The sequence below is a fragment of the Streptomyces sp. NPDC003393 genome, assembly GCF_053589015.1.
This window is the reverse complement of sequence record NZ_JBSFRB010000006.1, coordinates 227,144-282,344: the sequence shown is the minus strand read 5'-3', so window position 1 is coordinate 282,344 and position 55,201 is coordinate 227,144. Positions and strand designations below refer to the sequence as shown.

At 72.4% G+C, this 55,201-nt stretch carries 47 protein-coding genes and 1 riboswitch (1 of these 48 only partly in view); of the genes, 30 read left to right on the top strand and 17 right to left on the bottom strand.

From position 1 onward, the window contains the following. Positions 1 to 148: 148 nt before the first annotated feature. The gene (locus ACWDUZ_RS09345; protein WP_451631189.1) at positions 149 to 2,020 is read right to left on the bottom strand and encodes an anthranilate synthase family protein; all 1,872 of its coding nucleotides are present in this window, start codon (positions 2,018 to 2,020) and stop codon (positions 149 to 151) included. Positions 2,021 to 2,120: 100 nt separating this feature from the next. Next, on the bottom strand, positions 2,121 to 2,183 hold the full coding sequence (locus ACWDUZ_RS09340) for a trp operon leader peptide (RefSeq protein WP_358864531.1): 63 nt from the start codon (positions 2,181 to 2,183) through the stop codon (positions 2,121 to 2,123). A gap of 100 nt (positions 2,184 to 2,283) precedes the next feature. Here ACWDUZ_RS09340 and ACWDUZ_RS09335 point away from each other — a divergent pair, with 100 nt between their 5' ends. Both ACWDUZ_RS09335 and ACWDUZ_RS09330 read left to right on the top strand, forming a co-directional pair. Next, positions 2,284 to 3,636: a class II 3-deoxy-7-phosphoheptulonate synthase gene (locus ACWDUZ_RS09335; RefSeq protein ID WP_451631188.1), complete on the top strand. Its 1,353-nt coding sequence runs from the start codon at positions 2,284 to 2,286 to the stop codon at positions 3,634 to 3,636. Between the two features lie 161 nt (positions 3,637 to 3,797). Next, on the top strand, positions 3,798 to 4,049 hold the full coding sequence (locus tag ACWDUZ_RS09330; protein ID WP_451631187.1) for a (2Fe-2S)-binding protein: 252 nt from the start codon (positions 3,798 to 3,800) through the stop codon (positions 4,047 to 4,049). Between the two features lie 81 nt (positions 4,050 to 4,130). Here ACWDUZ_RS09330 and bfr read toward each other — a convergent pair whose 3' ends face one another. Next, positions 4,131 to 4,649, bottom strand: coding sequence for a bacterioferritin (bfr, locus tag ACWDUZ_RS09325; protein ID WP_451631186.1), 519 nt, complete (start codon positions 4,647 to 4,649; stop codon positions 4,131 to 4,133). A 153-nt stretch (positions 4,650 to 4,802) separates the two neighbouring features. On the opposite strand from bfr, the gene ACWDUZ_RS09320 reads away from it, so the two are divergent. Beyond that, entirely contained in the window at positions 4,803 to 5,483 is a 681-nt protein-coding gene (locus ACWDUZ_RS09320; RefSeq protein ID WP_451631185.1) for a sulfite oxidase-like oxidoreductase, read from the top strand. A gap of 21 nt (positions 5,484 to 5,504) precedes the next feature. On the opposite strand, the gene ACWDUZ_RS09315 is transcribed toward ACWDUZ_RS09320, so the two are convergent. The 5 genes from ACWDUZ_RS09315 to thiO all read right to left on the bottom strand — a co-directional run bounded on the left by ACWDUZ_RS09315 (position 5,505) and on the right by thiO (position 10,811). Further along, positions 5,505 to 6,413 carry a deoxyribonuclease IV gene (locus ACWDUZ_RS09315; RefSeq protein WP_451631184.1) on the bottom strand — a complete coding sequence of 303 codons (909 nt, stop codon included), beginning with the start codon at positions 6,411 to 6,413 and terminating at the stop codon, positions 5,505 to 5,507. An 83-nt stretch (positions 6,414 to 6,496) separates the two neighbouring features. Beyond that, positions 6,497 to 8,431, bottom strand: coding sequence for a Stk1 family PASTA domain-containing Ser/Thr kinase (gene pknB / locus ACWDUZ_RS09310; RefSeq protein ID WP_451631183.1), 1,935 nt, complete (start codon positions 8,429 to 8,431; stop codon positions 6,497 to 6,499). Positions 8,432 to 8,652: 221 nt separating this feature from the next. Further along, positions 8,653 to 9,447 (bottom strand): thiazole synthase, encoded by a 795-nt coding sequence (locus ACWDUZ_RS09305; RefSeq protein WP_451631182.1) that lies wholly within the window; start codon positions 9,445 to 9,447, stop codon positions 8,653 to 8,655. Positions 9,448 to 9,450: 3 nt separating this feature from the next. Then, positions 9,451 to 9,651 carry a sulfur carrier protein ThiS gene (gene thiS, locus ACWDUZ_RS09300; RefSeq protein ID WP_451631181.1) on the bottom strand — a complete coding sequence of 67 codons (201 nt, stop codon included), beginning with the start codon at positions 9,649 to 9,651 and terminating at the stop codon, positions 9,451 to 9,453. After that, positions 9,648 to 10,811: a glycine oxidase ThiO gene (thiO, locus tag ACWDUZ_RS09295; RefSeq protein WP_451631180.1), complete on the bottom strand. Its 1,164-nt coding sequence runs from the start codon at positions 10,809 to 10,811 to the stop codon at positions 9,648 to 9,650. The genes thiS and thiO overlap by 4 nt, the downstream gene beginning before the upstream one ends. Continuing rightward, a riboswitch (TPP riboswitch) is annotated at positions 10,809 to 10,920 on the bottom strand. (Overlaps the previous gene by 3 nt.) Positions 10,921 to 11,015: 95 nt before the next feature. Between thiO and ACWDUZ_RS09290 the strand changes: the two genes are divergently transcribed. The 5 genes from ACWDUZ_RS09290 to ACWDUZ_RS09270 all read left to right on the top strand — a co-directional run bounded on the left by ACWDUZ_RS09290 (position 11,016) and on the right by ACWDUZ_RS09270 (position 15,872). After that, the gene (locus ACWDUZ_RS09290) at positions 11,016 to 12,245 is read left to right on the top strand and encodes an NAD(P)/FAD-dependent oxidoreductase (protein ID WP_451631179.1); all 1,230 of its coding nucleotides are present in this window, start codon (positions 11,016 to 11,018) and stop codon (positions 12,243 to 12,245) included. 307 nt (positions 12,246 to 12,552) lie between these two features. Beyond that, positions 12,553 to 12,918 carry an Rv2175c family DNA-binding protein gene (locus ACWDUZ_RS09285; protein ID WP_306183465.1) on the top strand — a complete coding sequence of 122 codons (366 nt, stop codon included), beginning with the start codon at positions 12,553 to 12,555 and terminating at the stop codon, positions 12,916 to 12,918. 152 nt (positions 12,919 to 13,070) lie between these two features. Continuing rightward, positions 13,071 to 13,745, top strand: coding sequence for a thiamine phosphate synthase (gene thiE / locus ACWDUZ_RS09280; RefSeq protein WP_451631204.1), 675 nt, complete (start codon positions 13,071 to 13,073; stop codon positions 13,743 to 13,745). 145 nt (positions 13,746 to 13,890) lie between these two features. Beyond that, positions 13,891 to 14,814, top strand: coding sequence for a methylenetetrahydrofolate reductase [NAD(P)H] (gene metF / locus ACWDUZ_RS09275; protein ID WP_451631178.1), 924 nt, complete (start codon positions 13,891 to 13,893; stop codon positions 14,812 to 14,814). A 56-nt stretch (positions 14,815 to 14,870) separates the two neighbouring features. Then, positions 14,871 to 15,872, top strand: a complete 1,002-nt coding sequence (locus ACWDUZ_RS09270; RefSeq protein ID WP_451631177.1) for an SCO2102 family sporulation regulator — start codon at positions 14,871 to 14,873, stop codon at positions 15,870 to 15,872. 49 nt (positions 15,873 to 15,921) lie between these two features. On the opposite strand, the gene ACWDUZ_RS09265 is transcribed toward ACWDUZ_RS09270, so the two are convergent. The 4 genes from ACWDUZ_RS09265 to ACWDUZ_RS09250 all read right to left on the bottom strand — a co-directional run bounded on the left by ACWDUZ_RS09265 (position 15,922) and on the right by ACWDUZ_RS09250 (position 21,516). Next, positions 15,922 to 17,442 (bottom strand): phytoene desaturase family protein, encoded by a 1,521-nt coding sequence (locus tag ACWDUZ_RS09265; RefSeq protein WP_451631176.1) that lies wholly within the window; start codon positions 17,440 to 17,442, stop codon positions 15,922 to 15,924. Positions 17,443 to 17,985: 543 nt separating this feature from the next. Next, positions 17,986 to 18,615: a TetR/AcrR family transcriptional regulator gene (locus ACWDUZ_RS09260; protein ID WP_451631175.1), complete on the bottom strand. Its 630-nt coding sequence runs from the start codon at positions 18,613 to 18,615 to the stop codon at positions 17,986 to 17,988. Between the two features lie 74 nt (positions 18,616 to 18,689). After that, on the bottom strand, positions 18,690 to 20,777 hold the full coding sequence (locus ACWDUZ_RS09255; protein ID WP_451631174.1) for a YhgE/Pip family protein: 2,088 nt from the start codon (positions 20,775 to 20,777) through the stop codon (positions 18,690 to 18,692). Beyond that, positions 20,749 to 21,516, bottom strand: a complete 768-nt coding sequence (locus ACWDUZ_RS09250) for an ATP-binding cassette domain-containing protein (RefSeq protein ID WP_451631173.1) — start codon at positions 21,514 to 21,516, stop codon at positions 20,749 to 20,751. The genes ACWDUZ_RS09255 and ACWDUZ_RS09250 overlap by 29 nt, the downstream gene beginning before the upstream one ends. A gap of 146 nt (positions 21,517 to 21,662) precedes the next feature. Here ACWDUZ_RS09250 and ACWDUZ_RS09245 point away from each other — a divergent pair, with 146 nt between their 5' ends. The 3 genes from ACWDUZ_RS09245 (at position 21,663) to ACWDUZ_RS09235 (ending at position 24,039) form a co-directional block, all read left to right on the top strand. Further along, the gene (locus ACWDUZ_RS09245) at positions 21,663 to 22,262 is read left to right on the top strand and encodes an SAV_6107 family HEPN domain-containing protein (RefSeq protein ID WP_451631172.1); all 600 of its coding nucleotides are present in this window, start codon (positions 21,663 to 21,665) and stop codon (positions 22,260 to 22,262) included. Between the two features lie 207 nt (positions 22,263 to 22,469). Continuing rightward, positions 22,470 to 23,327, top strand: coding sequence for a methyltransferase (locus ACWDUZ_RS09240; RefSeq protein ID WP_451631171.1), 858 nt, complete (start codon positions 22,470 to 22,472; stop codon positions 23,325 to 23,327). 322 nt (positions 23,328 to 23,649) lie between these two features. Continuing rightward, positions 23,650 to 24,039, top strand: coding sequence for a DUF3040 domain-containing protein (locus ACWDUZ_RS09235; RefSeq protein WP_451631170.1), 390 nt, complete (start codon positions 23,650 to 23,652; stop codon positions 24,037 to 24,039). A 225-nt stretch (positions 24,040 to 24,264) separates the two neighbouring features. Here the strand turns inward: ACWDUZ_RS09235 and ACWDUZ_RS09230 are convergent, their stop codons facing one another. The 4 genes from ACWDUZ_RS09230 to ACWDUZ_RS09215 all read right to left on the bottom strand — a co-directional run bounded on the left by ACWDUZ_RS09230 (position 24,265) and on the right by ACWDUZ_RS09215 (position 30,079). Continuing rightward, entirely contained in the window at positions 24,265 to 26,604 is a 2,340-nt protein-coding gene (locus ACWDUZ_RS09230) for a transglutaminase TgpA family protein (RefSeq protein WP_451631203.1), read from the bottom strand. A 100-nt stretch (positions 26,605 to 26,704) separates the two neighbouring features. Next, positions 26,705 to 28,090, bottom strand: a complete 1,386-nt coding sequence (locus tag ACWDUZ_RS09225; RefSeq protein ID WP_451631169.1) for a DUF58 domain-containing protein — start codon at positions 28,088 to 28,090, stop codon at positions 26,705 to 26,707. Next, entirely contained in the window at positions 28,090 to 29,127 is a 1,038-nt protein-coding gene (locus ACWDUZ_RS09220) for an AAA family ATPase (protein WP_451631168.1), read from the bottom strand. Before ACWDUZ_RS09220 ends, ACWDUZ_RS09225 begins: the two co-directional genes overlap by 1 nt. Before the next feature lie 406 nt (positions 29,128 to 29,533). Continuing rightward, positions 29,534 to 30,079 carry a beta-class carbonic anhydrase gene (locus ACWDUZ_RS09215; protein WP_451631167.1) on the bottom strand — a complete coding sequence of 182 codons (546 nt, stop codon included), beginning with the start codon at positions 30,077 to 30,079 and terminating at the stop codon, positions 29,534 to 29,536. A gap of 417 nt (positions 30,080 to 30,496) precedes the next feature. On the opposite strand from ACWDUZ_RS09215, the gene rsmH reads away from it, so the two are divergent. The 16 genes from rsmH (at position 30,497) to ACWDUZ_RS09135 (ending at position 48,678) form a co-directional block, all read left to right on the top strand. After that, positions 30,497 to 31,453 carry a 16S rRNA (cytosine(1402)-N(4))-methyltransferase RsmH gene (gene rsmH / locus ACWDUZ_RS09210; protein WP_451631166.1) on the top strand — a complete coding sequence of 319 codons (957 nt, stop codon included), beginning with the start codon at positions 30,497 to 30,499 and terminating at the stop codon, positions 31,451 to 31,453. 28 nt (positions 31,454 to 31,481) lie between these two features. Then, positions 31,482 to 32,057, top strand: a complete 576-nt coding sequence (locus ACWDUZ_RS09205) for a septum formation initiator family protein (protein ID WP_451631165.1) — start codon at positions 31,482 to 31,484, stop codon at positions 32,055 to 32,057. After that, positions 32,054 to 34,039 carry a peptidoglycan D,D-transpeptidase FtsI family protein gene (locus ACWDUZ_RS09200; protein ID WP_451631164.1) on the top strand — a complete coding sequence of 662 codons (1,986 nt, stop codon included), beginning with the start codon at positions 32,054 to 32,056 and terminating at the stop codon, positions 34,037 to 34,039. Before ACWDUZ_RS09205 ends, ACWDUZ_RS09200 begins: the two co-directional genes overlap by 4 nt. Positions 34,040 to 34,273: 234 nt before the next feature. Next, positions 34,274 to 35,929, top strand: a complete 1,656-nt coding sequence (locus ACWDUZ_RS09195) for a UDP-N-acetylmuramoyl-L-alanyl-D-glutamate--2,6-diaminopimelate ligase (protein WP_451631163.1) — start codon at positions 34,274 to 34,276, stop codon at positions 35,927 to 35,929. Between the two features lie 28 nt (positions 35,930 to 35,957). Continuing rightward, positions 35,958 to 37,373 carry a UDP-N-acetylmuramoyl-tripeptide--D-alanyl-D-alanine ligase gene (locus ACWDUZ_RS09190; RefSeq protein ID WP_451631162.1) on the top strand — a complete coding sequence of 472 codons (1,416 nt, stop codon included), beginning with the start codon at positions 35,958 to 35,960 and terminating at the stop codon, positions 37,371 to 37,373. Then, a complete protein-coding gene (gene mraY, locus ACWDUZ_RS09185; RefSeq protein WP_451631202.1) occupies positions 37,373 to 38,443 on the top strand; it encodes a phospho-N-acetylmuramoyl-pentapeptide-transferase in 1,071 nt (356 codons plus the stop codon). The genes ACWDUZ_RS09190 and mraY overlap by 1 nt, the downstream gene beginning before the upstream one ends. Beyond that, positions 38,440 to 39,861 carry a UDP-N-acetylmuramoyl-L-alanine--D-glutamate ligase gene (gene murD / locus ACWDUZ_RS09180; RefSeq protein WP_451631201.1) on the top strand — a complete coding sequence of 474 codons (1,422 nt, stop codon included), beginning with the start codon at positions 38,440 to 38,442 and terminating at the stop codon, positions 39,859 to 39,861. The genes mraY and murD overlap by 4 nt, the downstream gene beginning before the upstream one ends. A gap of 120 nt (positions 39,862 to 39,981) precedes the next feature. Then, positions 39,982 to 41,472, top strand: a complete 1,491-nt coding sequence (ftsW, locus tag ACWDUZ_RS09175; protein WP_451631161.1) for a putative lipid II flippase FtsW — start codon at positions 39,982 to 39,984, stop codon at positions 41,470 to 41,472. A gap of 6 nt (positions 41,473 to 41,478) precedes the next feature. Next, positions 41,479 to 42,567 carry an undecaprenyldiphospho-muramoylpentapeptide beta-N-acetylglucosaminyltransferase gene (gene murG / locus ACWDUZ_RS09170; RefSeq protein ID WP_451631160.1) on the top strand — a complete coding sequence of 363 codons (1,089 nt, stop codon included), beginning with the start codon at positions 41,479 to 41,481 and terminating at the stop codon, positions 42,565 to 42,567. A 28-nt stretch (positions 42,568 to 42,595) separates the two neighbouring features. Then, positions 42,596 to 43,390: a cell division protein FtsQ/DivIB gene (locus tag ACWDUZ_RS09165; protein ID WP_451631159.1), complete on the top strand. Its 795-nt coding sequence runs from the start codon at positions 42,596 to 42,598 to the stop codon at positions 43,388 to 43,390. A 287-nt stretch (positions 43,391 to 43,677) separates the two neighbouring features. After that, a complete protein-coding gene (gene ftsZ, locus ACWDUZ_RS09160; protein ID WP_451631158.1) occupies positions 43,678 to 44,880 on the top strand; it encodes a cell division protein FtsZ in 1,203 nt (400 codons plus the stop codon). Then, positions 44,877 to 45,608, top strand: a complete 732-nt coding sequence (gene pgeF, locus ACWDUZ_RS09155; protein WP_451631157.1) for a peptidoglycan editing factor PgeF — start codon at positions 44,877 to 44,879, stop codon at positions 45,606 to 45,608. The genes ftsZ and pgeF overlap by 4 nt, the downstream gene beginning before the upstream one ends. A gap of 6 nt (positions 45,609 to 45,614) precedes the next feature. Then, positions 45,615 to 46,334: a YggS family pyridoxal phosphate-dependent enzyme gene (locus tag ACWDUZ_RS09150; protein WP_451631156.1), complete on the top strand. Its 720-nt coding sequence runs from the start codon at positions 45,615 to 45,617 to the stop codon at positions 46,332 to 46,334. Positions 46,335 to 46,461: 127 nt separating this feature from the next. Further along, a complete protein-coding gene (locus ACWDUZ_RS09145) occupies positions 46,462 to 47,103 on the top strand; it encodes a cell division protein SepF (RefSeq protein ID WP_358864497.1) in 642 nt (213 codons plus the stop codon). A gap of 50 nt (positions 47,104 to 47,153) precedes the next feature. Continuing rightward, the gene (locus ACWDUZ_RS09140; RefSeq protein ID WP_030167740.1) at positions 47,154 to 47,444 is read left to right on the top strand and encodes a YggT family protein; all 291 of its coding nucleotides are present in this window, start codon (positions 47,154 to 47,156) and stop codon (positions 47,442 to 47,444) included. Positions 47,445 to 47,496: 52 nt separating this feature from the next. Then, positions 47,497 to 48,678, top strand: coding sequence for a DivIVA domain-containing protein (locus tag ACWDUZ_RS09135; RefSeq protein ID WP_451631155.1), 1,182 nt, complete (start codon positions 47,497 to 47,499; stop codon positions 48,676 to 48,678). Positions 48,679 to 48,866: 188 nt separating this feature from the next. Here the strand turns inward: ACWDUZ_RS09135 and ileS are convergent, their stop codons facing one another. After that, positions 48,867 to 52,004, bottom strand: a complete 3,138-nt coding sequence (gene ileS / locus ACWDUZ_RS09130) for an isoleucine--tRNA ligase (protein WP_451631154.1) — start codon at positions 52,002 to 52,004, stop codon at positions 48,867 to 48,869. 678 nt (positions 52,005 to 52,682) lie between these two features. Here ileS and ACWDUZ_RS09125 point away from each other — a divergent pair. From ACWDUZ_RS09125 to ACWDUZ_RS09115, 3 genes are all read left to right on the top strand, one after another. Beyond that, on the top strand, positions 52,683 to 53,630 hold the full coding sequence (locus ACWDUZ_RS09125; RefSeq protein WP_451631153.1) for a TraR/DksA C4-type zinc finger protein: 948 nt from the start codon (positions 52,683 to 52,685) through the stop codon (positions 53,628 to 53,630). Between the two features lie 61 nt (positions 53,631 to 53,691). After that, positions 53,692 to 54,450, top strand: coding sequence for a signal peptidase II (gene lspA, locus ACWDUZ_RS09120; RefSeq protein WP_451631152.1), 759 nt, complete (start codon positions 53,692 to 53,694; stop codon positions 54,448 to 54,450). A 61-nt stretch (positions 54,451 to 54,511) separates the two neighbouring features. After that, positions 54,512 to 55,201, top strand: the 5' portion of a protein-coding gene (locus tag ACWDUZ_RS09115; RefSeq protein WP_451631151.1) for an RluA family pseudouridine synthase. The gene runs 255 nt beyond the window's last position; 690 of the gene's 945 nt are visible here — the first part of the coding sequence; its start codon is at positions 54,512 to 54,514; its stop codon lies beyond the right edge, outside the window.

Below are 55,201 nucleotides of genomic sequence, written 5' to 3'. Positions count from 1 at the left end.
TTATCCCTTTATTTTTTACCACTCTTCCCCTCCCCCAGCTCTTTCTTTTCTGCTTTTCGTTGTGGGGGGGGTTTTCTGCGGCTCCCCGCCACCCCGGGGGGGCCCCCCCCCCCCGGGGTCGGCGGCGCCCCTCACCGCACCGCAGCCCTCACACGGGGGTGCGGCGCAGCTGCCCGATCAGTTCCCGCACGACCGCGGCCCCGTCCAGGCTCAGCACCGACTCCGGGTGGAACTGGACACCGGCGAAGCCCGGCCCTCGAACGGCGTGCACCTCCCCGTTCTCCGCCCGGCTCACCTCCACCCCGTGCGCGGCCAGTTCCCGTGCCGCCTCCTCGTCGCAGCGGGCCACGAAGCTGTTGTAGAAGCCGACGGTCTCGGCGCGCCCGAACAGGTCGATCTCCGTCTGCGCGCCCTGGTACGGCACTTCCTTCCGCACGATCTCGAGGCCCAGCTCCGCCGCGATCAGCTCGTGCCCCAGGCACACCCCGAGCACGCCGTGCCGGTGCTCCCGGATCACCTGGGCGGCCAGCTCCCGCAGGAACCGCATCTTCGGGTCGGCGAGGTCCGAGGGGTCGCCCGGACCGGGACCGAGCACGACCGGTCCCTCGTGCGCGAGGACGGCCCGGCGCAGTCCCGGCTCGTCGTAGCGCCGTACGGTCACCTCCAGGCCGGCCGAGCGCAGCACGTGTGCCAGCATCGCCGTGAAGGTGTCCTCGCCGTCGACCACCAGGGCGTGCCCCCGCAGGGCGTCGGACCGCTCCTGCATCCGCAGCCAGAACGGCGCCAGCGACGTCCGGCGCCCGTCCAGCGCCGCCCGCACCCGCGGGTCGTCGGCGAGGCGGGGCAGCGCCCGCTCCGTGCCCGGCCGGCCGGCCCGCACACCCAGCGCCGCCAGCACGCCCGCCGCCTTCGCGTGCGTCTCGGCGACCTCGCTCGCCGGGTCCGAGCCGCGCACCAGGGTGGCGCCGACCGGGACGCGCAGCCGCCCGTCCGCGTCGATGTCGGCGGTGCGGATCAGAATCGGGGAGTCCAGGGTCTGGGCGCCGCCGGAGTCCCGGCCGAGCAGCGCCAGGGCGCCCGCGTAGTACCCGCGCCCCACACCGTCCCGCCCGACGGGTTCGTGGCGTTCGATGACCCGGCAGGCGTTCTGCACCGGGGAACCGGTGACCGTCGCCGCGAACATGGTCTCCCGCAGCACCTCCCGGACATCCAGCGAGGACCGCCCGCGCAGCTCGTACTCGGTGTGCGCCAGGTGCGCCATCTCCCTCAGCCGAGGCCCCACCACGACACCGCCCATGTCGCCGACGGTGCACATCATCTTGAGCTCCTCGTCGACGACCATCGACAGCTCCTCGATCTCCTTGCCGTCGGCGAGGAAGTCCAGCAGATGCTCGGGCGTCGGTCCCTCGGCCGGGTAGCGGTACGTCCCGCTGATCGGGTTCATCACGACCGTTCCGCCGGACATGCGGACGTGCACCTCCGGGCTCGCGCCGACCAGCGTCCTCGCGCCGGTGTGCACCACGAACGTCCAGTAGGCGCCCCGCTCGCCCTCCAGCAGCCGGCGGAACAGCGCCAGCGCGTCGGAGCGGGCGAAGCCGGGGATCCGGCCCTCGTACGTCCGCCGGATCACGAAGTTCGCGCCCTCGCCCGCGCCGATCTCCTCGCGCAGCACCCGCCCGACGATTTTTGCGTACTCCTCGTCGCCGACGTCGAAGCCGTCGCCCTCGACCCGGACCTCGTGCGGGGGCAGCTGCGCCAGCGCCTCGGCGAGCGGGATCGAGCAGGACTCCTCGGGGGTCAGCACCGTCAGCGGGGTCCCGTCGTCACGGACGTCGAAGCCGCGCTCGCGGATCTGCCGGAACGGGACCATCGCCAGGCCCTCGTCGGGCAGCTCGGCCAGGGTCTCCCGGGTGCTCACCGGACCGACCAGCAGCTCCACCAGGTCGTGGTCGTGCCCGGGGGTACGGCGCCGGAGCAGGGCGAACGGGCGGGGATCGTGCAGCAGTTGTGCCAGGTCCATCGGTTCCTCTTCCGTCGATGTCGGTGAGGAACGACCCGGGTGCCGCACACACCGAAGGCCGCCCCTCGGGCGGCCTTCGCGAAGTGTGGGATACGCGCAGTCAGCGGGCCGCCGGAGAAGCGGTCCACCACCAGTTCTGGTTCTGGGTCGAGTGCGCGAACATGCCGGCAGCCTAGCGCACACCGTCCACGACCGTGCACGACCCGTCTCACTTGATGAGCAGATGGATGGACCGGAGGAAGCGACCCCGTAGTGTTGAGAAGGTGACCGTGAACGCTAAGACCAGCGCGAGCGCTGGCAACACCTGGCGAAACCTACCCGCGGCGCAGCAGCCCGAGTACCCCGACCCCGAGGCTCTGCGCGCAGTGATCGCGGACCTCGAGTCGTATCCGCCGCTCGTCTTCGCGGGCGAGTGCGACCAGCTGCGCGCACGGATGGGAGCCGTCGCCAGGGGCGAGGCGTTCCTGCTCCAGGGCGGCGACTGCGCGGAGGCCTTCGACGCGGTGTCCGCCGACCAGATCCGCAACAAGCTCAAGACGCTGCTCCAGATGGGCGCCGTGCTCACGTACGCCGCCTCGGTGCCGGTGGTGAAGGTCGGCAGGATCGCCGGCCAGTACTCCAAGCCGCGCTCCAAGCCGACCGAGACCCGCGACGGCGTGACGCTGCCGACCTACCGCGGCGACTCCGTCAACGGCTTCGAGTTCACCGAGGAGGCCCGTGTCCCGGACCCCGAGCGGCTGAAGCGGATGTACCACGCGTCCGCCTCCACGCTGAACCTGGTGCGCGCCTTCGCCACCGGCGGCTACGCCGACCTGCGCCAGGTGCACGCCTGGAACCAGGACTTCGTGAAGTCCTCCCCGTCCGGCCAGCGCTACGAGCAGCTCGCCCGGGAGATCGACAACGCGCTGAACTTCATGCGGGCCTGCGGCACCGACCCGGAGGAGTTCAAGACCGTCGAGTTCTACTCCTCGCACGAGGCGCTGCTGCTGGACTACGAGTCGGCGCTGACCAGGGTCGACTCACGCACCGGGCAGCTGTACGACGTCTCCGGGCACATGGTGTGGATCGGTGAGCGCACCCGGCAGCTGGACCACGCGCACATCGAGTTCGCCTCGAAGATCCGCAACCCGATCGGCATCAAGCTCGGCCCGAGCACGACGGCCGAGGAGGCGCTGCAGTACATCGAGCGCCTCGACCCGGACCGCGAGCCGGGCCGGCTGACGTTCATCGTGCGGATGGGCGCGGACAAGGTGCGCGACCGGCTGCCGGAGCTGGTGGAGAAGGTCACCGCCTCCGGTGCCACCGTGGCCTGGGTGACCGACCCGATGCACGGCAACACCTTCGAGGCGGCCTCCGGTCACAAGACCCGCCGCTTCGACGACGTGCTCGACGAGGTCAAGGGCTTCTTCGAGGTGCACAAGGCGCTGGGCACCCATCCGGGCGGCATCCACGTGGAGCTGACGGGTGACGACGTCACCGAGTGCGTGGGCGGCGGCGACGAGATCTTCGTCGACGACCTGCACCAGCGTTACGAGACGGCCTGCGACCCGCGGCTCAACCGCAGCCAGTCGCTGGACCTGGCCTTCCTGGTCGCGGAGATGTACCGGGACCAGTGAGCCGGTCCGCCGGTACCGAGGGATGAAGTGGGGCGCGGATCACAGACGGTCCGCGCCCCGTCCTCTTTTGTCCGCCCGATGCGGCGGGTAAGGTTAGGTTTGCCTCACCGAGGAAGTCGGGACGGCACCAGTGATCGATCCCGGCGGGAGGTGAGACGCGCGTGTACGTGTGCAGTTGCTTCGGTGTCACCGAGCAGCAGGTCCAGCAGCACGCGGAGAACGGCGCGTGCACGCCCCGCCAGATCGCCTCCGCCTGCAAGGCGGGCACGGACTGCGGTGGCTGTGTCCGGCGCATCCAGGCACTGCTCGGCCGGGGCACCTGCCCGCGCCGGGAACTGGCCGACCGCGGAGCCTCGCCGTTCCCCCACCCGGCCCAGCCGGCCCCGGTGGCCGGACTCGGCGACGCCGCCTGAGGTCCGGCAAGCCGTCCCCGCGCCCCGGAGCCCTCGCGGCCGTCGTCGCGGTCTCCCCTGTCGCCCGGTCGGCCCGGCGCCCTACGGTGTCGAGAAGCCGTGCGTGCCCGGACCGGAGGGATCGGGCTGGCTCTGCTCGATCACCGTGGACAGATACAGGGCCTCGCCCAGCTTGTCCACCAGCTCCAGCTGGGTGTCCAGGTAGTCGATGTGGTGCTCCTCGTCGGCCAGGATCGCCTCGAAGATGTTCGCGGACGTGATGTCGCCCTTGTCGCGCATCACGTCGACGCCCCGGCGCAGCCGGTTGATGGCCTCGACCTCGATCTGCCGGTCGGCCCGGAACATCTCCGTCACCGTCTGCCCGACCTGCACATGGAAGAGCCGCTGGTAGTTGGGCAGGCCGTCCAGCAGCAGGATGCGGTCGGTGAGGATCTCGGCGTGCCGCATCTCGTCGAAGGACTCGTCCCGGGTGTACTTGGCGAGTGTCGACCAGCCCTTGTGGTCCTGCAGCTTCGAATGCAGGAAGTACTGGTTGATGGCGGTGAGCTCGGCGGTCAGCTGCTCGTTGAGCAGTTCGATGACCTCGGGGTCGCCTTGCATGCTGCGGGCTCCTTACGGACGCGTCTGGGCCGATAGCGCCGCATGATTGCACCGGCATACAGAGCCGTCCAGTAAGTGCACACTTAGTGTGAGTTGTCCGAATAATCCCAGGGCTGGTCATGTGCACCCCGTCCGGTCTGTCAGGATGGAGTCATGGGTCAGCCGGTGGAACGCGCATCTGGGGACGCCTCTGGAGCGCATGCGAAAGGAGCGTCCCAAGCGGCGTACGGGGCAGCGGTGCAGCCCGAGCTCCCGCCGGGGCAGCGGTTGCAACGCGGCTGGCCGGTCACGCACTACGGACCTGTGCCCAAGTTCCGGCCCGAGCGCTGGGAGTTCCGGGTCTTCGGCGCCACCGCCGACGGGGAGAAGCACTGCTGGACCCACGAGGAGTTCACGGCCCTGCCGTACACCACCGTGGTGGCCGACCTGCACTGCGTCACGAAGTACACCATGCTCGGCGCCGAATGGGGCGGTATCCCGGCCCGGACGCTCCTGGACCTCGCGCCGCCCGCGCCGAACGTCACCCATGTGATGGTGTGGGCCGAGTACGGCTTCAGCTCCAACCTCCGCCTCACCGACTTCAGCTCCGAGCGCACCCTCTTCGCCACCCACAAGGACGGCGAGCTCCTCACCGCCGAGCACGGCTTCCCGCTCCGGCTGATCGTCCCCCACCTGTACGCCTGGAAGGGCCCCAAGTGGGTGCGCGGCGTGGAGTACATGACCGCCGACCGCCGCGGCTTCTGGGAGGAACGCGGCTACCACAACCTCGGCGACCCCTGGAAGGAACAGCGCTACTCCTACCAGGAGGAACCGGGCGACGGACCCGAACTGTGAGGTCCCCCGCCCGGCCGCCGCTCAGCCGTCCCTGAGCTTCCGCAGCCGTTCCACGTCCGCCGCGTGGCCCTCCGTGCCGCCGGGGGTCTCGATGATCAGGGGGACGCCCTCGGTGGCGGGGTGGCTCAGCAGGGCACGGAAGGGGTCCTCGCCGATGTGACCGGCGCCGATGTTCTCGTGCCGGTCCTTGTGGGCGCCCACCACGTCCTTGGAGTCGTTGGCGTGGATCAGCTTCAGCCGGCCGGCGCCGACCGTGTCCACCAGCAGGTCGAGGGTCTGGTGCATGCCGCTCGGGCCGGTCAGGTCGTGCCCGGCGGCGAAGATGTGGCAGGTGTCCAGGCACAGGCCCAGCTTCGGATGACTGTCCAGCGCCTCGAAGTAGGGTCCGAAGTCCCAGGCCCGGGAGCAGAGCGAGGCGCCCTGGCCCGCGGTCGACTCCAGCAGCAGGTACGGATCGTCGTCGTGGGTGAGCTCGTCCAGCAGCGGCAGCAGGTGCGCGCGCACCTGCCGCAGCGCCACGGCCCGTTCCCGGCCGCCGGTCGCGCTGCCCGTGTGCACGACCACGCCCAGCGCACCGATCTCCCGGCCGCGCCGCAACGAGTGGCGCAGCGACGCCACCGACCGTTCGACGGTCGCCTCGGTGTGCGAGCCGAAGTTGATCAGGTACGGCGCGTGGACGTACGCCGGTATCGACTCCTCGGCACAGGCGGCGCGGAACTCCTCGTCCTGCCGTGCGCTGCCCGCGGGCGTGGCCCAGCCGCGCGGATTGGCGACGAAGACCTGCACGGTCTCGGCGCCCAGCTCGCGGGCGTAGGACAGGCCCACGGAGTGCAGACCGCCCGCGACGGGCACATGGCTGCCCACGGGGTTGCGGGAGCGGCCCGGGAGGGCCGGAAGGGCGCGGGGAGTTCCGGGGTGCTGACTGCTCACCCCTTCAGGGTGTCACGTGGCCGGCGGGCGCCGGCCACGGGCCGTGGTGATCCCGGTCTCCTCGGCCGCGGCGGTGATCGCCGTCACCTGATGGTGATCGTGATCGTCGAGCCCTTCGGCGCCCGCTCGCCGCCCTCCACCGACTGCTTCTTGACGGTGTCGCCGAACAGGCCGAGGATTCCGCGGTCCTCGTCGACCTTGAAGCCGGCCTCCTGGAGCGTCTTCTTCGCGTCGTCGACGCTGTCGCCCGTCACGTCCGGCACCTCGACCATCTCCGGGCCCTTGGACAGCGTCAGCGTCACCGTGTCACCCTCGGCGGCCTTGCCGCCGGCCGCCGGGGTCTGCGCGGCGACCTGACCCTGGTCGTACTCGGAGTTGATCCGTTCCGGCGCGACCGTCACCTTCAGACCGGCGTCCTGGAGGTCGGACTTCGCCTCGTCCAGGTCCTCGCCGGTGACGTCCGGTACGTCCACCGGGCGGCCCTTGCTGACCACGAGCGCGATCGCCGAGCCGGCGTGCCGCTCCGTACCCGCCTCGGGATCCGTGCTGACCACCGAGCCCTTGGGGACGTCCTCGCTGAACGCCCGGCTCACCATGCCCGGCTCCAGTCCGGCCTTCTTCAGCAGGCCCTGTGCCTCACCGAGCGGACGCCCCTCCAGGCCGGGCACCTTCACCGTCTCCGGGCCGTCGGACACGGTGAGCGTCACCGAGCCGTGGCTGCGGATCCGGGCGCCCGCCGCGGGGTCCGTACGGATGACCGTGCCCCGCGCGACGGTGTCGCTGTAGGCGTGCTTGACGGCCTTGACCTCGAGACCGGCCTTGTCGAGCCGCTGCCGCGCCTGCGCCTCCGTCTTCGCCAGCAGCGGCGGGACCTTGGTGAACTGACCGGAGTTGATGTACCACACGCCACCGCCGACCCCCAGGACCAGCAGAACGGCGGCGACCACGGTGAGCAGGACGCGCCGGGGCCGGCGGGCCGGCCGCCGCGGCGCGGAGGGAGTCTCCAGGCGGCTGGTGCGGTGCAGCGCCGCGTGGTCCGCCGGGGCCTCCTCGTCCTCGTTCACGGGCAGCGGGCGCGGCACCGTCAGTGCCCGGGGGATGACGCTCGTCCGGTCCTCGGCGTTGTCATGGCTCTCGGTGAGCGCCTGCGGCGGCATCGCGTCCAGCTGCTCCGGGCCGAGCGCCGCGCGGGCCTCGCGGACCCGCGCCAGCAGCGCCACCGCGTCGTGCGGCCGTACCTCCGGGTTGCGGGCGGTGGCCGTCGCCACGAGCTCGTCCAGCTCGTACGCCAGCCCGGGCACGGCGGCCGACGGTGCCGGCACGTCCTCGTGGAGGTGCTGGTAGAGCACCTGGGCGGGGCTCTCCCCCTGGTGGGGCTTGCCACCGGTCAGCATTTCGTAGAGCACGACCCCGCACGCGTAGACGTCGACCCGGGGATCGGCGGTGCCCTGTTCGATCTGCTCGGGGGCGAGGTAGGAGACGGTCCCCAGGACCGTGCCGGTGGTGTTCGTCACCGTGTTCACGGCCCGCACCAGACCGAAGTCGGCGACCTTGACCCGCCCGTCGTCCCCTATCAGGACGTTCTCCGGCTTCATGTCGCGGTGCACGAACCCGGCGCGGTGCGCGGCGCCGAGCGCGGCGAGCACCGGCTCCAGGATGTCCAGGGCGGCGCGCGGCTGGAGCGCCCCGCGCTCGCGCAGCACGTCGCGCAGGGTGCACCCGGAGATGTACTCCATGGCCAGGTAGACGTACGACCCGTCGGTGCCCTGGTCGAAGACCTGTACGACGTTGGGGTGGTCCAGGCGGGCCGCCGACTTGGCCTCCCGTATGAAACGCTCCACGAAGGAGCGGTCGGCGGCGAGCGAGGGGTGCATGACCTTCAGCGCGAGGACACGGTCCAGTCGGGTGTCCAGGCCCCGGTAGACCGTCGCCATCCCGCCGACGGCGATGCGCGCCTCGACGCGGTAACGGCCGTCGAGCACCTGCCCGACCAAGGGGTCCTGAAGGGTCGTATCCACGCAGGCGAGTGTACGAGCCGTCACGGACACCCACCCCTCTCAGCACGGTTCGGCAGCGTGACTGAAGCCGACCTGTGACGCGCCGCACACAGCCCCCGGGCAGTCGTGCGCCACGGGGCGTGCCCCTGTGGGGAGGCGCCCGCCCGGACGGCGTCGAGCCCGCGCACCGCACCCGGTGGGGCGGCGTCGAGCCCGCGCACCGCACCCGGTCGGGCGGCGCGCTAGAAAGCCGGACGTTCCGGATCCAGCACGGCCAGGCCCTCCGCGGGAGAGGACGCCTCGGCGAAGTGCCGTTTGGGGATCCGCCCCGCCAGCCGCGCCATCCGCCCCGCCGTCACCGCGTGCCGCATCGCCTCGGCCATCACCGCCGGCTCCTGCGCCCGCGTCACCGCCGAGGCGAGCATCACCCCCGCACACCCCAGCTCCATGGCCAGCGCCACGTCCGAGGCCGTGCCGGCGCCCGCGTCCAGGATCACCGGCACGCGCGCGTGCTCGACGATCAGCTGGAAGTTGTGCGGGTTGCGGATGCCCAGCCCGGACCCGATCGGCGAGCCCAGCGGCATGATCGCCGCACAGCCCACGTCCTCGAGCCTGCGCGCCAGCACCGGGTCGTCGTTGGTGTACGGCAGCACCGTGAAGCCGTCGTCGACCAGCGTCTCCGCCGCGTCCAGCAGTTCGATCGGGTCCGGCAGCAGCGTCCGCTCGTCGGCGATGACCTCCAGCTTGACCAGGTCGGTACCCAGCGCCTCGCGCGCGAGACGGGCCGTGAGCACCGCCTCGCCCGCCGTGAAGCAGCCCGCCGTGTTGGGCAGCACCCGGATGCCCAGCTTCTCCAGCACCGACAGCACGGAGCCGTGCACCGAGGGATTCACCCGGCGCATGGCCACCGTGGTCAGTTCGGTGCCGGACGCCACCAGGGCTCGCTCCAGCACCTCCAGGCTCGGCGCGCCGCCCGTGCCCATGATCAGCCGGGACGTGAAGGGGGTGGCACCGAGGACAAGGGGATCGTCGGCCATGGGTCAGCCTCCCTGCACGGCGGTCAGCACTTCGACGCGGTCGCCCTCGTTCAGGGCCGTGGACGGCCACTGCGCGCGCGGGACGACGGTCTCGTTGAGAGCGGCGGCCACCCCGGAGGGCGCCGCGGTCAGACTGCGCACCACGGTGTCCAGAGCGGTGCCGGGCGGGAACCGGTGGAGCTCGCCGTTGACGGAGATGTTCATGCGGGCTGCTCCGTGAGGGCGGCGGCGAAGCGGCGCGGGGTGAAGGGACGGGCCTCGTCCGGGAGCTCGCCGGTGGCCAGGGCGTGCGCCATGGCGTCACCGGTCACCGGGGTGAGCAGGACGCCGTTGCGGTAGTGGCCGGTGGCCGTCAGCAGCCCGTCCAGCTCGGTCGGGCCCAGCAGCGGCGCGTTGTCGGGCGAGCCGGGGCGCAGCCCGGCCCGGGTCTCGGTCAGCGGCAGCTCGGTGATCCCGGGGACCAGCTCGTGGGCGTCGCGCAGCAGCTCGTATACCCCGCCGGCCGTCACCGTCGTGTCCCAGCCCAGCTCCTCGCTGGTGGCGCCCACGACCAGCTCGCCGCTGAGCCGCGGCACCAGGTAGACGTGGCTGCCGCGCACCACGGCCCGCACCGTGCGGCTCAGGAACGGCGCGTACCGCTTCGGCACGGTCAGCCGCAGCACCTGCCCCTTGACCGGCCGCACCGGTGGCAGCACCTCGTCCGGCACCCCGGCCAGCTGCCCGCTGCGGCTGCCCGCGGCGAGCACCACCTGTCCCGCGCCGAGCTTCGTGCCGTCGCGCAGCTCACAGCCGGCGGCCCGGTCCCCGCGCAGGGTGAGCCGCTCGGCCCACGCGCGGTGGAGGACCACCCCGGCCCGCTCGCACGCGGCCACCAGGGCGGCGGCGAGCCGCCGCGGGTCGATCTGGTGGTCGCCGTCCACCCGGAGGCCGCCGCGCACGCCCGGCGCGAGCATCGGCTCCAGGCGCCGGCACTCCCGCCCGGACAGCCACTCCGACTCCAGGCCCGAGGCGCGCTGGAGGTCGTGCAGCTCCCGCAGATGGGCGCGGTCGTCGGTGTCCAGGGCGACGGCGAGCGTGCCGCAGCGGCGGTAGCCGAGGTCGTGGCCGGTCAGCTCGGTCAGCTCGGCCACGAAGTCCGGGTAGCGGCGGGCCGAGGCGAGGTTCAGCCCGAGCAGGGTCTGCTCGCCGTAGTGCAGTTCCGTGACGGCGGCCAGCATCCCGGCGGCCGTCTGGGCGGCACCACCGCCCGGTTCGGGGTCCACCACGGCCGTGGCGAAGCCGCGTTGCGCGGCGCGCCAGGCCGTCACGAGCCCGATGATCCCGCCCCCGACGACGAGGACGTCTGACGTACGTGGCAACGACATGGGCGTCCAGCCCCTCCCTTCGCCGGCATGACCCGGATCAGGTTCGTACGGTCGGAGGCCGCCAGCCTCCCTCTCAGCCCGGTGCGTCCGGGCTCCCGCGAGTGCTTGTCGGACGTCAGCCTAGCCCCTGGGGCGAAGCACTCGTAAGGGAGCCTCTTCGCCTGCCCCCTGACCGGCCGGACCGGTGGTGACTATGGTGATCAGGTGAGCGAGCAGACCCAGGAACAGGGCATGTCGCAGCCGCGGCGGGTGGTCGTCGTGGGCGCGGGCATGGCCGGTGTGCAGACCGCGGTCGCCCTGCGCGAGCAGGGCTTCACCGGCACCGTCACACTGATCGGCGCCGAACCCCACCAGCCCTACGACCGGCCGCCGCTGTCCAAGGCCGTGCTGCTCGGCAAGGCCGAGGGCTCGGCCTTCGACGTCGACTTCGAGTCGCTCGGCCTCGAGCTGCGGCTCGGCCGCGAGGCGCTCGCCGTCCGCCCCGACACCCATGTGCTCGACACCTCCGAAGGGCCGGTGCCCTACGACGTCCTCGTCGTGGCCACCGGCGCCGAACCGGTCCGGCTGCCCGGCGCCGAGGGCCTCCCCGGCGTCCATCTGCTGCGCACCCTCGACGACGCGGAACGGCTGCGCCCCGTGCTCGCCGAGCAGCACGACATCGTGGTCGTCGGCGCGGGCTGGATCGGCGCCGAGTTCGCCACCGCCGCCCGCGAGGCGGGCTGCGCGGTGACCGTCGTGGAGGCGGCGGACCGGCCGCTCGCCGGGGCCCTGCCCGCCGAGGTGACCGCGCCCATGACCACCTGGTACGCCGACAGCGGGGCCGAACTGCGCACGCACACGCGTGTGGAGCGCGTCGAGCCCGGTGCGGTGGTGCTCGACGACGGCTCGCGGGTGCCCGCGGGCGCCGTCGTCGTCGGCGTCGGCGCGCGCCCCGCGACCGGCTGGCTCGCCGGCTCCGGCATCGCGCTGGGGGACCAGGGGGAGGTGCTCGCCGACGAGCACCTGCGCACGTCCGTGCCGGACGTGTACGCGGTCGGGGACTGCGCCTCCTTCCCCTCCGGGCGGTACGGCGAGCGGCTGCTCGTCCACCACTGGGACAACGCCCTCCAGGGCCCGCGCACGGTCGCCGCCAACATCATCGGCCTGACCCCCGCCGTCTACGACCCGGTGCCGTACTTCTGGTCCGAGCAGTTCGGCCGTTTCGTGCAGTACGCCGGTCACCACACGTCCGCCGACGCCACCGTCCGGCGCGGCGAGCCGTCCGGCCCGGCGTGGACGGTCTGCTGGCTGCGCGGGAACCGGCTGGTCGCCCTGCTGGCGGTCGGCCGGCCGCGTGACCTGGCGCAGGGCAGACGGCTGATCGAGGCCGGCACGCCGGTGGACCCGGAGCTGCTGGCCGACCCGGCCAGGCCGCTGAAGGCGGCCACGGCGTAGGCCCTGTCGTCACCTTCCCGTCTGCCCAGCGACGCGCTGCACGCCCTCTCGCCGCAGGCCCGGACCCGAGTACATCCAAGTACGCGGGTCAGGGCCCGGCACGCCGAGAGCACGCACCGGACGCCGCGAGGCCCGCCCTGCGGGCGGACGACGGGAAGGCGACGACAGGCCCTGGCGCGCCACGCGGTGCGCCGCGGGGTTTCGCGACGCGCCGCAGGACGCCGTACGTGCGATGTTCCCCCGCGGGTTCTCCCAGGTGGACGGGGCTGACTTCCGACTGTCAGCGGCGGATGGCAGGCTTGTATCCGTGACCGAGATTGACGCGAAGATCGATGCTCTCGTCCCCGCCTGGCTCACCCTCCCCGAGATCGCCGAGATGCTCGGCGTCGAGGTGACGAGGGTGCGGCAGCTGGTGAAGGAGGGCCAGCTCATCGCCGTACGCCGGGGCGAGAACCGCGCGCTGCACGTCCCCGCCGCCTTCATCGACGGGGACAAGGTCGTCAAGGGCCTGTCCGGGACCCTGACGCTCCTGCGGGACGACGGCTTCACGGTCGAAGAGATGATCGAGTGGCTGTTCACCCCCGACCCGACCCTGCCCGGCACCCCCGCGCAGGCCCTGAGCGAGAATCGCGGCACGGAGGTGAAGCGCCGCGCCCAGGCGCTCGCCGTCTGACCGGAGCGCCCGAACAACCCGATCAGGTGTACGGGCCCCGGCCGAGGCGCAGCGGCGGCTTCGCCGTCGTCGCCCCGCCGCGGCCCGTACGCCCTCGACACACCGCGCGGACAGCGCACCACCGCACCGACCCGGGGGGATCATCCATGCCCGTGCCCGACACCGCCGCAGCCGTCGCCCGTGACCGGCTCGCCGACGCGCGCCTGTACCTGTGCACGGACGCCCGGACCCGCCAGGGCGACCTGCCCGAGTTCCTCGACGCGGTGCTGGCCGGCGGGGTCGACATCGTGCAGCTGCGCGACAAGGGCATGGAGGCGGGCGAGGAGCTGGAACACCTCCGGGTGTTCGCCGACGCCTGCGCCCGCCACGGCAAGCTGCTCGCCGTCAACGACCGCGCCGACGTCGCCCACACCGCCCGCGCGGACGTGCTGCACCTCGGCCAGGGCGATCTGCCGGTGCCCGCGGCCCGCGCGATACTCGGCGACGGCGTCCTGATCGGCCGCTCCACGCACGCCGAGTCCGAGGCCGCCGCGGCCGCCGTCCAGGACGGCGTGGACTACTTCTGCACGGGCCCCTGCTGGCCCACCCCCACCAAACCCGGACGTCACGCGCCCGGCCTGGGACTGGTCCGGTACGCGGCCTCCCTCGGCACCGACCGCCCCTGGTTCGCGATCGGCGGCATCGACCTCGGCAATCTGGACGAGGTCCTCGACGCCGGCGCCCGCCGCGTCGTCGTGGTCCGGGCGATCACCGAGGCCGAGGACCCCGGCGCGGCCGCGGCGGAGTTCGCCAAGCGGCTGCGGCAGGACGCGCCGGACACCCGCTGACCACAGGCGTACGGCAGGCGGACGTGAGGAGCGGTTCCCGCCCTCGTGCCCGACGGTTGTCCGATGGGTGGACAAGAATCCGGCAATTCCGGCAAATTCCCGGCGTTCGGTTGGGGGACGGCCGCCCCCTGGCTAACCTGCGACTATGGCCCTCGGCACCGCATCCACCAGGTCGGACCACGCTCCCACCGTGCGCGACATGCTCGCGACGGGCAAGGCGACGTACTCGTTCGAGTTCTACGCCCCCAAGACCCCGAAGGGCGAGCGCAACCTGTGGAACGCGCTGCGCCGCGTGGAGGCCGTGGCGCCCGACTTCGTCTCCGTGACCTACGGCGCGGGCGGCTCCACCCGTGCGGGCACGGTCAAGGCGACCGAGGCCATCGCCTCGGACACCACGCTCACCCCGATCGCCCACCTCACCGCCGTCGACCACTCGGTGGCCGACCTGCGCAACATCATCGGACAGTACGCCGACGCCGGGATCCGCAACATGCTGGCGCTCCGCGGCGACCCGCCCGGCGACCCGATGGGCGACTGGGTGCCGCACCCCCGAGGCCTGACCTATGCCGCCGAGCTCGTCGAACTCATCAAGACCTCCGGAGACTTCTGCGTCGGCGTCGCGGCCTTCCCCGCGATGCACCCGCGCTCCGACGACTGGGAGACCGACGTACGTCACTTCGTCGAGAAGTGCCGCGCGGGCGCCGACTACGCCATCACGCAGATGTTCTTCCGGCCCGAGGACTATCTGCGCCTGCGCGACCGGGTCGTGGCCGCCGGCTGCGACACGCCGATCATCCCCGAGGTCATGCCGATCGCCAGTGCGAAGACGCTCGCGCGGATCCCGTCGCTCACCAACGCCGTCTTCCCGGCCGAGCTCGAAGAACGGATCCTCACCGCACAAGACGATCCGACGGCGGTACGCTCCATTGGCATCGAGTTCGCCACGGAGTTCTGCGCGCGGCTGCTGGCCGAAGGGGTGCCCGGACTGCACTTCATCACGCTCAACAACTCCACGGCGACGCTGGAAATCTACGAGAACCTGGGTCTGCACCACCCGCCGCAGGCCTAGACCGGCCGTACCCGCGTAGGACAGACTGCGAAGCGGCCACTGGGAGAGGGGCGTACATGGGCTGGACGGTCCTCTACATCGCGTTCGGAATCGTCGCGCTGTGGCTGCTCGGCGAGGTGCTGCTGCAGTACAAGGCGCGGCTGCGCTGGCGTTTGCTCGCCTTCGCCGGCTTCCTGTGCGTCGTGCTCGGCGTGCTGATGCCGTCCGTGGTGGTGATCGGCGTGGGCGCGGCCGCGTTCGCGGTCGGGCAGACCTACGTGACGCTGTCCTTCCGCCGCGGGTTCGCCGCCGGGTGGACCGTCAGGCACCCGAGTGACGAAGCGCCCAAGCGCCGCCGCGGCAAGGCCGAGCGCGAGGACCCGGATCCGGCGGACCCGGGCGTCGAGGCCCTCGACGGCGCCCCCGGCGCTCACGACGGCCCCCACGGTCCACAGGACACGGACGGCGTGGGCGGCCCGGCCGACCGCGACCACCTGCCGTACGGGCCGGACGACTACGACCAGGACGACGTCTTCGCCGCCGCCCGCGCCGCCGATCCCACGGCCGCCGAGACCACCTCCGTGTACCAGCCGCAGCCCCTGCCCGACGACACCGGTTCCTACGGCGTCTACGGCGACTCACCGCAGCCGGCCGGCCTGCCCCAGGACCAGTACGCCACCACGGCCCAGGCCGCCGACCAGGGCTACGGGTACGACTACTCCGGCTACGGGCAGCAGGCCTACGGCTACGACGGCTCCGGCCAGCAGGGCTACGACGCCTACGCGGACCCGTACGCCGGCACCCAGACGTACGGCGGCGCCTCCTACGACACCACCTACGGCGGCCAGCAGGGCTACGGGCAGCAGGGCTACGGCGTCCAGGACCCGTACGCCACGGGCGGCTACGGCGGCGAGACCCCGGCCGGCGGGGTGTGGGTCCCGCAGCAGCGCACCGACGACTCCTACGGCGGTGCGCTCCCGCCCGAGCAGTCCTACCCGTACCAGGGCGACGGCCAGGGCGGTCAGGGCTACGGCCAGGCGCAGCAGGGCGCCGGCCTCGACGAGCAGTACCGTTTCTGAACCAGGTCGCCGGACGGCCCCGGAACGCGGGGCACGTCCGCGCCAGGTTTCACTGCGAGCCGCGGAACTCCGGCCCATCCACGAGGAGTCCGGCCACCAGCGCACCCGACATGCCGGCGTGCGGCAGCCCGCCCCCCGGGTGCGACCAGCCGCCTACGGTGAACAGGCCGTCGATGCCTGTGGAGTTCGCCGGATGCAGCAGCCGGCCCCCCGCCGCGGCCAGCGCCGGCGCGGGAACGGCCCCGCCCGGCGCGCCCGTTGCCCGGGCGATGTCGGCGGGGGTGCACAGCTCGCGCCACAGGATGCGGTCGCGCAGCCCTGGCACGGCCCGCTCGGCGGCGGCGATCATACGATCGGCCTGCGCCTGGAGGGCCTTGCCGCCGTCCTGTTCGCCCACTTCGGGCGGCAGCGCCGGGACCGTGGCCGTGAGTGTGACCGCCTCGTGGTCCCCGTCCGGGACCAGGGTGGGATCCCCGGGGCGGAGCACCGTGACCGTGGGCCGCGCGGGCAGGCTGGGGCCCGTGCCGAACAGGGCGTCCAGCTCCGGCTCGCGGTCCTCGGTGTGCACCACGGTGCGATGGGCGGTCCCCTCCGGGCGGCCGTCGCGCAGCGCCAGCAGCACGGTCAGGCGGCTCGGCAGCCCGTGCCGCGCGGGCACCTGGCCCTCACCCCGCGGCGCCGTGCCCGCCACGAAGCCGCTCAGCGTCTCCGGTGCCACACCGGCGACCACGAACTCCGCCTCCGCGCCGCCGCCTTCGGCGAACTCCACCCCCGTCGCCCGGCCGTCCCTCTCGACGATCCGCGCCACCTCGGCGCCGAAGACGAACTCCACCCTGCGGGCCACACACCGCTCGTACACCGCACGCGCCAGCTCACGCAGACCCCCGCGGACGTACCAGACGCCGAAGGCGTGCTCCATGTACGGCAGTACGGCCGTACTCGCCGGCGCGGTGCGCGGATCCAGTCCATGGGCGAGCGCATGGCTCTCCAGGAGCGCGGCGAGGCGCGGATCGCGCAACTCCCAGGCGCCGACCTCGGCCAGCGTGCCGGCCCGCCGGGTGCGCAGCAGACGCTTGTGCGGAACCGCCGGATAGGGCTCACGCTCGGCCAGCACCGACCAGTTGGGCCACAGCGGCTCCTCCAGGAGCGGCCGGCGGGTGCGGTCCCAGGCTTCGCGCGCCCGGACCAGGAAGTCGCCCCAGCGCTGACCGGCGCCCCGGCCGAGCGCCGTGTCCAGGGCCGAGACGACGCCGGCGCGGGAGGCGTTCGGCAGCGACACCTCGGTTCCGTCCGCGAACAGGTGCCGCGCCGCCGGGTCGACCTGGACCAGTTCGACGCGGTCCTCCAGCTGCTCCTTGCCGGTCTTGACGAACAGATCGCGGTAGACCGCGGGCAGCGGGAGCAGCCCGGGCCCGGTGTCGAAGGCGAAACCGTCCCGGTCGAGGCGGCGCACCGCTCCGCCGTACGTCTCCGTACGCTCGTACACCGTCACCCGGTGGCCCGCGACGGCCAGCCGGGCGGCGGCCGCCATCGCGCCCATCCCGGCGCCGATCACCGCAATCCGTGCCATGCCCGCGACTTTATCGACCACCGCCGACAATGCCCGCTCCGGGGAGCTGACCAGCGGCTTTCCGGTCGGTGGCGCGCCGCCGCGAGTGCGGGTGCGCAGGGCTGAGTACAGGTACTCAGGCGAGGAGATGAGTACGTGCGCGGATGGGGTCCGACCTGCGTGGACGAGAGAGTGGAGGCACGGGACGGGGCACGGCGCCGGCACCGCCGACACGGGGCGGCGGAACGGTGCCGCCCTGGACCGCTCCTTCCGCCGACCCGCGTCGGCGGGAGCGAGCCACGGGGAATGGGGGAAGACCGCACGGGGGCCGACGGGGGACGGGGGAACGACCGCACGGGGGCCACGGGGGGAGAGGCGGGGCGAGGGGAAACGGGGGAACGGAGGAGCGGGGGAACGGAGGAGGCGCCGGTACGCGGTGGCCCGCGGGGGACGTGGCCACGGCGTACCGGCGCCTCCTCGCAGCGTGCCCGCCGTGGCCATGACCTGCTCCGTCCAGCCACGCCCTCGGGGACGTCCTCGCCGGCCGGGGCGGAGCCAGCCGCCTCAGCGGGTGCCGCTCACCCGGCCCTGGAGAAGCCGCGACAGAGCCGCGTGGACGTCGTCCAGGGAGCGTTCCGGCTGGAACGACTTCCAGTCCAGAGCGGCCACCAGCACCATGCCCACCAGCGCGGACGCGGTCAGCGGCACATCGATCTCCCCACTGAACTCGCCGGCCGCCACACCCTCGCGCAGCACGCCCTCGACGACCGCGACCGCCTGCTGCCGGACCACCATCAGCGTGGACTGCCAGGCGCGGTTGGTGCGCCACAGCTCGGCCACGTACAGCTGGGTGAAGGCGGGGTAGCGGTCGATGAAGACGAGTCCGGCCCGGATCATCGCGTCCAGGGCGTCGACCCGGCTGCCGCCCTCCCGGTCCGTCCGCTCGGCCGCGTCCCGCAGGGAGGCGGTGAGCAGGCCCACGCCGTGCCGCAGCAGCTCCTCGAAGAGGTCCGACTTGCTGGCGAAGTTGTAGTAGACCGTGCCCTTGGCGACCCCGGCCCGCTCGGCGATCTCGTCCACGGTGGTGGCGGAGAAGCCCTGCTCGGCGATGAGGGTGACGGCGGCCTCGTAGAGCTTCTGCCGGGTGACCTCGCGGCGGGTCCGGCCGCCCGGCGCGGCGCTGGTGCTTTCCATGGCCCTGATTCTCACAGGAACGGCATCCGCCTCCTCGGCCGGTACGGCCGCTGCGGCGGGTGGCGTCCTCGGGCTCACAGGCTCAGCTCCGGGTGCAGCCGGTCCAGGGTCCACACCTGCCGGCGCCGGGCGGCCACGGCGGTCAGCGCGAGCGCGGCGGCGGTGAAGCCCGCCAGCACCGCGCAGGCCGTCCAGACCGGGGCGAGACCGCCGCCCGTGATCAGCCTTCTGAGGGCGTCGACGACGTGGCTCATCGGCAGGAAGGGGTGGAGCGCGTTGAAGAAGCCCGGACTGGTCTGCACGGGATAGGTGCCGCCCGCGGAGGTCAGCTGGAGCATCAGCAGGGCGAGGACGAGGATCCGGCCCGCGGGACCGAACCGCGCGTTCAGCCACTGCACGACCGCCGCGAAGCACGCCGCCACCAGGAACAGGAAGGCGATCGTCCCGCCCGCGCGGGCCGGCTCCAGGCCGAGCGCCCAGTGCAGCACCGCCATCAGGGCCGCCGTCTGCGCCACCCCGACCGCGACCACCGGCAGCCAGCCCGCCAGCGCGATCCGCCACGAGGAGGCGCCCACCGCGAGCGCGCGCCGGTTCATCGGCGGGATCAGCATGTAGGCCACCATGGCGCCCACCCACAGGGACAACGGGATGAAGTAGGGGGCGAAGCCGGTGCCGTAGTCGGGCGCGTGGTGCAGGTCCTGTGCGGCCAGCCGTACCGGGTCGGCCATGACGCCGGTGCGCCGGTCGCGGTCCTTCTTGTCGTAGTCGGGGATCCGGTCCGCTCCGTCGTGCAGTCCGCCGGCGAGCTTGCCGGAGCCGTCGACCAGCTTGTGGATGCCTCCGTCGAGGTCCTCGGCGCCCGTCCTCAGCTTGCCGACGCCCTTGTCGAGGTTCGCCGCTCCGGACTTGGCCGTGCCGAGCCCGGTGTGCAGCTTCTTCGCGCCCGCGGCGACCTTGCCGGCGCCCTCGTTGAGCTTGTTGATCCTCTTCACGGCGTCGTCGACGTCCTCGGACAGGTGGGGTGACCGGTCGGCCAGGGCCTCGGCCCGCTTCTGGAGGCCGGCGAGGTTCGTGTCCAGCTTCTTCAGGTCGCCGTCGTTGTCCGCGATCAGCGTGTCGACGTCGTCGGCGATGCCCGCCACGTCCGCGGCGGCCTCCTTGGCCTTCTTCAGGTCGGGGCAGGCGGGGTCGGGCAGGGCGACGGGCTTCGCGCAGCGCCGCCGGTGGACGTCGTCCAGGACGGTGGAGGCCGTGTGGGCCGCCTCGGCGGCGCCCGGCGCGGTCTTCACCAGCGTGTCGAGGTTGTGGCGGATCGCCTTGGCCGAGTCGGCGACCAGGCGGGCCGACTCGCCGATCGTCTTCTCGTTGTCCTTCAGGAAGGGCCCCACCGCGCCGTGCACGGTGTTGACCCGGTCGGCCAGGGTCTGCGTGCCGTCGGCCACCTGCCGGGAGCCGTCCTCCAGATCGCCCGCCCCGGTGTTCAGCTTCTTCAGACCCTTGGACAGCTTGCCGCTGCCCTTCTCGGCCTCGGCCAGCCCGTCGGCGAGGTCCTTGGAGCCCTTCTCCGCCTTGCCGATGCCGCCGCTGAGCTTGTCGGCGCCCTTCGCGGCCGTCACCGTCCGGCCGTGGATGTCGGAGAACGAGACGAAGATCCGGTCCAGGAAGGTGCGCGAGGCCTTGGTGGAGGCGGCCGCTCGCACCTCGTTGAACACCGTCCTGGAGATCTGCCCGACGATGTAGTTGTTGGCGTCGTTCGTACGGACCCGGAGGGCGCCCGTCTCCGGGGAGCCGCCCGCGCTGGAGGCGATGCGCCTGCTGAAGTCGGCGGGCACGGTCAGCGACAGGTAGTAGGTGCCGTCCTCCACGCCCCGGCGGGCCTCCTCGGCGCTCACCCGGTGCCAGTCGAAGACCTCGCTCCTCAGCAGTCCCTCGGCCAGGTCGTCGCCGGCCGTGATCCTCCGGCCTCCGACGGTGGCCCCGCGGTCGTCGTCGACGAGGGCCACGGGAACGCGGTCCAGGTGGCCGTACGGGTCCCAGAACGACCACAGGTACAGGGCGCCGTACAGCAGCGGCAGCACCAGGAGCGCGACCAGCGCGGCGCGCGGCAGCCTGCCGCGGCCGAACCGCCTGAGCTCAAGCGCGGCCAGTCTCGGCGGGCGCATCGGCCCCCTCCTTCTTCTCCGGGGACGGCCTGGCGGAGACGGCGTGTGTCCCTTTTGGGGCCGTTGCGCAGACCGCGAGCACCGTCGTCCCGGACTCGGCGACGGACCTCAACAGCTGCCAGACCTCGCCCTGTTCGGACGGCCGGAGCTTGTGGTCGGCGTCGTCGACGGCGAGCAGCCGTGGCCCGGACATCAGCGCGAGCGCGACGGACAGGCGCAGCGCCTCGGGACGCTCCAGGTCGCGTACGGAGGTGCGGGCGCCCTTGGGCAGCGTCGCGACGTCGAGACGGGCGGCGTCCAGCGCGGTGTCGATCAGCCGCTTCCTCTCCGCCCGCCGCCGGCCGGGCGAGCGCGGCAGCACGCGCGGGGCGAAATCGAACGCGTCTCGCAGCAGCGCCCGTTCCCGCAGGTGCTCCCCGACCGTCAGGGCCGGTTCCAGGTCGGTGACACCGCAGACGTTGGCGAGCGCGCTGACCCGGCGCAGGGCGGACATGTGCCGGGGCGGACGGAAGCCGCCCACCTGGGCCACCCCGTCCGTGGGGCGCATCCGCCCGGTGAGCGCCAGCAGCAGGCAGGTACGGCCGGAGCCGGACGGGCCCTCGACCGCGGTCAGCGAACCGGGCTCCGCGTCGAGGTCCACGTCGCGGAACGCCCAGCCGCGGGGCCCGCGCAGTCCGAAACCGCGGGCCCTGACCCCGAGGCCGTGCGCCGTGTCGTCCACGGGTCCCCCTCCTCGCATAATTTTGAACTGACTGGTCAGTGCAAAAAGCTATACCGAATGTGCGATCGAAGCAAAAGCCCAGGTCAGAACGGATTGTCAGTGGCATACCTCACGATGGGCACATACGGCACCCGTGCCGTCACCCAGACGACAGGAGGTTCGTCATGGCCAACTCGTCCGCAGCCGCCGCCCGCCGGCGCCGCGCCGCCGGCCCTGCCCCCTCACTGACCGGCCCGGCGAGCGACGTGCACCCCGTGCTCCGCCGGGCGACGGCCCCGCCCGCCGCTCTCGACCTGCTCGCCAAGGCCCGCGCGGGGCTGGAAGAGGCCGCCGTCCTGGACGCGCCCAACGAGCGCTACGCGACCGCACACCTGGCCGCCCTGCGCACCGCCGCCGCCGTACTCGCCGCCCGGGCGCGCCCGGAGCCCAACCCCCGGCGCCGGGCGCGCATCCGCAGCGCCTGGGAGGTGCTCCCCGAGATCGCGCCGGAACTCACCGAATGGAGCGCGCTCTTCGCCTCGGGTGCGCGCCGCCGCGCCCTGGCCGAGGCCGGCGTCCAGGGCGCGGCGGGCCGGCGGGACGCCGACGACCTGATACGGGACGTGGCGATGTTCATCCGCATCGTCGAGCGGATGCTGGTCCTCCAGCCGGTGCTGCCCCAGCCGCACCAGGACGCCGCCGAGCCGGGCGCGGCCCGCCCCGCACACGACGCCGGGTACGACGCGCGGCGCGAGGTCCGGCACGAGATGCCGGACGCGGGCTGAGCCGTCCCGGCAGGCCGCGGGATCGCCGGAGCCGGCGAGGCGGACGCGACGGGCGGACGGGGCGCCGTGCGCAAGGGGCGGACGCAGCGCCGGAGGCAATAGGGTGGAAGACGCCTGAAGCCTCCCGTCTCCCGTGCCCCGGGCGGCGGAGGCAGCCCGATCGCCCCGCCGTGCCAGAGGCGGTGCCGCCTCGAGGAGTCAACTGCCGTGTCGGACCCGATGCGCCCGCCCGTCTCCCCCCACCACCCTCAATCGGCGTCGCTGCGCTCCGACCACCACGAACCGGCCTCGCTGCGCTCCGGCCCCGCCCGGACCCGCGCCTCGCTGCGCACCGCCGTGGTCTGGGAGGTCCTGCGGGAGGCTCTCGACCGGCTGGTCAAGGCCACGGGCCGGGAGTCGCTGGACGTCCTCGACACCGGCGGCGGCAGCGGCAACTTCGCCGTGCCCGTCGCCCGCCTCGGCCACCGGGTCACCGTCGTCGACCCCAGCCCCAACGCGCTCTTCGCGCTGGAGCGCCGCGCCGCCGAGGCGGGCGTGGCCGACCGGGTACAGGGCGTGCAGGGCGACGCCCACGGCCTCTTCGACGTGGTCGAGCGCGGCGGGTACGACGCCGTGCTCTGCCACGGCGTCCTGGAGTACGTCGACGACCCTGCCGAGGGCGTGCGCAACGCGGTCGCCGCCCTGCGCGAGAAGGGAGTGCTCAGCCTGCTCGCGTCCGGTCTCGGCGGTGCCGTGCTCGCCCGCGCCCTGGCCGGCCACTTCACGGACGCCCGGCGGGCCCTCGCCGACCCCGACGGGCGCTGGGGGCAGGGCGACCCGATGCCGCGCCGGTTCACCGCCGAGCAGCTCACCGCCCTCGTCGAGGGCGCGGGGCTGGGCATCGGCGCGGTGCACGGTGTGCGGGTCTTCGCCGACCTGGTGCCCGGGGTGCTCGTGGACACCGAGCCCGCGGCGCTGGACGCGCTGCTGAAGCTGGAGGCGGCGGCGGCCGAGCTCCCCGACTTCCACTCCGTGGCCACACAGCTCCACGTCCTCGGCGAGACGCGGAGCGCCACCGCCTCCTGAGCGGTCCCCGGGCACCCGAGCCGGTTTTGGCTTTCGCGGTGGTCACCGTGGTGGTCCGGGGTGCTGACCGGGGCGCGGTACGGGCGGGCATGGAGTCCGCCACAGCCCCCCCGATCCCGGCCCGTGCGCCGTATGATCGAGGGAGACCGCCCGGCATGACGGGTCGGCCGCCGGGGAATGGAAGCCTCAGCGAGCCGGGTCCGTGATGGCGGGTGCGGTTGGCCAATTGGCGCAGAGGGGCGGGTTTCACGGGGGCGATTCCCTGCCTATCCTGAAGGGACCCCCCGGGTCGCCCCGGCGACTGCACGATGAGGAGGACTCCGTGCCGCTCTCTGAGCACGAGCAGCGCATGCTCGAGCAGATGGAGCGAGCGCTGTACGCCGAAGATCCCAAGTTCGCGTCGGCGCTCGAGGGAAGCGGGCTGCGTACGTACACCCGGCGGCGGGTCTACCAGGCGGTCGCGGGCTTCCTCGTGGGTATCGCGCTCCTCATGGCAGGCGTGATCGTCCCGTACTACTGGGTGAGCGTGGTGGGCTTCCTGGTGATGCTGGGCTGCGCCCTGCTGGCCGTGACCGGCTGGCGCAAGGCGCCCAAGCCGGGCGAGCGGCCCGTCGGCGGCCCACAGGGTCGCGGTCAGGCCCGTCCGAAGCGCTCCATGATGGACCGTATCGAGGAGCGCTGGCAGCGCCGCCGCGACGAGCAGGGGCACTGACCCCGCGGCAGACCTCAACCGTCCCAGGGGCCGGCCACCGAGGGTGGCCGGCCCCTCACGCGTGTCCGCCGGTCGCCCGGTGCCCAGGCCCGTCCCAGGGTTCGTGGGCCGGCCCTCGGTGTCCCGCCCTGGTCGCAGGTGGGCCGGGTCCTGGCGGTCCGCCTGGTCCCCTCCAGGTTCTTCCATCACCCCACCCGGGGGCACCGTCCGGTGCCCCCCGGGCGCTCAGCCCTGCTGGCCCGACGGCCGCCTGCGCGGGGCGGGGAACAGAGCCGTGGCGCGGGACCTCACCGCGGCCCAGCGGGCCGACAGTATCCAGGCCAGGCGGACGGCCGAGCGGGGGGCGAGGACGGCACGGAGCCTGGTGCCGCGGGAGGCCGACGCCCGCAGGCCCGCGGTGACGCGGCGGACGTCCTCGGCGAGACCCGTGACCGGACGCGGACGCGGCGCGTAGAGGGCCTGTTCCACGGCAGCGGCCAGCCGGTACGCGGACTCGGCCGTCACCGGGTCGAGGTGCCCGAGACGGACGATCCGCGCGGCCGTCCCGCGCGGCGTCTGCGACTCGTCCGGCAGGATTCCGAAGTCCCAGGCGGTGTCGGTGAGTTCCTGCCAGACCGCCAGGGCGTGCGGGGCCGTGTCCGCCTCGCCCCGCCCGTGCGCGCCGAGCCGGACGGACCGTGCCCGTCCGCGCCACAGCAGCGGCGACAGCGGCAGCAGGACGACGAGCAGCCCGGCCAGCCCCCAGGCCACGAGCGCGCCCCACCCGGGGCCGCCGCGGTCGACGGGCAGCGCGGCCTGCGCCGACGCGCTCGGGCACTCACCCAGCCGCTTCAGCTGCGGCGGGCAGGTCGCGCTCGCCGAGGGGGCGTCCGACGGTGCCGTGCTCGCCTGCTGGGACGGCACCGCCGGGTTCGGCAGCGCCGTTCCCGGGGTGTCCGGCTGGGTGTAGGAGGGCGCCGTACCGCGGGTCGGTGTCGGCTCGAAACGGGTCCAGCCGACGCCCTGGAAGTACAGCTCGGGCCAGGCGTGCGCGTCCTTCAGCCCCACCGAGATCGTGCCGTCGCCCTGCATCGAGCCGGGTGCGAAGCCCACCGCGACCCGGGCGGGAATGCCGAGCGTGCGGGCCATCGCGGCCATCGCGAAGGAGAAGTGCACGCAGAAGCCCCGCTTGGAGTTCAGGAACCGTGCGATCGCGTTGCGGCCGCTGCCCACCTCCACATGGGTGTCGTACTCGAAGCCGCCCTCCGCGACGAACCACTGCTGGAGCTTGACCGCCTGCTCGTAGTGGTTGGCCGCCCCGTCGGTGACCTCCCGCGCGGTGCGGGCCACGACCCCCGGCAGCGTCGCGGGCACCTCGGTGTACTCGCGTCTCAGGGCCTCGGGCGGCTCCGGCGCCGCGGCCAGCTGCGCGGCCGTCGGCTGCACCTCCAGGCTTCTGACCTGGTACGACAGCCCGCGCGTGTTCTGCCCGTGGTCACCGACCAGGGTCATGCCCACGGGCTCGTAGCGCCAGCTTCCCTTGACCCGCACACCGCTGGGCGGATACGGCATCGGCAGCCAGTCCTGGGCGTACCAGTCCGCCGTCGAGACGGACGTGGTGACCTCCGATCGCCTGACGTCGCCGTCCAGCCCGGACGGGGTCGGGAAGACGTCGGGCACGCCGACGACGTGCCGCTGGGACGGCTTCCAGGTGGTGCCGTCGAAGTCGTCCAGGGACACGATGCGCATGTACAGGCCGGAGGAGTTCGGGGAGGACGTGCGCAGGCTCAGGACCGTGCGGTCCTCCTCCACGTTCAGGCTGTCCCGCAGCGACACCAGCGGGTTCACCGCCGAGATCGTGCCACCGCCCCCGACGCCCGTGCCGACACCGGTGCCCGAGGGACCCAGCAGCCCGCCGCGCATGCCCGGCAGGGCGAGCGGCACCACCAGGGCGACGCCCAGCGCGACCGCGCCGATACGGCGGCCCGTGCGTACCGGTGCCCTCGCACCGTCCGCTTCACCGCCCGCGGCGCGCGACGCCCCGCTGAACACCCGCCCCCACTGCGAGAGCCGGTCCCGGCCCTCGGCCAGCAGCAGCATCAGATAGCCGGCGGCCGCGACCAGGAACCACACCCAGTCCGTCCCGCCGTTGGACAGTCCCGCCGCCACGGAGTACAGCGCGAGCAGCGGCAGGCCGGCGGGGGCCGCGCTGCGCAGGGTCACCGCGACCGCGTCCACGATCAGCCCGATCAGCAGCACACCACCGACCAGCATCAGCCGGATGCCGTCGCTCAGCGGTGCCGGGATCGCGTACCGGCTCACGTCGTCCCCGCCCTGCTGGAGCAGCGCGGTCAGGTACCGGAAGGCGTCCGGGCCGGGGATGAGCCCGGCCACGGCCTGGGTCCGGGCGAAGACCAGGGTCAGCAGCAGCAGCGTGACCACGGCCTGCGCCGCCACGGTCAGCGGCCGGGCCAACGGCACCCGCCGGGCCGCCACGCCGATCCCCGACTGCACCGCCAGCAGCAGCACGGTCTGCACCATCCACGCCACGGAGGAGACCAGAGGCAGCAGCGCACACGCCGCCATCAGTGTGGCCACCGCGGAACACAACGCCAGCCGTGTCCGCCCGCTCACGCCCCTGCCCCCCGTTCGCACCGCTGCTCCGGTACGGCTCGTACGGCCGTGATCATGACCGGCCCTCCCCGAGCGCCGCGCCCAGCCCCGGCGCACCGACGAGACCGGCGCTGGTGCGGTCGCGGTCGGCCTGGCGCCACACCTCGGTCAGCGAGGCGCCCCGGGGGACGCTCACGGCCGTCCAGCCGGCGTCGCGGAGCAGCCGGAGCCGCTCCTCGCCCGGCGCGTCCGGGCCGGGCACGTCGGTCGGCTCCCGCAGCCAGGTGTCGCTGTCCAGCAGGAAGGCCACCGCGCCGCCGCTGCGCTGCCGCATCTTGGCGGCCACCGCGGCCTGCGCCTCGTCGAGGTCGCCGAGGAAGGCCACCAGCAGTCCTTCGTTGCCGCCGCGCAGCACGTCGTAGGCGCGGGACAGACCGGCTCCGTCCGAGTGGTCGATCACCGCGAGGGTGTCCATCATGAGCCCGGCCGCGTCCGCCGACTCCGGGCCGGTGCCCGCGAACCCGTCGGAGCCCTCGCCGGGCACCGCACTGCCGGTGTCCGTCAGCAGCCGTACCGAGAAGCCCCGCTCCAGCATGTGCACCAGGACGGAGGCGGCGCCGGACACCGCCCACTCGAACGCCGAGTCCGGGCCCGCGCCCCGGAAGGCGAGGGCCCGGGTGTCCAGCAGTACCGTGCAGCGGGCCCGCTGGGGCTGCTCCTCGCGGCGCACCATCAGCTCGCCGTAGCGCGCGGTGGACCGCCAGTGCACGCGTCGGAGGTCGTCGCCGTAGCGGTACCCGCGCGGGATCACGTCGTCCTCGCCCGCCAGCGCCAGCGAGCGCTGCCGTCCGTCGCCGTACCCCTTGGCCTCACCGCTCAGGCGCACCGGTGGCAGCGGCTCCACGCGCGGGATCACCGTCAGGTTGTCGAACGTCGAGAAGGACCGGGTCAGCTCGCACATCCCGAACGGGTCGCTCAGGCGCAGCTGGAGCGGGCCCAGCGGGTAGCGGCCGCGCAGGTCGGAGCGGACCCGGTAGGACACCTCGCGGCGGCCGCCGGGCTCCACCCGGTCGAGCACGAAACGCGGGCGCGGCCCGAGCACGTAGGGCACCCGGTCCTGGAGCATCAGCAGGCCCGTGGGCAGCCGGGAGACGTTGTCCATCCGCAGATGCACCCGCGCCTCGCTGCCCGCGGGCACGCGCGCGGGGGAGAGCCGGCGACTGGCGGCGACCCGGTAGCGCGTGCGGTAGAGCACGGTCGCGCAGGCCGACGGCAGCACGGCGAGCAGCAGCCCGACCCGCAGCAGGTCGGGCTGGCCCAGGACGTAGGCGCAGATCGCGGCCGCGACACCGGCGGCCAGGAAGGAACGTCCGCGCGTGGTCAGACCGGCCAGCGCGGTGCGGACGCCGCCCCGGTCGCCCCGCTCGTCCTCCGCACGCGGTGTTCCCGCGGTGCTCATCACAGCCTCCGCGGCTGCCGGCGGCCGAACTCCGGCGCGGTGCCGCCCAGGCCGAGGCCGCCGGCCTGCTGCGAGGCGGCGGGCACCGGTGTGTGCTGCAGGATCTCCTGGACGACCTGCTCGGCGGTACGCCGGTTGAGCTGGGCCTGGGCGGTGGGCAGCAGCCGGTGGGCCAGCACCGCCACGGCCAGTGCCTGGACGTCGTCCGGCAGGGCGTACTCCCGGCCGCTCAGGGCCGCGGACGCCTTCGCCGCGCGCAGCAGGTGCAGCGTCGCGCGCGGCGAGGCGCCGAGTCTGAGGTCGGGGTGGGTTCGGGTGGCGGCGACCAGGCCCACCGCGTAGCGCCGTACGGAGTCGGCGACGTGCACCGTGCGCACGGCCTCGATGAGCTTGACGACCTCGTGCGCGTGCGCCACCGGCTGGAGGTCGTCCAGCGGGCTCACCCCGCCGTGCACGTCCAGCATCTGCAACTCGGCCTCCGGGCTCGGATAGCCGATGGAGACGCGCGCCATGAAGCGGTCGCGCTGGGCCTCGGGCAGCGGGTAGGTGCCCTCCATCTCGACCGGGTTCTGCGTGGCCACCACCATGAACGGACTGGGCAGTTCGTAGGTCTGCCCGTCGATGGTGACCTGGCGCTCCTCCATGGACTCCAGCAGCGCCGACTGGGTCTTGGGCGAGGCGCGGTTGATCTCGTCGCCGATCACGATCTGCGCGAAGACGGCGCCCGGCTTGAACTCGAAGTCACGGCGCTGCTGGTCCCAGATGGACACGCCGGTGATGTCCGACGGCAGCAGGTCGGGCGTGAACTGGATGCGTCGCACCGAGCAGTCGATGGACCGCGCCAGCGCCTTCGCCAGCATCGTCTTCCCGACTCCGGGCACATCCTCGATCAGAAGGTGCCCCTCGGCGAGCAGTACGGTCAGCGAGAGCCGTACGACCTCCGGCTTGCCCTCGATCACTCCCTCCACCGAACTGCGGACGCGCTCCACAGTGGCGGTCAGATCAGTGAGGCTCGCTCGATCGTCATAGGTCGTCACCCGGCCCTCCTCGGCCCTTCCCCAAGCCCTTCGCGGAGCAGGGGATTCCGCAACTTTCCGGACCGACGCGCCGCTGCGCGGACCGGCCCACCCCGAACACGGACACCGCGCCGGAGAAGTCCCGCGCGACGTCACACCCGCATTCTTGCCGCCGTTACCGATTCGTGTCACTCGCCTGTGGACAACTGGCAGCGATATGTCGGGGCTTGCGCCCTTTCGCGGGTGACACGACGCGGCCTGGAGCAAACCCCGGGGCAGGGGCGGAGCAGGCCCGGGGCACGCCCGCGGCAGGCCCGGAGCAGGCCCTGCGCGGCTCCCCGACGTCCCCGGACGGCACGGGCGCGGCTGCCGGACCGCCCGGTGGCCCGGCAGAACGGCTCGGCGGCCATCGGAACGGGCGGGCCGGTCAGGCGGCGGGGTCGATCTCGCGCAGCCGCCCCGTCTTGACGTCGAACACGAAGCCGCGCACGTCGTCGGTGTGCGGCAGGAAGGGCGAGGTGCGCACGCGCTGCATCGACTGCCGTACGTCCTGGTCGACGTCCCGGAACGCCTCGACGGCCCAGGCCGGACGCTGGCCGACCTCCATCTCCAGCTCGTGCCGGAAGTCCTCGGTGAGGGACTCCATGCCGCAGTTGGTGTGGTGGATGAGCACGACCCGGCGGGTACCGAGCGCCCGCTGGCTGATGGCCAGCGAGCGGATCACGTCGTCGGTGACGACGCCGCCCGCGTTGCGGATGGTGTGGCAGTCGCCGAGCTCCAGGCCGAGCGCGGCGTGCAGGTCGAGACGGGCGTCCATGCACGCCACCACCGCCACCTGGAGGACCGGGCGGGCGTCCATCCCGGGGTCGGTGAAGGCGTCGGCGTAGGCCTCGTTGGCCGTCACGAGGCGGTCGGTGACGGCGTCCGGAGCTATGCCCTCGGATCCGGCGGGAACTGATGCGGAAGTCGTCATGGCTATGACGGTACTGGTCATGTGCGTTCCGGTCCTGCTGTGAGAACAGGACAAAGAACGCCACGGTGGCCTGTTGTGAGCGACTCCACACGCAGCGCAGCGCACCTCCGTACGGATGAATCACCGCGCGAAACCGTGTCGTGGACACTCCGCCGGGCGACGCGCAGGCCGGTTGATTGACCGGGAGACAGGGTGGACTAAAGTGACGCGAAGCGGGAGGCGTGGCCTCCCGAACTGCATTCCCGGAGACCTGGGCACCCACCCGAACGGTCTCCCCGCGTGCGCGGCGCGTACGTACGGCTCGGCCTCCACCCGCTCCCGGTCGGCTGACGCTTTTGGCGCCGGCAGGACTTCTCGTCCGCGAGCGGTCGGGGACCCGGCGGTGCGTGCGGGGCGCGCCGGACCTGAGAGGGCCCCTTGAGCAACAGCCGACACGTCCCCGTGATGCTCCAGCGGTGCCTGGATCTGCTGGCACCCGCCCTGGAGCGGCCGGGAGCGGTGGCCGTCGACTGCACCCTCGGCCTCGGCGGGCACAGCGAGGCGCTGCTCACCCGGTTCCCCGAGGCCCGGCTGGTCGCACTGGACCGGGACAAGGAGGCGCTGCGTCTCGCCGGCGAGCGCCTCGCCCCGTTCGGCGACCGGGCCACCCTGGTGCACGCCGTCTACGACGAACTGCCCGGCGTGCTGGAGCGGCTGGGCACCCCGCGCGTCCAGGGCGTCCTGTTCGACCTCGGTGTCTCCTCCATGCAGCTCGACGAGGCCGACCGCGGCTTCGCCTACGCCCAGGACGCGCCCCTGGACATGCGCATGGACCAGTCCACCGGCATCAGCGCCGCCGAGGTCCTCAACACCTACCCGGCCGGCGAACTGGTGCGCATCCTGCGGGCCTACGGCGAGGAGAAGCAGGCCAAGCGGATCGTGGCCGCGATCGTGCGCGAACGCGAGAAGGAGCCGTTCACCACCAGCGTCCGGCTGGTGGAGCTGATCCGCGACGCGCTGCCGCAAGCCGCCAAGCGCACCGGTGGGAATCCGGCCAAGCGCACCTTCCAGGCGCTGCGCATCGAGGTCAACGGCGAACTCGCCGTGCTGGAGCGGGCGATCCCGGCCGCGGTGGCGGCGCTCTCCGTGGGCGGCCGGATCGCCGTACTGTCGTACCACTCGCTCGAAGACCGTCTGGTCAAGCACGTGTTCGCGGCCGGCGCCGCCTCCACCGCGCCGCCCGGCCTGCCCGTCGTCCCCGAGCGGTACCAGCCCCGGCTCAAGCTGCTCACGCGCGGTGCCGAACTTCCCACCGAGGAAGAGATCGCCGAGAACCGGCGGGCGGCACCGGCCCGGCTGCGCGGGGCCGAGCGCATCAGGGAGTCCATCGAATGAGGGGCGTGCGGCATGCGAAGGGGGACAGTTGAGCAGGAAACCCGATCTGAGGGGCCGCGCCGCCCGACTGGCGGGGCTCTTCCCGGAGGGCGGCCGACAGGCCGCCCGCACGCCCTTCGTCCTCCTTGTCGTACTGCTCCTGGGCGGCGGCCTCATCGGGCTCCTGGTGCTGAACTCCGCGCTCAGCGAAGGCGCGTTCCAGCTGGACGACCTCCAGAGGGACACCAAGAACCTCACCGATGAGGAACAGGCCCTGCAACGGGACATCGACTCCTACTCCGCCCCCGACGCCCTTCAGCGCCGCGCCCGCGAACTCGGCATGGTGCCCGGCGGCGACCCCGCCTTCCTCGGGCCGGGCGGCACCGTGAAGGGCGTCCCCTCGGCCGCCCCCGCCGAACAGTCCTCCCTCCAGGACGAGCCGGTCTTCGTCGTGCCCCCCGAGGCACTCCCCACCGCACCGTCCGCACCGTCCCCCACGGACGGCCTCACCCCGGCCGCCGGGCAGAGCATGCCGTCGCCCACGCCGTCGCCGGGCGCCGCGGTCTCCGGCCCGGCCGTCCCGACCTCCCCCCAGCCCGCCACGACCCCGACCCAGGGCAGGTGACGGAAGTGCCAGACGCTTCTGGAGAAAGGCGCCCGCCGCGCCGCCGAGTGCCCGGCCCCGCCCGGCCCGCCCGGTCGGGCGGCGGCAGCGGCCGCCCGCGCCCCGGCGCCGGCAGCCGCCCGGCCCGCCGTCCGAACGCCACCCGGCGGCCCCCGCCCGTGCGCGTCCTGCGCCTGGGCAGCCCCCGGCCGCGGCTGCGCATGGTCGCCGTCACGCTGACCCTGGTGATGCTCGTCTTCGTCCTCCGGCTGCTCCAGGTGCAGGCCGTCGACGCGAGCGCCTACGCCGCCAAGGCCGACGAGAACCGCTACGTCGTCCACACCATCGCCGCCGAACGGGGCGGCATCACCGACCGCAACGGCGTGGCCCTGGCGACCAGCGTGGACGCCGAGGACATCACGGCCGACCCCACCATGTTCACGCGCGAGCAACTGAAGATCGGCGACGGCCCCGAACGGGCCGCCGCGCTGCTCGCCCCGATCCTCGGCCAGGACCAGGCGCAGCTCGCCAGGAAACTCAGGACGCACAACACCCGGTACGTGCTGCTCGCCCGGCGGCAGACCCCGCAGGTCTGGAAGCAGATCAAGGACCTGAAGGCCGCGCTCACCAAGAAGGGCCGGGCCGACGGGACCACCGTCAACGTCCTCACCGGCGTCTTCTCCTCGGCCAGCAGCAAGCGCGTGTACCCGGGCGGCGACCTGGCCGCCGGGATACTGGGCTGGGTCAACGCCGACGGCAAGGGCGGCGGCGGCATCGAGCAGCAGCTGGACCAGCAGCTGTCCGGCAAGCCCGGCAAGGTCCGCTACGCCCAGTCCGGCGGCCGGGAGGTACCCACCGCGGGCTCCGACGAGACACCCGCGGCACCCGGGGCCGACGTCGAGCTCACCATCGACCGGGACATCCAGTGGGCCGCCCAGCACGCCATCACCGAGCAGGTGCGCGAGTCCCAGGCGGACCGCGGTTACGTCATCGTGCAGGACACCCGGACCGGCGAGATCCTCGCCATGGCCAACTCCCCGGGCTTCGACCCCAACGACCTGGCCCACGCCGACCCGGACGCGCTGGGCAACGCCGCGGTCCAGGACGCCTACGAGCCCGGCTCCACCGCCAAGGTCATGTCGATGGCCGCCGTACTGGAGGAGCACGCGGCCACGCCGCTCACCCACGTCGTCGTGCCCAACCGGCTGCACCGCGGCGACCGGCTGTTCCAGGACGACGTCGACCACGGCACCTGGTACCTCACGCTCAACGGCGTGCTCGCCAAGTCGAGCAACATCGGCACCATCCTGGCCACCGGCCAGCTCGGCCGGACGCAGCCCGAAGCCAACAAGGTGCTCTACTCGTACCTGCGCAAGTTCGGCATCGGCAGCTACACCGGCATCGACTTCCCCGGCGAGACCAAGGGCATCCTCGCCCCGGCCGACAAATGGTCCACCTCGCAGCAGTTCACGATCCCCTTCGGTCAGGGCTTCTCCATCAACGCCCTGCAGGCCGCGTCCATCTATTCGACGATCGCCAACGGAGGGGTCCGGATCGAGCCGTCCCTGGTGCGCGGCACCAGGGACGCCGAAGGCCGCTTCACGCCCGCCCCCAAGCCCGCGAAGAGCCGGGTGGTGAGCGCGAAGACGGCCAGGCAACTCGCCCAGATGCTGGAGTCCGTCGTGGACGACGAGCAGGGCACCGGACTGAAGGCGCGCATTCCCGGCTATCGCGTGGCGGGCAAGACGGGCACCGCCAACCGCGTGGATCCGGCCACCGGCAGATACCACGGGTACACCTCCTCCTTCGCCGGTTTCGCGCCCGCCGACAAGCCCCGCGTCACCGTCTACTGCGCGATCCAGAACGCCACCAAGGGCAGCTACTTCGGCGGCGAGATCTGCGGCCCGATCTACAAGCAGGTCATGGCGTTCGCCCTGAAGACGCTCCAGGTCCCGCCGACCGGGGCACGGCCCGCGAACCTGCCCGTCGATTTCAAGCCGTGACACCCGCCCGAGTCTGAGCGTCCCGTCCGGGCACCACGCCTCCGCGCGGGACCCGGACGGCCTCCCCGTGGGATCCTTGCGGCCCCGCACGACCCGCGACCCGCACGACCCGCAGGCCCCGTCCTACCCGCAGGACCCGCAAGGCCCGCAGGCCCCGCACGACGCGCGGGACCCGCACCCCAGCTCGACCCGCAAGCCCCGTCCCACCGGAACAGAACCACCAGGACACAGCCCGTGACAACGATCACCCCGGATCCCGGGAACCACCACCCGCCCCGGCCCTCACTTCGCCCGCAGGCCGCTGCGCCCGGTACGCTCACGGCCGTGCCACACCCTGATCAGTCCCAAACCACCCAGAAGGGCGCTTCCGTGACATACCCGGGACCGCCGCGACCGGCTCAGGTCTCCGCCACACCCCTCGCGGAGCTCGCCGATCAGCTGGGTGCCGAGCAGCCGGACGGCGTCGCCGAGGTCACGGGCATCACCCACGACTCGCGTGCCGTGCGCCCCGGCGACCTGTACGCCGCGCTGCCCGGAGCCCGTGCCCACGGCGCCGACTTCGTCGCCCAGGCGGCGAGCCTCGGCGCGCTCGCCGTGCTCACCGACCCGTCCGGCGCCGAGCGCGCGGCCGCGACCGGGCTGCCGGTCCTCGTGGTCGACGACCCGCGCGGGCGGATGGGCGAGCTGGCCGCCACGATCTACGGTCACCCCGGCCGCGACCTGCTCCAGATCGGCATCACGGGCACCTCCGGCAAGACCACCACCGCCTACCTCGTCGAGGGAGGCCTGAAGACCGCGAGGTCCACCGGGCTGATCGGCACGGTGGAGATGCGCATCGGCGAGGAGCGCATCAAGTCCGAGCGCACCACCCCCGAGGCCACCGACCTCCAGGCCCTGTTCGCGGTCATGCGCGAGCGCGGTGTCGAGGCGGTCGCCATGGAGGTGTCCAGCCACGCCCTGGTGCTCGGCCGGGTGGACGGCTGCGTCTTCGACATCGCCGTCTTCACCAACCTCAGCCCGGAGCACATGGAGTTCCACTCCGACATGGAGGACTACTTCCGGGCCAAGGCGCAGCTGTTCACACCGCGGCGCAGCAGACTCGGGGTGATCAATCACGACGACGAGTACGGCCGCCGCCTGGTCAAGGAGGCCACCGTCCCGGTGGTCACCTTCTCCGCCGAGGGCGACCCCGACGCCGACTGGCGCGCCGAGGACGTCCGGGTCGGCCCGCTGGACTCCACGTTCACCGTGATCGGCCCTCAGGGGCAGCGGATCGCCGCCAGGTCGCCGCTGGCCGGCCCGTTCAACGTGGCCAACACCCTCGCCGCCGTCGTCGCCCTGGCCACGGCCGGCCTCGACCCGCAGGCCGCCGCCGACGGCGTGGCCGCCGTGCCGGGCGTGCCCGGCCGGCTGGAGCGCGTCGACGCCGGGCAGCCGTACCTCGCGGTCGTCGACTACGCACACAAGACGGACGCCGTCGAGTCGGTCCTCAAGGCGCTGCGCAAGGTCACCGAGGGGCGGCTGCACGTGGTGCTCGGCTGCGGCGGGGACCGCGACCGCACCAAGCGCGCCCCGATGGGCGCCGCCGCCGCCCGGCTCGCCGACACCGCCGTGCTGACCTCCGACAACCCCCGCTCCGAGGATCCGCTCGCGATCCTCGCCACCATGCTCCAGGGCGCCGCCTCGGTGCCCGCGCACGAGCGCGGCGAGGTGCTCCTGTTCGAGGACCGGGCCGCCGCGATCGCCGCCGCCGTGGGCCGTGCGCAGGCCGGGGACACCGTGCTGGTGGCGGGCAAGGGCCACGAGCAGGGCCAGGACATCGCCGGGGTGGTCCGTCCGTTCGACGACCGCCAGGTGCTGCACGAAGCAATCCGGAAGACCCAGGGATGAAAATCCAGAAGACCCAGGGGATGAACTTGTGATCGCCCTCTCCCTCGCCGAGATCGCAGCAGTCGTCGGCGGGCAGACGCACGACATACCGGATCCGTCCGCCCAGGTCACCGGACCCGTCGTCCGGGACTCCCGGGAGGCGGTCCCCGGCAGCCTCTTCGTCGCCTTCACCGGTGAGCGGGTGGACGGCCACGACTTCGCGCAGGACGTCGTCGAGGCGGGCGCGGTCGCCGTGCTGGGCTCCCGCCCCGTCGGCGTGCCCGCGATCGTCGTCGACGACGTCCAGAGCGCTCTGGGCGCCCTCGCCCGCCATGTCGTACGCCGGCTCGGCGCGACCCTCGTGGCACTGACCGGCTCCGCCGGCAAGACCAGCACCAAGGACCTGATCGCCCAGGTGCTCCGGCGCCAGGCGCCGACCGTGTTCACCCCCGGCTCGCTCAACAACGAGATCGGGTTGCCGCTGACCGCCCTGAGCGCCACGGAGGAGACCAGGTTCCTCGTGCTGGAGATGGGCGCCCGCGGCATCGGCCACATCCGCTACCTCACCGAGCTGACCCCGCCGAAGGTCGGTGTCGTGCTCAACGTCGGCTCCGCCCACATCGGCGAGTTCGGCGGCCGGGAGCAGATCGCCCAGGCGAAGGGCGAGCTGGTGGAGAGCCTGCCCCCGGCCGAGGAGGGCGGCGCCGCGATCCTCAACGCCGACGACCCGCTGGTGAAGGCCATGGCCTCCCGTACGAAGGCGAAGGTGGTGCTTTTCGGAGAGTCCGACGAAGCGGACGTACGTGCCGAGAACGTGAGACTCACGGACAGCGGACAGCCCGCTTTCAGGCTTCACACACCCTCCGGTGCAGCCGATGTGACCATGCGCCTGTACGGTGAGCACCACGTGTCGAACGCGCTCGCCGCGGCCGCCGTCGCCCATGAGCTGGGCATGTCCGCGGAAGAGATCGCCACCGCGCTCTCCGAGGCGGGCTCCCTCTCCCGCTGGCGCATGGAGGTCACCGAGCGCCCGGACGGCGTGACCATCGTCAACGACGCCTACAACGCCAACCCCGAGTCCATGCGGGCCGCCCTGCGCGCGCTGGTGGCCATGGGCCGCGGACGGCGGACCTGGGCGGTGCTCGGCAAGATGGCCGAGCTCGGGGACGAGGCGCTCGCCGAGCACGACGCGGTCGGGCGGCTCGCCGTCCGGCTCAACGTCAGCAAGCTCGTCGCGGTCGGGGGCAGGGAAGCGTCCTGGCTGCAACTGGGCGCATACAACGAGGGTTCGTGGGGTGAGGAGTCGGTGCACGTGTCCGACGCACAGGCGGCGGTCGACCTGTTGCGCAGCGAGTTGCGCCCGGGGGACGTGGTGCTCGTGAAGGCGTCCCGTTCGGTCGGTCTGGAGGGCATCGCCGAGGCGCTCCTCCAGGCCGGGACCGAGGGTGAGGTCGCCGCCCGATGATGAACCAGATCCTCTTCGCGGGCGTCATCGGCCTCTTCCTGACCCTGATCGGCACCCCCCTGCTGATCAAGCTTTTGGCCCGCAAGGGCTACGGTCAGTACATCCGCGACGACGGACCGCGCGAGCACGCCAGCAAGCGCGGTACGCCGACCATGGGCGGCATCGCGTTCATCCTGGCCACGGTCGCCGCCTACTTCCTGTCCAAGGTGATCACCGGCAAGCCCCCGACGTACTCGGGCCTGCTGGTGCTCGGCCTGATGGTGGGCATGGGCATGGTCGGCTTCCTCGACGACTACATCAAGATCGTCAAGCGTCGTTCGCTGGGCCTGCGCGCCAAGGCGAAGATGGCCGGCCAGCTGATCGTCGGTATCGCCTTCGCGGTGCTGTCGCTGCAGTTCTCCGACAACCGCGGCAACACCCCGGCCTCCACCAAGCTGTCGTTCATCACCGACTTCGGCTGGACGATCGGCCCGGTGCTGTTCGTGGTCTGGGCGCTGTTCATGATTCTGGCGATGTCGAACGGCGTGAACCTCACCGACGGTCTGGACGGTCTGGCCACCGGCGCCTCCGTCCTGGTCTTCGGCGCCTACACCTTCATCGGCGTCTGGCAGTACCAGGAGTCCTGCGCCAACGCCGTGACGCTGACCAACCCGGGCGCCTGCTACGAGGTGCGCGATCCGCTCGACCTCGCGGTCGTGGCCTCCGCGCTGATGGGCGCCTGCCTGGGCTTCCTGTGGTGGAACACCTCGCCGGCCAAGATCTTCATGGGCGACACCGGCTCGCTCGCGCTCGGCGGCGTGCTCGCCGGTCTCGCGATCTGCTCGCGCACCGAGCTGCTGATCGCGCTGCTGGGCGGCCTGTTCGTGCTGATCACCATGTCGGTGGTCATCCAGGTCGGCTCCTTCCGGCTCACCGGCAGGCGCGTCTTCCGGATGGCGCCGCTCCAGCACCACTTCGAACTCAAGGGCTGGTCCGAAGTGCTCGTCGTGGTCCGTTTCTGGATCATTCAGGGCATCTGTGTCATCGTCGGACTCGGCCTCTTCTACGCGGGATGGGCAGCGGACAAGTGACCTCATCGGTGCCTTCTGAGTTCCAGGGCAAGCACGTCACCGTCGCGGGACTCGGTGTCTCCGGCGTCCCGGCGGCCAAGGTGCTGCACGGCCTCGGCGCGCACGTCACCGTCGTCAACGACGGTGACGACGACCGGGCCCGGGCCCAGGCCGCCGAACTCGGGGCGCTCGGCGTCACCGTGCGCCTGGGTGACGGCGACACCCTGCCCGAGGGCACCGAGCTGATCGTCACCGCGCCCGGCTGGAAGCCCGGCAAGCCGCTGTTCGAGGCCGCGGACAAGGCGGGCGTGCCGGTCTGGGGCGACGTCGAGCTGGCCTGGCGGCTGCGCGGCCCCGACGCCGCCCCCTGGCTGTGCGTGACGGGCACCAACGGCAAGACCACGACCGTCCAGATGCTGGCGTCGATCCTGAAGGCGGCCGGGCTGCGCACCGCGGCCGTCGGCAACATCGGCGTCTCGCTGCTGGACGCCGTGCTCGGCGAGGAGACGTACGACGTGCTCGCCGTCGAACTCTCCAGCTACCAACTGCACTGGGCGCCGTCCCTGCGCGCCCACTCCGCCGCGGTGCTCAACCTCGCCCCGGACCACCTCGACTGGCACGGCTCCATGGAGGCCTACGCCGCCGACAAGGGCCGCGTCTACGAGGGCAACCGTGTGGCCTGCGTCTACAACGCGGCCGACAAGGCCACCGAGGACCTCGTGCGCGAGGCGGATGTCGAAGAGGGCTGCCGGGCGATCGGGTTCACGCTGGGCACCCCGGGTCCGTCCCAACTCGGCGTCGTGGACGGCATCCTGGTCGACCGCGCCTTCGTCGAGGACCGGCAGCGCAACGCCCAGGAACTCGCCGAGGTCTCGGACATCACCCCGGCCGCCCCGCACAACATCGCCAACGCCCTTGCCGCGGCGGCCCTCGCGCGTGCCTACGGGGTGCCCGCGACGGCCGTCCGGGACGGACTGCGGTCCTTCACCCCGGACGCCCACCGCATCGCGCACGTGGCGGACGTGGACGGCGTGGCCTACGTCGACGACTCCAAGGCCACCAACACCCACGCGGCCGAGGCGTCGTTGGCGGCATATGAGTCGATCGTATGGATTGCGGGCGGTCTGGCGAAGGGCGCGACCTTCGACGAACTGGTCGCGAAGTCGGCGCCGCGGCTGCGCGGTGCCGTGCTCATCGGCGCCGATCGCGCCCTGATCCGTGATGCCCTCGTGCGACACGCCCCCGAAGTCCCCGTCGTCGACCTCGACCGGACCGACACTGGGGCGATGCTCCAGGCTGTCCAGGAAGCGCGGCGGCTCGCTCGGCCCGGCGACACGGTACTGCTGGCCCCGGCCTGCGCGTCCATGGACATGTTCACCAACTACAACAAGCGTGGTGACGCGTTCGCGGAGGCCGTTCGCGAACTCGGCGCCGGCTGACCCCGGCCGCCCCCGCCGCCGGGCGACCTCGGGAGGGACGCGTGGGACCCGCGAGCCGAGTCAGTGCCTGTGCCTGCCCAGGCCCTCGACCTGTGCGGCCGACGTACCGCGGAGGTGGAGATGGCCGCTAGCCCCGGCAGCCGCACCGGGCGGCCCCCCGTGCGGAGGGCCGGCGCACGGCCCGCCGCCGGCCGGAGCGCGCCCGACAACCCCGTACGCCGCCTCGTCACGCGCGCCCGCAAGGCCTGGGACCGCCCGCTCACCGCGTACTACGTGATCCTCGGCGGCAGCTCGCTGATCACCGTGCTGGGTCTGGTGATGGTCTATTCGGCGTCCCAGATCACCGCGTTGCAGATGTCGCTGCCGGGGTCGTACTTCTTCCGCAAGCAGCTGCTGGCGGCCGCGATCGGCGGTGGGCTGCTGCTGGCCGCCGCCCGGATGCCGGTGAAGCTGCACCGGGCCCTGGCCTATCCGATCCTGGCGGGCGCGGTGTTCCTGATGGTGCTGGTGCAGGTGCCCGGGATAGGGCTGTCGGTCAACGGCAACCAGAACTGGATCGCGCTGGGCGGCTCCTTCCAGATCCAGCCCAGCGAGATCGGCAAGCTGGCGCTGGTGCTGTGGGGCGCCGACCTGATCGCGCGCAAGCAGGACAAGCGGCTGCTGACCCAGTGGAAGCACATGCTGGTGCCGCTCGTCCCGGTCGCCTTCATGCTGCTCGGGCTGATCATGCTGGGCGGCGACATGGGCACCGCCATCATCCTCACCGCCATCCTGTTCGGCCTGCTGTGGCTCGCGGGCGCGCCCACCCGGCTCTTCGTCGGGGTCCTGTCGGTCGCCGCCCTGATCGGCCTGGTCCTCATCAAGACCAGCCCCAACCGCCTGGACCGGTTCGCCTGTGTGGGGTCCGGCGACGTCACCAAGTGCTGGCAGGCGGTGCACGGCATCTACGCCCTCGCCTCCGGCGGACTCTTCGGATCCGGCCTCGGTGCGAGTGTGGAGAAATGGGGGCAACTCCCCGAAGCTCACACCGACTTCATCTTCGCCGTCACCGGTGAGGAACTGGGCCTGGCGGGGACGCTGTCGGTACTCGCCCTGTTCGCGGCTCTAGGCTATGCGGGCATCCGCGTGGCCGGACGCACGGAGGACCCCTTCGTCAGGTACGCCGCGGGAGGAGTGACCACCTGGATCACCGCTCAGGCGGTGATCAACATCGGTGCGGTGCTCGGTCTGCTGCCGATCGCCGGTGTCCCCCTCCCGCTGTTCTCCTACGGGGGATCCGCCCTGCTGCCGACCATGTTCGCCATCGGGCTGCTGATCGCCTTCGCGCGGGACGAACCCGCTGCGCGGGCGGCGCTTGCCATGCGGCAGCCTCGCTTTGGTAGAAAGCGGGCGGGAGGCTCCGCGGCCGGCCGGAAGTCCGGCCGGAAGCCCGATCGGAGTGCCGGCCGGAAACCCGGACGTGGCTCCGGCCGGGAGCCCGGCGGGGGCTCGGGCCGTGGCTCGGGCCGGGCATCCGGTGCAGGATCGGATCAAGGGTCCGGCCAGGGGCCTCGGAGATGGAACACGATGCGACGGCGTGCCTCGGCGGCGCGTCCGTCCGGAGAGCGGTGAATTTCGGTGCATGTCGTACTCGCCGGCGGAGGTACCGCGGGCCACATCGAGCCCGCGCTCGCCCTCGCGGACGCCCTGCGCAGGCAGGACCCGACCGTGGGAATCACGGCCCTGGGCACGGAACGCGGCCTGGAGACCCGGCTCGTCCCCGAGCGCGGTTACGAACTCGGGCTGATCCCGGCGGTGCCGCTGCCGCGCAAGCCCACCCCGGAACTGATCACCGTACCGGGCCGGCTGCGCGGCACGATCAAGGCGGCCGAGCAGATCCTGGAGCGCACCAAGGCCGACGCCGTGGTCGGCTTCGGCGGCTACGTCGCCCTGCCCGGCTACCTCGCAGCCAAGCGGCTCGGCGTGCCCATCGTGGTCCACGAGGCGAACGCCCGCCCCGGCCTGGCCAACAAGATCGGCTCGCGCTACGCCGCCCAGGTCGCCGTCTCCACCCCGGACAGCAAGCTGAGGAACGCCCGCTACATCGGCATCCCGCTGCGCCGAGCCATCGCCACCCTGGACCGGGCCGCGGTACGCCCCCAGGCGCGCGCCGCGTTCGGCCTGGACCCCAACCTGCCCACACTGTTGGTCTCCGGCGGCTCCCAGGGCGCCCGCCGGCTGAACGAGGTGGTCCAGCAGGTCGCGCCCTGGCTCCAGCAGGCGGGCATCCAGATCCTGCACGCGGTCGGCCCGAAGAACGAACTGCCGCAGGTGCACCAGATGCCGGGGATGCCCCCCTACATCCCGGTAAGTTACCTGGACCGGATGGACCTCGCGTACGCCGCGGCCGACATGATGCTCTGCCGCGCCGGCGCGATGACCGTCGCCGAACTCTCCGCCGTCGGGCTCCCGGCCGCCTACGTCCCGCTGCCCATCGGCAACGGCGAACAGCGGCTGAACGCCCAGCCGGTGGTGAAGGCCGGTGGGGGACTCCTGGTCGACGACGCGGAACTCACTCCGGAGTGGGTGCAGCACAACGTCCTGCCCGTGCTGGCCGATCCGCACCGGCTGTACCAGATGTCCCGTGCCGCCGGGGAGTTCGGCCGCCGGGACGCCGACGAGCTGCTCGTCGGCATGGTGTACGAGGCGATCGCCTCGCGCCGTTAGGACCATATGACCGAAGGGGCTTGAAAGCGTGGCCGGACCGACGACCGCCGAGCGCGGTGAACGCCAGCAGGAGTCGTCCGGCCCGCCCCTGGCGCGTCGGCTCAGGCCGCCGCGCCTTCGTACGGTCGTGGTCCTGGCGCTGGCGCTGCTGCTCCTCGCCGGCGGCTCCCTCTGGCTCCTGTACGGCTCCGCGTGGACACGGGTGGAGCGGGTGTCCGTCTCCGGGACACGGGTGTTGACGCCGGCCCAGGTGCGCGCCGCCGCCGCGGTCCCGGCGGGGCGGCCGCTCGTTTCCGTCGACACCGACGCGATCGCCGCCCGGTTGCGTCGTCAATTGCCCCGAATTGACGCGGTTGACGTCGTTCGTTCATGGCCTCACGGAATCGACCTGAAAGTGGTCGAGCGCAGGGCGGTCATGGTGGAGGAAAAGGGCGGAAAGTTCATTGAAGTGGACCGTGGCGGTGTCCGGTTCGCCACGGTTTCGCAGGCGCCGAAAGGCGTGCCCGTCCTGGAATTGTCGCTTTCCCGCGACGGCTCGGCGGCGGCGAGCCTGCGGCGCTTCGGCGAGAGCCGGCTGGTGCGCGAGGCGGTCGCCGTCGCGGGAAGCATCCCGGCGGCCGTCGCCCGCGAGACCCGGGCCGTCAAGGTCCGTACCTACGACGACATCTCGCTGGAGTTGAGCGGTGGCCGCACCGTCTCCTGGGGCAGCGCGGAGAGCGGCGCCGAGAAGGCCCGGACGCTCACCGCGCTGATGAAAGCGGCCCCCGACGCGCGGCACTTCGACGTCAGCGTCCCCACCGCTCCCGCGTCGTCGGGGAGTTGACGGGCTTCCGGGCAGGTCAGCACCCTGGTTGGGCAGCGCTATGCCTGATCACATAGGGTGAAAAGAAAAACGGGAGGTTCGGCGTGTTCGTTGAACGGGCGCCACTTGTCGACTTAGTGTCCTGTTCAGAAGACTTCAGGGAACAGACACACTGGTAACCCTAAACTTCAGGGTTAGGGTTCGGGTCGGCACTACGGACCGTCCCATTCGGCATCAGTCGTCGGACCGCGAGGCAGCAGTGCTTCGGCGATTCGGCGACACGTAACTCGAGGCGAGAGGCCTTCGACGTGGCAGCACCGCAGAACTACCTCGCAGTCATCAAAGTCATCGGTGTCGGCGGCGGTGGTGTCAATGCCATCAACCGGATGATCGAGGTCGGTCTCAAGGGCGTCGAGTTCATCGCCATCAACACCGACGCACAGGCGCTGTTGATGAGCGACGCCGACGTCAAGCTCGACGTCGGCCGCGAACTCACCCGCGGACTCGGCGCCGGAGCCAACCCGGCCGTCGGCCGCAAGGCCGCCGAGGACCACCGCGAGGAGATCGAGGAGGTCCTCAAGGGGGCCGACATGGTCTTCGTGACGGCCGGTGAAGGCGGCGGCACCGGCACCGGCGGCGCGCCGGTCGTGGCCAACATCGCGCGTTCGCTGGGCGCCCTCACCATCGGCGTGGTCACCCGCCCGTTCACCTTCGAGGGACGGCGCCGGGCCAACCAGGCCGAGGACGGCATCGCCGAACTCCGCGAAGAGGTCGACACCCTCATCGTCATCCCCAACGACCGGCTGCTGTCCATCTCGGACCGCCAGGTCTCGGTCCTGGACGCCTTCAAGTCGGCCGACCAGGTCCTCCTCTCCGGCGTCCAGGGCATCACCGACCTCATCACCACGCCCGGCCTGATCAACCTCGACTTCGCCGACGTCAAGTCCGTCATGTCCGAGGCCGGTTCGGCCCTCATGGGCATCGGCTCGGCCCGCGGCGACGACCGCGCGGTGGCCGCGGCCGAGATGGCGATCTCCTCGCCGCTGCTGGAAGCCTCCATCGACGGCGCCCGTGGCGTGCTGCTGTCCATCTCCGGCGGGTCCGACCTCGGCCTGTTCGAGATCAACGAGGCGGCCCAGCTGGTCAGCGAGGCCGCCCACCCCGAGGCCAACATCATCTTCGGCGCGGTCATCGACGACGCCCTGGGCGACGAGGTCCGGGTCACCGTGATCGCGGCCGGCTTCGACGGCGGCCAGCCCCCGGCCCGCCGGGACAACGTCCTCGGTGCGACACCCCCCGCGCCGCGCCGCGAGGAGCCCGCCCCGGTACGGCAGTCCGAGAGCCGCCCCACCTTCGGCTCGCTGGGCAGTGTGACCCCGAAGGAGGATCCGGAGTCGGCGACCCCGGAGCCGGTCAACGAACTCCCGGTCTCACCGCCGGTCCCCCCGGCGCCGCGGAGCTACTCGGACAGCGCGGCCGAGGAACTGGACGTACCGGACTTCCTCAAGTGATAGGACAGCGCGACACCGTGAACGGCGCGCACTTCGCCTTCACCGACCGGTGGGGTGGGGTGAGCGCCGTTCCGTACGAGGAGCTCAACCTCGGCGGCGCGGTCGGTGACGACCCCGGCGCCGTACGCACCAACCGCGACCGCGCGGCCGCGTGTCTCGGCCTCGACCCCGCCCGGGTGGTCTGGATGAACCAGGTGCACGGGACGGACGTGGCCGTGGTGGACGAACCCTGGGGAACGGCGGCCGACATCCCGTCCGTCGACGCGGTCGTCACCCGCCGGCGCGGGCTCGCCCTCGCCGTGCTCACCGCCGACTGCACCCCCGTGCTGCTCGCCGACCCCGTCGCGGGGATCGCCGCCGCGGCCCACGCCGGACGGCCCGGCATGGTGGCCGGGGTGGTTCCCGCCGCCGTGCGCGCCATGGTCGAACTCGGTGCCGAACCGGGCCGGATCGTCGCCCGCACCGGACCCGCGGTGTGCGGCCGGTGCTACGAGGTGCCGGAGGCGATGCGCGCCGAGGTGTCGGCCGTCGAACCGGCGGCGTACGCCGAGACGAGTTGGGGCACGCCGGCCCTCGACGTGAGCGCCGGGGTGCACGCGCAGCTCGAACGCCTCGGGGTGCACGACCGGGAGCAGTCGCCGGTGTGCACGCGGGAGTCGAAGGACCACTTCTCGTACCGCCGCGACCGCACCACCGGCCGGCTCGCGGGCTATGTCTGGCTGGACTGATGGGGCATGACGGACCGTAGGGAAGAAATCGCCGGAAATCTGGCGAGGGTCGAGGAGCGCATCGCCGCCGCCTGCGCGGCCGCGGGGCGTGCGCGTCAGGAGGTGACCCTCATCGTCGTCACCAAGACCTACCCGGCCGCGGATGTGCGGATCCTGTCGGAACTCGGTGTGCGGCACGTCGCCGAGAACCGTGACCAGGAGGCGGCGCCCAAGGCCGCCGAATGTGCGGATCTGCCCCTCAGTTGGCACTTTGTCGGTCAATTGCAGACCAACAAGGTGCGATCCGTGGTGGGTTATGCGGATGTCGTGCAGTCCGTCGACCGCTCCCGGCTCGTCACCGCGCTGTCGAAGGAGGCCGTGCGGGCCGGGCGCGAGGTGGGGTGCCTGATCCAGGTCGCCCTGGACGCCGGAGAGAGCGGACGGGGGGAGCGGGGTGGCGTGGGCCCCGGCGGAATCGAAGAGTTGGCCGACCTCGTCGCCCGTTCCGAGGGGCTCCGGCTCGACGGGCTGATGACGGTCGCGCCGCTGACCGGCGAGTACGCCGGGCGTCAACGCGCGGCGTTCGAACGGCTCATGGATTTGTCGACGTCCCTGCGCGGGAGCCATCCGACTGCCACCATGGTCTCGGCAGGGATGAGCGCGGACCTCGAACAGGCCGTGGCCGCCGGGGCGACACACGTACGCGTCGGCACTGCGGTACTCGGAGTCCGCCCCAGGCTCGGGTAACGTCGCCAGGAAGTCGGACCACAGCAGAAAATATGGTCAATACCGCCGAAGAAGGCGCAACGACCTCGTGGATCGCGGGGACTTGGCGGTCGTCAGCGGATCCACCACAGAGCGGAGGACTCAGAGCATGGCCGGCGCGATGCGCAAGATGGCGGTCTACCTCGGCCTCGTGGAGGACGATGGGTACGACGGCCGGGGCTTCGACCCCGATGACGAGTTCGAGCCCGAACTGGACCCAGAGCCGGAGCGGGACCGTCGACGGCACGAACCGTCGCATCAGTCACTTGGGACACATCAGTCGCAAAGGGACGAACCGGTACGCGTGGTGCAGCCTCCGGCACCCCGCGAACCCGTGTCCCATTCCACTTCGCTTCCGGCGGAATCAGGGCGTCCGGCGCGTATCGCGCCCGTGGCGTCCATCACACAAGAACGCGCAAGCCTGGAGAAGAACGCACCGGTGATCATGCCCAAGGTCGTGTCCGAACGTGAGCCGTACCGGATCACCACGCTGCACCCGCGGACCTACAACGAGGCCCGTACCATCGGGGAACACTTCCGTGAGGGCACCCCGGTGATCATGAATCTCACTGAGATGGATGACACAGATGCGAAGCGACTTGTCGACTTTGCGGCCGGTTTGGTGTTTGGTCTTCACGGCAGCATCGAGCGGGTGACGCAGAAGGTGTTTCTGTTGTCGCCTGCTAACGTCGATGTCACGGCGGAGGACAAGGCCCGCATCGCAGAGGGCGGGTTCTTCAACCAGAGCTGAGACACGGACCGGACGACAGGCACGGAACAGGGGAGAGGGAAGCACCGATCATGGGCGTGGCCATGGAGGTTCTCTACATCGCGCTGATGGTGTTCCTCATCGTGCTCATCTTCCGGCTGGTCATGGACTATGTGTTCCAGTTCGCCCGCTCGTGGCAACCCGGCAAGGCGATGGTGGTCGTTCTTGAGGCCACCTACACTGTCACCGATCCACCGCTGAAGCTTCTGCGGCGGTTCATCCCGCCGCTGCGTCTCGGGGGCGTGGCGCTCGACCTGTCCTTCTTCGTACTGATGATCATCGTCTACGTCCTGATCGCCATCGTGGGAAACCTGGCGACGTGACAGTGGACGATACGGTCTTGCCGACTGCCGATGACTACGTTGAGGTGAAGAGATGCCGTTGACCCCCGAGGACGTGCGGAACAAGCAGTTCACGACCGTCCGCCTCCGAGAAGGCTATGACGAGGACGAGGTCGATGCCTTCCTCGACGAGGTCGAGGCCGAGCTGACCCGTCTGCTCCGTGAGAACGAGGACCTGCGCGCCAAGCTGGCCGCGGCCACCCGTGCCGCCGCCCAGAACCAGCAGAACATGCGCAAGCCCCCGGAGCAGCAGGACCAGCCGCAGCACCAGCAGGGCGGCATGCCTCAGCAGGGTGGGATGCCTCAGCAGGGCGGGATGCCTCAGCAGGGTGGGATGCCTCAGCAGGGCATGCGAGGTCCCGGGGCTCCGGTGCCCGCCGGGATATCGGGCCCGCCGCAGCAGCAGATGGGCGGCCCCATGGGTGGCCCGCCCCAGCTGCCGAGCGGTGCCCCGCAGCTGCCCGCCGGCCCCGGCGGACAGGGCCCGCAGGGTCCCGGCCCCATGGGCCAGGGTCCTGGTCCGATGGGTCAGGGTCCGATGCAGGGCCAGATGGGTCCGGGCCCGATGGGCGGCCCCGGTCCCATGGGTGGTCCCGGCCCGATGGGTCAGGGTCCCGGTGGCGACAGCGCCGCGCGCGTCCTGTCGCTGGCCCAGCAGACCGCCGACCAGGCGATCGCCGAGGCCCGTTCCGAGGCCAACAAGATCGTCGGCGAGGCGCGTTCGCGTGCCGAGGGCCTCGAGCGCGACGCCCGCGCCAAGGCCGACGCGCTGGAGCGGGACGCACAGGAGAAGCACCGTGTCGCGATGGGCTCCCTGGAGTCCGCCCGCGCGACGCTGGAGCGCAAGGTCGAGGACCTGCGCGGCTTCGAACGCGAGTACCGTACGCGCCTGAAGTCGTACCTCGAGTCCCAGCTGCGCCAGCTGGAGACCCAGGCCGACGACTCCCTGGCCCCGCCGCGCACCCCCGCGACGGCCTCCCTCCCGCCGTCCCCGGCGCCCTCCATGGCCCCGGCCGGCGCGAGCGCCCCGTCCTACGGCGGCAACCAGACGATGGGCGGCTCGCCCAGCCCGTCCGGCCCGTCCTACGGCGGCCAGCAGCAGATGTCCCCGGCGATGACCCAGCCGATGGCACCGGTACGACCGCAGGGCCCGTCCCCCATGGGCCAGGCCCCGTCCCCGATGCGCGGCTTCCTCATCGACGAGGACGACAACTGAGGACCCCCTGAAGGGTTCCTGAGACAAGGCATCGGCAGCCTGCGAGAACGGCCCCGGAGGTTTTCACCTCCGGGGCCGTTCGGCTTTTCCAGGGGCGCGGAGAACCGCGCGAAAGGTTCGGGTCCAAGCCTCCGGTGATGTGAAGGGGCGGCGGGGCGGGCACCCTCGGGCGCCCGCCCCGCCGGGGCTCACGCCTTGCGCAGACGGAACGTCAGCGACAGCCCCTCGTCGGTGAACTCGGCACCGTAGGTGTCGTCCGCCTCGCCCTGCGCGAAGTCCGTCGCGAGCACCTCCTCCGCGATGAGCCCCGCGTGCTCGGACAGCGCCGAGATCACCGCCGGGTCCGTGGACACCCACCGCAGCGCGATCCGGTCCGCCACGTCCAGCCCACTGTTCTTGCGGGCCTCCTGGATCAGCCGGATCGCGTCCCGGGCCAGGCCCGCCCGGCGCAGCTCCTCCGTGATCTCCAGGTCCAGCGCCACCGTCGCACCCGCGTCCGACGCCACCGACCAGCCCTCACGCGGAGTCTCGGTGATGATCACCTCGTCCGGCGCGAGCGTGACCGTCTCACCGTCGACCTCCACCGACGCCGTACCCTCCCGCAGCGCCAGCGACAGCGCCGCCGCGTCGGCCCCGGCGATCGCCTTGGCCACGTCCTGCACCCGCTTGCCGAACCGCTTGCCCAGCGCCCGGAAGTTGGCCTTCGCCGTGGTGTCGACCAGCGATCCGCCGACCTCGCTGAGCGATGCCAGCGAGGAGACATTCAGCTCCTCGGTGATCTGCGCGTGCAGCTCCCGGTCCAGAGAGTCGAAGCCGACGGCGGCGACCAGCGCCCGGCGCAGCGGCTGACGGGTCTTGACGCCCGACTCCGCGCGGGTGGCCCGGCCCAGTTCCACGAGCCGGCGCACCAGCACCATCTGCCGCGACAGCTCCGGGTCGATGGCGGTCAGGTCCGCCTCCGGCCAGGAGGACAGGTGGACGGACTCCGGGGCGCCCGGGGTGACCGGCACGATCAGGTCCTGCCAGACCCGCTCGGTGATGAACGGCGTGATCGGCGCCATGAGCTTCGTCACCGTCTCGACGACCTCGTGCAGCGTGCGCAGCGCCGCCTTGTCGCCCTGCCAGAAGCGGCGGCGCGAGCGGCGCACGTACCAGTTGGACAGGTCGTCGACGAACGCGGACAGCAGCTTGCCGGCGCGTTGGGTGTCGTACGCCTCCAGTGCCTGCGTGACCTGGTCGGTCAGCGCGTGCAGCTCGCTGAGCAGCCAGCGGTCCAGGAGCGGGCGGTCGGCCGGGGCCGGGTCGGCGGCGGACGGCGCCCAGTTCGAGGTACGGGCGTACAGCGCCTGGAAGGCGACCGTGTTCCAGTACGTCAGGAGCGTCTTGCGGACGACTTCCTGGATGGTGCCGTGGCCGACCCGGCGGGCCGCCCACGGGGAGCCGCCGGCCGCCATGAACCAGCGGACCGCGTCCGCGCCGTGCTGGTCCATGAGCGGGATCGGCTGCAGGATGTTGCCCAGGTGCTTGGACATCTTGCGGCCGTCCTCGGCGAGGATGTGGCCCAGGCACACGACGTTCTCGTACGACGACTTGTCGAACACCAGCGTGCCGATCGCCATCAGCGTGTAGAACCAGCCGCGGGTCTGGTCGATGGCCTCGGAGATGAACTGCGCCGGGTAGCGGCTCTCGAACAGTTCCTTGTTCTTGTACGGGTAGCCCCACTGCGCGAACGGCATCGAACCCGAGTCGTACCAGGCGTCGATGACCTCCGGCACGCGCGTCGCCGTGCTGCCGCAGCCCTCGTGCGGGCAGGCGAAGGTGACCTCGTCGATGAACGGCCGGTGCGGGTCCAGGCCCGACTGGTCGGTGCCGGTCAGCCGGGACAGCTCCGCGAGGGAGCCGACGCAGGTGAGATGGTCGTCCTCGCAGCGCCAGATCGGCAGCGGCGTGCCCCAGTAGCGGTTGCGGGACAGGGCCCAGTCGATGTTGTTGTTCAGCCAGTCCCCGTACCGGCCGTGCTTGACGGTCTCCGGAAACCAGTTGGTCTTCTCGTTCTCCTCCAGCAGCCGGTCCTTGATCGCCGTGGTGCGGATGTACCAGGACGGCTGGGCGTAGTACAGCAGCGCGGTGTGGCAGCGCCAGCAGTGCGGGTAGCTGTGCTCGTACGGGAGGTGCTTGAAGAGCAGGCCGCGCTGCTGGAGGTCCTCGGTGAGCTTCTCGTCGGCCTTCTTGAAGAACACGCCGCCGACCAGCGGCACGTCCTCCTCGAAGGTGCCGTCCGGGCGGACCGGGTTGACCACCGGCAGACCGTAGGCGCGGCAGACCCTGAGGTCGTCCTCACCGAAGGCCGGGGACTGGTGGACCAGACCCGTACCGTCCTCGGTCGTCACGTACTCGGCGTTCACCACGAAGTGCGCCGGCTCGGAGAACTCGACCAGCTCGAACGGGCGCTGGTACGTCCAGCGTTCCATCTCGGCGCCGGTGAAGGTCTGCCCGGTGCTCTCCCAGCCCTCGCCCAGCGCGCTGCCCACGAGCGGCTCGGCGACGACGAGCTTCTCCTCGCCGTTCGTGGCGACGACGTAGGTCACCTCCGGGTGCGCGGCGACCGCCGTGTTGGACACCAGGGTCCAAGGGGTCGTCGTCCACACCAGCAGTGCGGCCTCGCCGGCCAGCGGGCCCGAGGTGAGCGGGAACCGGACGTAGACGGACGGGTCGACGACCGTCTCGTAGCCCTGCGCCAGCTCGTGGTCGGAGAGCCCGGTGCCACAGCGCGGGCACCAGGGGGCGACCCGGTGGTCCTGGACGAGGAGCCCCTTGCCGAAGATCTCCTTCAGCGACCACCAGACGGACTCCATGTACTCGGGGTCCATGGTGCGGTAGGCGTCGTCGAGGTCGACCCAGTAGCCCATGCGGGTCGTCAGCTCGGCGAAGGCGTCGGTGTGCCGGGTCACGGACTCACGGCACTTGGCGTTGAACTCGGCGATGCCGTACGCCTCGATGTCCTGCTTGCCGGAGAAGCCCAGCTCCTTCTCCACCGCCAGCTCCACGGGGAGGCCGTGGCAGTCCCAGCCGGCCTTGCGGGCCACGTGGTGGCCGCGCATGGTGCGGAAGCGGGGAAAGACGTCCTTGAAGACGCGCGCCTCGATGTGGTGGGCGCCCGGCATGCCGTTGGCGGTGGGCGGGCCCTCGTAGAACACCCATTCGGGGCGGCCCTCGGACTGCTCCAGGCTCTTGGCAAAGATCTTCTGCTCGCGCCAGAAGTCGAGCACGGCGTGCTCGAGCGCGGGCAGGTCGACCTGGGCGGGCACCTGGCGGTACTGCGTCATCGATCTTCCTCCGGCGGACGTACTGCCTTCCGTCGGAGGGACGAGAGCATCGTGCTTCCACGCCGTGTGCGGCGCGCTCCCGCGGTACCACCCTCCTTGGCTCCCCGGTGCGCCGTACGCTCCGGCGAGCCCCCTCATTGGGCTCGCGATGCCGGTTCTACTGGCCCTCGCGGTCTCGCTGGGGCGTTCTTCCGGCGGCTCCGGGGTGATCTTCACGTCGTGCTCGCCCCCGGGCTCACACCGTCCCCGGGTCGCTCTGGGCTGCGTACGCCGCTACTCGTCCCCATCCACGCTTCTCGCTCCGCCCAGTGTACGGCGCCCCGGGGACAGTGGCCGACCGGTTTTCGCGCGCGAGGCGGCGCGGAGGCGGTGAGCGGTCCGCGGGTGGCGCGGGGCCGGGCAGGGGGTCACGCCGGGCGGGCGGGACGCGCGGCGCGCGGGGCCGACCAGGGTGCGCTCGGTGACCCGAACGGCCAGGTGCGCCGCCTCGGGATCGCAGGACCTGCGGTTGGTCGGATTACCCGGCGAAGAGCTGGGCACAACGCATGCATGCCGGCCGAGCGGTACGCGCGAGGCGGGCGAATCGGGCGGCGTGCCCCGTTGCCGCGGGACTCGAGTCGATTTATCGTCCCAGCACGATTCGCGAGCAAGATCACAATATGTGAAGGGGCCGCGGCCATGGTGGCGAAGAAGACCGCCGAGCAGTCGGCGTCCGGCAGGTCGCGGGATTCGGGCGCCTCCGTCGGCGCGGTCAAGGACGTGAACGGGATGCCGAGCACCCACGCCGCGTCCACGGCCGCGAAGACGAACACGAGGACGACGAGGACGAAGCCGAAGACCACGAAACCCGCAGCGAAGCCCGCCGCGGAACCCCTCGCGGAGGGGGCGGCGGACGAGCCCGGAGCGCAGGAGACCCACGCGCAGGACACCCCGCACCGCGGCACGCGCGCGCGGACCACCGGCGGCAAGAAGGCCCCCGGGACCTCCGCGCGGCAGCCGGACTCCGAGGCGACGGCACCCGAAACGGCGGCGAAGGACGCCGCCGGCACCCCCGCGCGGGGTGAGGACGGCGCCGGCGCGGGCAGGAAGAGCACGGGCAAGAAGGCGGGCGCGGCTCGGGCCGCGAAGCAGACGGGAGCCACGACGGTGGTTGCGAAGAAGACTCCTGGTACGGCCGCGGCGGCCACGACCGCCGTCCCCAAGGCACACGCCGTCGCGGCGGTGGACCCGGCCGACCTCGCGGTGCGTCCCGGCGAGGACCCCTGGACCGCTGAGGAGGTGGCGGAGGCCCGCGCCGAGCTGGAGTCCGAGATGGAGCGGCTGCGCACCGAGATCAGCTCGTCCGAAACGTCCCTCGCGGGGCTGATGCGGGACTCGGGCGACGGCGCGGGCGACGACCAGGCGGACACCGGGGCCAAGAACATCACGCGCGAGCACGAGATGGCGCTCGCCGCCAACGCGCGCGAGATGCTCGTCCAGACCGAGCGCGCCCTGGACCGGCTGGACGCGGGCACCTACGGTCTGTGCGAGAACTGCGGCAACCCGATCGGCAAGGCCCGCATGCAGGCCTTTCCACGCGCCACCCTGTGCGTGGAGTGCAAGCAGAAGCAGGAACGCCGGTACTGAACCGGGTACGGGACGTGCCGTACTCTCGTCCTCAGTCAGGTACCTAGGTCGAAGGACTCACGTGGCAGAGGCGGAGCGCATCATCGGTACGCCGGACACACCGGATGCGGCACGGCCCGGGCAGGACGGGCCAGGCGGGAACACGGCACCGGGCCGTCGGTCCGGCGCCGAGGACGCGCGCGCCGACTCCACGGCGGCCGACTCCACGGCGGCGAAGAGCCCCGCGCAGCCTGCGGGGCCGGCCGACGCGGCCCCCGGCGTCGCCGGGACGTCCTCCCGCGCGGGCGAGCCCCGCGCGGACGACGCGGCCCCCGCCGCGGCCGAGCGGCCCCGGCGCGGGCGCCGGATCGCCGTGCTGTTCTCCGTCGCGGCCTTCGCGTACGCCCTCGACCTGATCAGCAAGGTGATCGTGGTCGCCAGGCTGGAGAACCACGCGCCGGTGAGGATCCTCGGGGGCTGGCTGCAACTGGAGGCCTACCGCAACCCGGGTGCCGCCTTCAGCTTCGGCGAGGCCTACACGGTGATCTTCACGGTGATCGCCGCCGCCGTGATCGTGGTGATCACCCGCCTCGCCCGCAAGCTCTACAGCCTGCCCTGGGCGATCGCCCTCGGCCTGCTGCTCGGCGGAGCGCTCGGCAACCTCACCGACCGGATCTTCCGCGCGCCCGGTCTCTTCGAGGGCGCGGTCGTCGACTTCATCGCCCCGAAGCACTTCGCCGTCTTCAACCTCGCCGACTCCGCGATCGTCTGCGGAGGCATCCTGATCGTGCTGCTCTCCTTCCGCGGCCTGGACCCGGACGGCACCGTCCACAGGGACTGAGCGACCCGGTCGTCCACAGGCTCCCGTCCGGGGTGTCGGGCTCGTCCGGCATACTCGACGGGTGAGCACGCTTCCCGAGATCCGTACCCTGCCCGTACCCGACGGCCTGGAGGGCGAGCGCGTCGACGCCGCCATCTCCCGCATGTTCGGCTTCTCCCGTACGAAGGCGGCCGAGCTGGCCGCCGCGGGCAAGGTGCTGGTCGACGGCACGGCGGTCGGCAAGTCCGAGCGGGTGCGCGGCGGGGCCTGGCTGGAGGTCGAGATGCCGCAGGCACCCGCCCCCGTGCAGGTCGTCGCCGAACCGGTCGAGGGCATGGAGATCGTGCACGACGACGAGGACGTGGTGGTGGTCGTCAAGCCGGTCGGCGTCGCCGCGCACCCCAGCCCCGGCTGGACCGGGCCGACGGTCATCGGCGGACTGGCCGCCGCCGGCTACCGCATCTCGACCTCCGGCGCCGCCGAGCGCCAGGGCATCGTGCACCGCCTCGACGTCGGCACCTCCGGCCTGATGGTGGTCGCCAAGTCCGAGTACGCGTACACGTCGCTCAAGCGCCAGTTCAAGGAGCGCACGGTCGACAAGCGCTACCACACCCTCGTCCAGGGCCACCCCGACCCGACCAGCGGCACCATCGACGCGCCCATCGGCCGGCACCCGAACCACGACTACAAGTGGGCGGTCACGGCCGACGGCAAGCCGTCCGTCACCCACTACGACCTGATCGAGGCCTTCCGCGCGGCCTCCCTGCTGGAC

Bases quoted from the DNA above. Each gene is read 5' to 3' on its own strand.
- ACWDUZ_RS09345 (WP_451631189.1), bottom strand. From the start codon at position 2,020: ATGGACCTGGCACAACTGCTGCACGATCCCCGCCCGTTCGCCCTGCTC.
- bfr (WP_451631186.1), bottom strand. From the start codon at position 4,649: ATGCAAGGCGACCCCGAGGTCATCGAACTGCTCAACGAGCAGCTGACC.
- ACWDUZ_RS09320 (WP_451631185.1), top strand. From the start codon at position 4,803: ATGGGTCAGCCGGTGGAACGCGCATCTGGGGACGCCTCTGGAGCGCAT.
- ACWDUZ_RS09305 (WP_451631182.1), bottom strand. From the start codon at position 9,447: ATGGCCGACGATCCCCTTGTCCTCGGTGCCACCCCCTTCACGTCCCGG.
- thiS (WP_451631181.1), bottom strand. From the start codon at position 9,651: ATGAACATCTCCGTCAACGGCGAGCTCCACCGGTTCCCGCCCGGCACC.
- thiO (WP_451631180.1), bottom strand. From the start codon at position 10,811: ATGTCGTTGCCACGTACGTCAGACGTCCTCGTCGTCGGGGGCGGGATC.
- metF (WP_451631178.1), top strand. From the start codon at position 13,891: ATGGCCCTCGGCACCGCATCCACCAGGTCGGACCACGCTCCCACCGTG.
- ACWDUZ_RS09270 (WP_451631177.1), top strand. From the start codon at position 14,871: ATGGGCTGGACGGTCCTCTACATCGCGTTCGGAATCGTCGCGCTGTGG.
- ACWDUZ_RS09265 (WP_451631176.1), bottom strand. From the start codon at position 17,442: ATGGCACGGATTGCGGTGATCGGCGCCGGGATGGGCGCGATGGCGGCC.
- ACWDUZ_RS09260 (WP_451631175.1), bottom strand. From the start codon at position 18,615: ATGGAAAGCACCAGCGCCGCGCCGGGCGGCCGGACCCGCCGCGAGGTC.
- ACWDUZ_RS09255 (WP_451631174.1), bottom strand. From the start codon at position 20,777: ATGCGCCCGCCGAGACTGGCCGCGCTTGAGCTCAGGCGGTTCGGCCGC.
- ACWDUZ_RS09250 (WP_451631173.1), bottom strand. From the start codon at position 21,516: ATGCGAGGAGGGGGACCCGTGGACGACACGGCGCACGGCCTCGGGGTC.
- ACWDUZ_RS09245 (WP_451631172.1), top strand. From the start codon at position 21,663: ATGGCCAACTCGTCCGCAGCCGCCGCCCGCCGGCGCCGCGCCGCCGGC.
- ACWDUZ_RS09230 (WP_451631203.1), bottom strand. From the start codon at position 26,604: ATGGCGGCGTGTGCGCTGCTGCCTCTGGTCTCCTCCGTGGCGTGGATG.
- ACWDUZ_RS09225 (WP_451631169.1), bottom strand. From the start codon at position 28,090: ATGAGCACCGCGGGAACACCGCGTGCGGAGGACGAGCGGGGCGACCGG.
- ACWDUZ_RS09215 (WP_451631167.1), bottom strand. From the start codon at position 30,079: ATGACGACTTCCGCATCAGTTCCCGCCGGATCCGAGGGCATAGCTCCG.
- mraY (WP_451631202.1), top strand. From the start codon at position 37,373: ATGAACCAGATCCTCTTCGCGGGCGTCATCGGCCTCTTCCTGACCCTG.
- ftsW (WP_451631161.1), top strand. From the start codon at position 39,982: ATGGCCGCTAGCCCCGGCAGCCGCACCGGGCGGCCCCCCGTGCGGAGG.
- ACWDUZ_RS09150 (WP_451631156.1), top strand. From the start codon at position 45,615: ATGACGGACCGTAGGGAAGAAATCGCCGGAAATCTGGCGAGGGTCGAG.
- ACWDUZ_RS09145 (WP_358864497.1), top strand. From the start codon at position 46,462: ATGGCCGGCGCGATGCGCAAGATGGCGGTCTACCTCGGCCTCGTGGAG.
- ACWDUZ_RS09140 (WP_030167740.1), top strand. From the start codon at position 47,154: ATGGGCGTGGCCATGGAGGTTCTCTACATCGCGCTGATGGTGTTCCTC.
- ACWDUZ_RS09135 (WP_451631155.1), top strand. From the start codon at position 47,497: ATGCCGTTGACCCCCGAGGACGTGCGGAACAAGCAGTTCACGACCGTC.
- ileS (WP_451631154.1), bottom strand. From the start codon at position 52,004: ATGACGCAGTACCGCCAGGTGCCCGCCCAGGTCGACCTGCCCGCGCTC.
- ACWDUZ_RS09125 (WP_451631153.1), top strand. From the start codon at position 52,683: ATGGTGGCGAAGAAGACCGCCGAGCAGTCGGCGTCCGGCAGGTCGCGG.